A 56,020-nucleotide genomic window follows, 5' to 3' on the forward strand; every position below is an offset into this window, starting at 1 on the left:
TCGGCGCACGAGTCTCGGCCACGGAGTGTGGCGTACCGCACACTGGAGGGCGTCCCACCTCCGTACAGCGCGGGTCCGCCAGAGTCGCGCCCGCCCCGAGGGGATGCCCGTGGAGCAAGGCGTCGTCGCAGCGACCACCACCAGTACGAGAGCGAACCCGGCCGGGCGGCAGGGGGCCGGGGAACAGGAGACCCACCACGGCCGGGCCGGGGCGCCACCCCCGGACGGTGCCCGGGTCCCCGCCCAGGGCCTGCCGGAAGGCCACCCGGACGGCCCGGACGGCCCGGACGGCCCGGACGGCCCGGACGGCCCGGACCCCGGGCCAGGATCCGAACTCGGGGCCGAGCCGGGCTTCGACGCGCGGGCTGGGGCCGAGGACCAGGACGAGCGCCGCGGGCCCGTCGACGACACCGGGCCGGCCGCCGACCTGCTGCGCCAGTACCTGCGCGAGATCGGCCGGATCCGGCTGCTCACCGCCGAGGAGGAGGTCGAGCTGGCCCGCCGGGTGGAGGCCGGCGTCTTCGCCGAGGAGCGGCTGGACGGCGACCCGCCGCCGCCCGACCCGCTGGCCGGCGAGCTGGACGCCCTGGTGGTGCGGGGCCGGATCGCCAAGCGCCGGCTGATCGAGGCGAACCTGCGGCTGGTGGTCTCCGTCGCCAAGCGCTACGTCGGCCGCGGACTGACCCTGTTGGACCTCGTCCAGGAGGGCAACCTGGGCCTGATCCGGGCGGTGGAGAAGTTCGACTACACCCGCGGTTTCAAGTTCTCCACGTACGCGACCTGGTGGATCCGGCAGGCGATGAGCCGGGCGCTGGCCGACCAGGCCCGGACGATCCGGGTGCCGGTGCACGTGGTCGAGCTGATCAACCGGGTGGTCCGGGCGAAGCGCGCCCTGCTCCAGGAGCGCGGCCGGGAACCGACGGCGGCCGAGATCGCCGCCACCCTGGAGCTGACCGAGGAGCGGGTGCGCGAGCTGCTCCGGCTGGCCCAGGAGCCGATCTCGCTGCACACCCCGGTCGGCGAGGAGGACGACGTCGCGTTCGGGGACCTGATCGAGGACGCCGACGCCGCCTCGCCCGCCGAGTCCGCGACCTTCCTGCTGCTGCGCCAGCACCTGGAGGCCGTCCTGGCCACCCTGGGGGAGCGGGAGCGCCAGGTCGTCCAGCTCCGCTACGGGCTGGACGACGGCCGCCCGCGCACGCTGGAGGAGATCGGCGCGGTGTTCGGCGTGACGCGGGAGCGGATCCGCCAGATCGAGTCGAAGACCCTGGTCAAGCTCCGCGACCACGCCTACGCCGAGCAGCTGCGCGGCTACCTCGACTAGGAGGCGGGCTGGGAGGGGCCCGCCGACTGGGACGGGCCCGCCGGCTCGGTGGGAGTCACCGGTTCGGTGGGCGCCGCCGGTTCGGTGGGCGCCGGGGCGGCCGGCGTGGCCGGGGCCGGGGTCGTCGGGGCTCCAGCACCGGCGCCCGGCGGGGGAGAGGCCGCTCCGATCGGGATCGGGGTGGAGGCCACCACCGCGGCCAGGTCGGAGACCACCGCGGTGCAGTCGTGCCCGGCCGGCTGGTACCCGCAGACCTGGAAGGTGACGGCCGGGTCCGCCGCGTTCAGCATCGGCGAGTAGTTGTCGTAGCCCCAGTGGATGAGTGCCGTCTCGCTGTCGCCGTTTCCGTCGGTGATCGTCGCGTAGTCCTTCGGCTGGCCCTCGGTGATGGCCGCCCAGGCGGCCCGGCAGGTCTGGCTGTACCGGAGGTAGACGACCACCTTGCCGATCACCTGGGTCTGCAGGGTCCGGGCGTCCTTGCCGCAGCCGGTGGTCTTCGGGTCCTTGTGGGCGCAGCCGACGCCCTGGCAGGCCGGATCGCTCTTGGCGGTGGCAGCGGTGGCGGCGGGCGACACTGCCGGTTCGGCGGCCGCCGAGGCCTGCCCGTCGTGCCGGTCGAACCGCAGGCCCACCAGGACCAGCAGCAGCGCCAGCCCGGCCGCGCCGGCGAGCAGCGCCGCCGGGCGCCGCCACCAGGCGAGGGTGGCGGCGCCCGGCTCCTGCCCGGACACCGCTGCCTCGTCGGCGGGTTCCTCCGCGGGGGCTTCCCCGGCGCCCGGGGGCTCCTCGGCGACGGCCGGCCGCTCCAGGCCGCCGCCCTCGCTCTCGCCTTCGGCCCTGCCCGCGGCCGCGTCCGTGCCCGCGTCCGTGCCCGTGGCCACCGCCGGGGCCGCCGTCGACGGCTCCGCCATCGCCCTGCGCCACAGCGCTTGCAGCGCGGCCCCGTCGCAGTCGACCGTCCCGACCAGCGCCTCCAGCGCCTGCTCGGTGACGATCCGTTTGCCGTTGAGCCAGCGCTCCCAGGAGGCCCGGCTGTAGTGCGTCCGGGTGGCCAGCTCGGACAGCGAAAGCCCGGCGGCGTCCTTGATCGTCCGGAGCTCCTCCGCCAGGCGTCGGGCGGGCTCGGTCAGCTCCTCGGGCAGCTGCTTCCAGGCGGAACCCACTGCGGCGCTCCAAACTCGAGAAACGGGGGCGGGGAACGGGTGAGCGACGGGGTCCGGGCCCGGGCCGTCCGGCGTCTGCGCTTCTCAAACCTGACCGGCCTGCCGTCCCAAACCCCAGGTCATGGCGCTGAGACGGACGGAAGTGTCTCACAACCCCCGGAGGTGCTCGAACATTCACGTGATCGTCGTGCAGAGTTCTCTGGCCGATGCGGTTCGCCCGTCAGCGAACGGTTCGGACACCGATCGACGACACGTCGTCGGTCCGCATCCGGTCCCGGTCCCCCACCGGGCCGGGGCAGCCTCGCGGGGGGAGGCTGCCCCGGCCCGACCGGGACGCTCCGGCGGGGAGGGCGCTTCACCGCCCCTCCCCGCCGTGACCTCTCCCCAGGAGTGCGGACCGGGAGTGCGGACCGGGTGTGCGGACGGCGTGGGCGAGCGGTCAGTGGTGGAAGCCCGGCCGGGGCGGTACCCCGAGTTCCTGGAGCGGGACGGGCTGGCGCCGCAGCTCCGGCAGCAGCCGGCCGAGGTCGGCCAGCAGCAGGTCGGCGAGGTCCCGGGAGAAGCCGTTGCGGCAGACCACCCGGAGCACCGACAGGTCCTCCCGGTTCGCCGGGAAGGTGTACGCGGGCACCTGCCAGCCGCGCTCGCGCAGCCGCCGGGAGACGTCGAACACGTCGAACGGGAGGCCCTCCTCGGTGGTGAAGGCGAACACCGGCAGCTGGTCGCCCCGGGTCAGCAGCCGGAAGCCGCCCAGTTTCTCGATCTGCCCGGCCAGGTAGGTGGCGACCTCGCGGCAGGCGCCCTGGACGGCCTGGAAGCCCTCCCGGCCGAGCCGCAGGAAGACGTAGTACTGGGCGACCACCTCGGCGCCGGGGCGGGAGAAGTTGAGGGCGAAGGTCGGCATCTCGCCGCCCAGGTAGTTGACCCGGAAGACCAGTTCCTCCGGCAGCGCCGCCTTGTCGCGCCAGAGCGCCCAGCCCACGCCCGGGTAGACCAGGCCGTACTTGTGGCCGGAGGTGTTGATCGAGGCCACCCGGGGCAGCCGGAAGTCCCAGATCAGCTCCGGGTCGAGGAAGGGCGCCACCATGCCGCCGGAGGCGCCGTCCACGTGCACCGGGATGTCGATGCCGGTGCGCTCCTGGTAGGCGTCCAGGGCCGCGCAGATCTCCGCGACCGGCTCGTACGAGCCGTCGAAGGTGGATCCGAGCACGCCGACCACACCGATGGTGTTCTCGTCGCACAGTGCGACCGCCTGCTCGGCGTCCAGGTGGAAGCGGGTGCCCTCCATCGGCGCCTGGCGTGCCTCGATCTCCCAGAAGTTGCAGAACTTCTCCCAGCAGACCTGCACGTTGGCGCCCATCACCAGGTTGGGCCGAGCCCCGGCGGCGTAGCGGTCGGCGTTGCGGCGCATCCACCGGCGCTTGAGCGCCATGCCGGCCAGCATGCAGGCCTCGCTGGAGCCGGTGGTGGAGCAGCCGACCACGGCGTCCGGGTCGGGGGCGTGCCAGAGGTCGGCGAGGATCGCCACGCAGCGCCGCTCCAGCTCGGCGGTCTGCGGGTACTCGTCCTTGTCGATCATGTTCTTGTCGAGGCACTCGGCCATCAGACGGGCGGCCTGGGCCTCCATCGAGGTGGTGACGAAGGTCGCCAGGTTGAGCTTGGCGTTGCCGTCCAGCATCAGCTCGTCGTGGACCAGCTGGTACGCGGTGTCGGCCGTGACCGGTCCCTCGCCGAGTCGGTGCAGCGGCGGGGCCAGCTCCATCGAGCCCAGCGGGTCGGCGATCGTCGGGTACGGGCCCATGCTCAGCCGGCGGTCGCCGCCGGCTCCCCTGTGCAGCGCCATGGCGTCCTGCCGTCCTTCGCGTTCGGTGGCCGTGTCCCGTCCCACGCTGCCACCGGCCACCGGGTGACGCATCTTCACCGGCTGCTTCGAGCCAGGGGCGGGCCGGCCCCGTCCGGGGTCAGCCCGCGACCTCCGGGTGGATCTGGTCGCGGGCGGCCCGGTACTGCTGACGCACCGCCGAGCCGATCGCCAGGTCCTGCTCCCCGTCGGGCTCGACGGTCTCCGCGTCCGGCAGCTCCCAGGCCGGCGGCTCCGGGGTGCCCGCCAGCGCCCAGGCGGCCTGCCGGGCGGCCCCGCGGGCGGCGTGGGCGCCCGGCGGCGGCACCACGACCGGGACGCCGAACAGCATCGGGGCGATGTGCCGCACGGCGGGCAGCCGCCCCGCGGTGCCGAGCAGGAACACCCGCTTCACCGCGACGCCCCGGGCGCGCAGTACGTCGAGGGCGTCGGCGATGTTGCACAGCATGCCCTCGACGGCGGCCCGGGCCAGGTGCTGAGGGGTCATCGCCTCCGCCCGAAGGCCGGTCAGGGTGCCGGCCGCGTGCGGCAGCGCGGGGGTGCGCTCGCCGTCCAGGTACGGCAGCAGCACCAGGCCGTAGGCGCCGGGGGTGGAGTGCAGGGCGAGGTCGCTGAGGCCCTCCAGGTCCCGGCCGAGCAGGGCGGCGGTGGAGCGCAGCACCTGGGCGGCGTTGAGGGTGGCGACCATCGGCAGGTGCCGGCCGCTGGCGTCGGCGAAGGAGGAGACCAGGCCGGAGGCGTCCACCACGGCCTCCTCGTGCACCGCGAAGATCGTCCCGGCGCTGCCGAGCGAGACCACCGCGTCGCCCGGGCCGAGGCCCAGGCCCAGCGCGGCGGCCATGTTGTCCCCGGTGCCGGCCGAGATCAGCAGGCCCTCGGGGGTGTGCCCGGCGGGCTCCGCCGGGGGCAGGACGTCGGGCAGCCGGAGTTCGTGGCCGAGCGCCAGTTCCACCAGGTCCTGCCGGTACTCGCCGGTGATCGGCGACCAGTAGCCGGTGCCGGAGGCGTCGCCGCGGTCGGTGGTGCGGCGCTTGGGGTGGCCGAGCAGCTGCCAGACCAGCCAGTCGTGCGGCAGCAGCACCTCGGCGACCCGGCGGGCGTTGGCCGGCTCGAACTCGGCCAGCCAGCGCAGCTTGGCGATGGTGTACGTGGGGGCGGGCACGGCGCCGATCGCGGCGGTCCAGGCGGCCGCGCCGCCGAAGGCGTCCAGCAGCTTGGCGGCGGCGCCGCTGGAGCGCGGGTCGTTCCACAGGATCGCCGGCCGGACCTGCACCCCGCCGGCGTCCAGGCCGATCATCCCGTGCTGCTGGGCGCTGACCCCGATCGCCCGGACGCCCTCCAGCAGGCCGCCGGTCGCGGCGTCGCCGAGCGAGTGCAGCCAGACCTGGGGGTCGGCCTCGCCCGGGCGCAGGTCCTGGTCCTCGGGGACGGGATGGGGCGCCTTGCCGGAGCGCAGGAGGGCACCGGTGTCGGCGTCGCACGCCACGATCCGGGTGCGGTTGGTCGAGCTGTCTATCCCCGCGACGATGGCCATGCCGAGATCATGCCTCAGCCGGACCCTGGACGCGTCCGGGCCGGGCGGGCCGTTGCCGCTTCGCGACCCCGGGTGGGGCTTCGCTTCGCCCTGTGGTCACCGTCCCGTCACGGACGGGAGGTATGCCGCCAGGGGCGTGTGTCACGTGACACACGTCCCCGGCGCGCCGTCACGGGCGGAACGTGCCCCAGCCGTCGTCGTCCGTCCGGGCGCGGTTGAAGTACGGCACCCGGTCGGTGACGGCGTTCGGCAGCCGGTCGCCGACCCGGTCCGCGACCGCGCCGGCCGCCTTCCCGGCCACCGCTCCGGCCTGCTGCCGGGCCCGGTCGGTCGCACCCTGGACCGCGGGGTTCCGGGCGATCTGCCGGGTGACCTTGGCGATCTGTTCGTAGCGCTGGCGCCCGGCCCGCGAGCCCAGGACGTAGCCGGCCGCGAAACCCGCGGCCAACGACAGCTTCCACATGATCGGATCCACCCTCTCCTGGCGGCTTCTGCCGCATTGCCCTACCCGTCAGTCGGGACGGCGAACCGTCCGCGCCCCAGCATCCCCGCCCCCGCCGGCGGGCGCGCGCGGGGCGCGCCGGGCGGCAGCCGGGCGGCAGCCGGGAAAGCGATTGGCGGACCACCCCCCCGAGTGCGCTAATGTATGTCCCGCAGCGAGCGCCGAGGAGCCCGGGAGACCGGGGGCCGGAGCGGAAGCCGATCCCCCATAGCTCAATTGGCAGAGCAGCCGACTGTTAATCGGCAGGTTATTGGTTCGAGTCCAATTGGGGGAGCTCGGGAGAAGGTCCCTTCGGGGCCCGGTTCCCGTCCGTGGTACGGAAGTCGAGTGCCGCGATCCCGCATAGCTCAATTGGCAGAGCAGCCGGCTGTTAACCGGCAGGTTATTGGTTCGAGTCCAATTGCGGGAGCTGCACCGGGTCCGCCCGGTGACTGCTCAGAGCGAAGGCCCCTCGGTCGACCGGGGGGCTTTCGTGTTTCCGTCCTCCGGCTTCGCGGAGTGACGTGCGCGACACCGCCCCCGGCAGGTCGTTGGGTCAGGTGGTCGCCTTCCGGTAGAGGTCGGCGACCCGCTGGTCGAAGGCGACGCTGTACGAGGTGCCGGGGGTGTCCCCGCCCTCCTGGTAGCCGCCGATCACGCCGACCACCGCGCCGTTCGCGGCCACCCACGGGCTGCCGCTGGTGCCGTCGGTGTAGCCGCCGCAGTCGAAGCGCGCCTGGGTGGGGCTCTGTGAGCTGGTCCGGGCCGCGCAGGTGATCGGCTCGTCGCTCTCGTTCGGGTAGCCGGTGACCGAGACGGACAGCCCGAAGCCCTGGCCGGTGCCGAGCGGGTTGCCGCCGACCGTGTCCTCGATCTGCCGGCCGTCGAGCATGCCCACCGTGACGAAGGCCACGTCGTACTCGGGGTCGTCCTCGGCCGCCCAGTGCGGGTCCACCGTGATCGCCTTCACCGGCCAAGTCCCGTACGGGGTGAACCCGTTGCGGTAGCCGGGGGTGAAGACCAGGCCGTCCAGCAGGCCGATCCGCCGGCTCTGCACGCAGTGCGCCGCGGTGACCAGCAGGTTGCCCCGGGGGCTGTGCACCACGCTCGCGGTGCAGGCCCGCGGGCCCTGCGCGGTGCGGATGGAGAGGGTGCCCACCCGGTCCCCGGCCGGGCTCTGCTGCGCCACCTCGGCGGTGGGCGCCCCCTCCTGCCCGCCGCACGCGGTGCCGACGGCCAGCAGCAGGGCGGCCAGCGCGGCCGTTCGAGCCGTGCGCGCGGGCCGGGCCGGGCGGGGGGCCATCGGGGCTCCGTCTCGTTCCTCGGGGCGGGCACCGGGGCCGTGCGTTCCGCCGTTCGTGAGGAAGATCTACCAGGCCGTGCCCGGCGGCGCCACTGCCGCGTGCCGGGCCCGCCGCCGGTCACCCGGTGGCGCGGTCGTACAGGGCCTGGACGCGGTCGCCGAAGTAGCTGCTGTACGAGGTGTCCGGGCTGCTGCCGCCCTCCTGGTAGCCGCCGATCACGCCGACCACGGTGCCGGTCCTGGTGGCCGGGTCGAAGTCGGTGACCCAGGGGCTGCCGCTGGTGCCGCCGGTGTAGTCGGGGCAGTCGATCCGCAGCTGGGTGGGGCCCTGCGGGGCGGTGGTGTTGGAGCAGGTGATCGGGACGCCGCTGCTGCTCGGGTAGCCGGTGACCTTCACCGGGAGCCGGTAGCCCCGGTTGACGCCGAGCCGGTTGGCGCCGAGCACCTGTTGGACCTGCAGCCCGTTCTGCGCCTGGACGATCGCGAAGGCGACGTCCACGTCCGGGTCGGCGTGGTCGTTCCAGCCGTCGTCCACGGTGACGGCCAGCAGGGGCCAGATGCCGCTGGGGGTGTCGCCGTCGCGGTAGCCGGGGACGAAGACCAGGTCGCTGCGCCGGCCGAGCCGGGGGTCCCAGACGCAGTGGGCGGCCGTGACGACGAGGTTGAGCCCGGCGCTGTCGACCACGCTGGCGGTGCAGAAGTGGTCGCCGTCGGCGTTGCGCGTGAACACCGCGCCGACCAGGCCGTTGAGCACGGTGGGCTTGGCGGTGCGGGTGACGCCGGTGTGCCGGTCGGCCGCGCTCCTGAGCCGCTGCCGGTTCCAGCCGTGGCGGTCGGCGGAGGCGGCGGTGGGCGGCGCCGAGGTGACGGTCGGGGCGCTCCCGCCCGGCCCCGCCGCGGTGGTGCAGCCCGCCGCGGCCAGCACCAGTGCGAGTGCCGCGGCCGCCGCTCCCCTCCCACGTGTCGTCATCCGTCCAGGCTGCCCCGGACGGACGCCCCGCCGCCACCCGGGCTGCGCCGACCGGGAGTCGAGCACCGTCGCGTACCCAGCTGCGCCCCCGGCGCGCACCACGGGTGATCGACCGGCTATGCTGCCCGGGACGGCCTCGCTGGGGCCGTCTGCTGCTGCCGTGCCGACGACCGGCGCGTGCGGCGAACCGGGGCGGTAGCTCAGCCGGTTAGAGCAGGGGACTCATAATCCCTTGGTCGTGGGTTCGAGTCCCACCCGCCCCACCTTCTCGATGTGCGACGAGCGTCGTACGCGTCTCTCGCGGGCGGGCCGCCGGGCCGGAGCCCCGCCGCCCTTTCACCGCCTGCGACGTCGCAGAGTCTAGGCCGCGGCCATCCCCTTTCCCGGGTGGCGCGCCGGAATTCACCCGCCCGTGGGCATCGGCCCCGACTCTCCCTGACGCCTGTCCGTCGCCTCCCCGCGGCGCTCCTCCCCTTTCCCCGTTGCCGGACGCTGGCGCCGTGCGCGCAAAAAGTGATATCACTTTGACAGCTGAAGCGGGCACCCGCGCAGCGGACATCACCATTGGGGGAGTCGGTCCCATGACCACACTGCGTTCCGCCGTCGAGGACGGCCCTGTCCTGGACCTTCCGGTCCCCAAGTTCACCGAACGGGCCATCACCGGGGCGGCTGGACTGCCGGTGCTCGGCGGCACCCTGCTCGGCCTGCTCGCCGGCGTCGGCTCGTTCGTCGTCGGCGCGGCCCAACTGTCCGTGAAGACCAACGGGTTGGGCATCGCCCTGGTGGTCGTCGGACCGCTGCTGGTGCTCGGCTCGGTGCTGCTGATGTGCGGGCTGACGGTGGTCTCGCCCGGCCAGGCCCGGGTGGTCCAGCTGCTCGGGCGCTACCGCGGCACTGTCCGCGCCGAGGGCCTGACCTGGCTGAACCCGTTCACCAGCCGGCGGCGGATCTCCACCCGGATCCGCAACCACGAGACCGAGACCACCAAGGTCAACGACGCGGACGGCAACCCGATCGAGATGGCCGCCGTGGTGGTCTGGCAGGTCGAGGACACCGCGATGGCGATGTTCGAGGTGGACGACTACGCCGACTTCGTCGCCATCCAGACCGAGACGGCCGTCCGGCACATCGCCACCAGCTACCCCTACGACGCCCACCACGAGGGCCAGTTGTCGCTGCGCGACGGCGCGGACGAGATCGCCCGCAAGCTCTCCGCCGAGATCTCCGCCCGGGTCGCCTCGGCCGGGGTGCGGGTCATCGAGTCCCGGATCACCAGGCTCGCGTACGCTCCGGAGGTCGCCCAGGTGATGCTCCAGCGCCAGCAGGCCGGGGCCGTGGTCGCGGCGCGCAGGCTGATCGTCGAGGGCGCCGTCGGTATGGTCGAGGAGGCGCTGGACCGGCTCGCCGAACGCGATGTCGTGGAGCTGGACGAGGAGCGCAAGGCCGCCATGGTGAGCAACCTCCTGGTGGTGCTCTGCGGCGACCGCGGCACCCAGCCCGTCGTGAACACGGGCTCCCTCTACCAGTAAGGCGAGGCCTTGGCGACGGAACGGAAGAAGATCCTGTTGCGACTGGACCCTTCAGTTCACGACGCGCTGGCCAGATGGGCCGGGGACGAACTGCGCAGCACCAACGCCCAGATCGAGTTCCTGCTCCGCCGCGCACTCACCGACGCGGGACGGATGCCCAGCGGTGCGGCCCGGCTTCCCCGGCGCGGCCGCCCACCCAAGGAGAGCCCGGAGAGCGGCGAGTCCGGCGAGGACTGACCGCGGACCGGGGCTCGGAGAACCTTCGGAGACCAAAGATGGACCTGCCCGGCAACCTGCCCGAGAAGCTGTACCTGCTCGCCTACGACCCGCGGCGCGAGCGCACCACCCGGAACTCCTCGCTCAACCTGCTGCTCCAGGCGGCGGCGCTGACCGAGCTGCTGCGCCGGGGCCTGCTGTACGAGGAGGGCCGCAAGGCCGTCGCCCGGGCCCGCGGCGGCGCGGCCGAGGAGGGCCTCGATCCGTACAGCGCCCGTCTGCTGGGCCAGATCAGGGAGAGCCGGCCGCACAGCTGGAACTCCTGGGTCAGCCGTGCCAGGAGCACCGGCCGCGACCAGCCGGTCCGCCGGGTCAGGGACGGTCTGGCGGACTCCGGCCGGCTCACCCTCCGGTCGCACCGGGCGGCCGGGCTGTTCCCGGTGACCCTGGTCACCCTGACGGATCCGGGGGTCCGCGAGGCGCTGGCGGCCTCCGTCACCGGGGCGCTGACCGGGCCGCTCAGCCGGGTCGACCCGGCCGACGCGGCGCTGACCGCCCTCGTCGCGGCGGGCCGCCTCGGCTCGGTCCTGAACGGCAGGCAGCGCCGGGAGCACCGCGGCCGGATCGCGAAGCTGGCCCCGGCGGCCGGCCCGGTCCCGCGCGCGCTCGGCACGGCGCTGGCCTGGCGGATGGCGGGCCACGCGGCGGAGAGCGCGGCCCTGGGCTGACGGTCCGTCCGCGGGGGAGACGGCGCGCAAGGGGGGCGCGGAGCCCGGTCACCGGTCCGGTGACCGGGCTCCCGGCCGTCCGGGCGTACGGACGTACCGGCCCGTAAGCTGGCCGGATGCTCGAACCCGCCCTGCTGCCGACCCCGCTGGTGGACTGCACCGACGAGGCCTACGCCCGGGCCGGCGTGGAGCTGCGGCTGAAGCGGGACGACCTGCTGCACCCGACCGTCCCCGGCAACAAGTGGCGCAAGCTGGCGCCCAACCTGGCCGCCGCCGTGGAGCAGGGCCACACCCGGCTGCTGACCTTCGGCGGCGCCTACTCGACCCACCTGCGGGCCGTCGCGGCCGCCGCCGGGGCGCTCGGACTGGAGAGCGTCGGGCTGGTCCGCGGCGAGGAGCTGGCCGACCGGCCGCGCAACTGGTCGCTGCGGGCCGCCGAGGCGGCCGGGATGCGGCTGGAGTTCCTGACCCGGGCCGAGTACCGGGAGGCCACCGGCCGGGCCGAGGGGGAGCACGGCACGGATGCCCTGCTCCGCCGCTGGGGCCCCTGCCTGGTGCTCCCGGAGGGCGGCTCCAACGCCCTGGCCGCCGTCGGCGCGGCCGCGATCCCGGCCGAACTGCCCGGTCTCGGCGAGCGGGACGTGGTCTGCTGCCCGGTCGGCACCGGCGGCACCCTGGCCGGCATCGCGGCCGGCCTGCCGGCGGGCGCCCGGGCGCTCGGGGTCGCCGTGCTGCGCGGCGGCGAGGGCTACCTGGAGGCGGAGGTCACCCGGCTGCACCGGGCCGCCTACGGGCGGGGGTTCGACAACTGGCGGATCGACCACGCGCACCACGGCGGCGGCTACGGCAGGGTCCCGGCCGAACTGGCCGCCTTCGCCGAGCGGTTCGAGCGCCGCCACGGCATCCCGCTGGAGCGCCGCTACGTCGCCAAGCTGCTCGCCGCGCTGGCCGACCTGACGGCGGAGGGCGCCTTCCCCCGCGGCACCCGCCTCACCGCCGTCGTCACCGGGCTGCCGGATCCGCGGTAGGGCCGCCCCGGCTCCGACGCGGACGGCCCGCGCTCCCGCCGTTCGGCGGGGAGGGCGGGCCGTCCGTCCGGCGGGAGGGCGCGATCAGCCGAAGGTCAGGTTCGCGCACGGGTCGGTGTCGGCGTTGCGGGTGTTCTCCGCTATGCCGGTGGGGATGCCGCTCGGCAGGCCCGGGGCGGTGCCGGGGATGCTGCCGGCGGTGGCGCCCGGGGCGGCGCCCGGGGTGGCAGCGGCCGGGAGGCCGGGCTCCGGGCTCGGGGCGGCCACCGAGTCGGTCCGGGTGGCCGTCGCGCGGTAGTCGGCGCCGAGGGTGACGGTGATCGCCTCCGTGCCGGGCTCCTCGACCGTGGTGGCGCCGGGAAAGAGCGCCGCGACCTGGTCGGCGGTGGCCTTCAGCGCGGGGTCGTAGGCGACCCGGGTCGTCTGCCGCCCGGCGGAGGTGTGGCCCAGCGTGACGTTGCGGAACCCGCGCGCCTTGAGTGTGTCGGCGCCGGAACCGGCCAGGCCGGGCGTGCCGACCCCGTTGACCACCGTGATCGGCGCCGCGGCCTGCTCCGCGGTGAGCGGGGTGCCGGGGGCCGTCGCGGCGGCGCCCGGGTCGGCGGTGGGGGAGGAGGCCGGCTGGCCCGTCCCGGAGGTGCTCTGCCCGTCCAGGGTGCGGTCCTCGCGCAGCAGCTTCCAGAGGGTGTCGGCGTCCGGCTGGACCAGCCGCACCCGGTCGCCGGCGAAGCGCCAGGGGGCGGTGACGAAGGAGACGTCGGAGAGTTTGATGTCCTGGATCGAGTGGGCGAAGTCCACCAGCTTCATCGCGGTGCCCAGCCCCTCGTCCACGGTGAGCGACTTGGTGGCCGCGTCGGCCAGCGGCAGCAGGGTGGGCAGCGAGAAGCCCTGGCTCTGCACCTTCTTGATCATCGAGGAGAGGAAGGCCTGCTGGCGCTTCATCCGGCCTATGTCGGAGTTGTCGCCGATGCCGTGGCGGGCCCGCAGGTAGTCCACCGCGGACTGCCCGGAGAGCTTCTGGAGGCCCTTCTTGAGGTGTATGCCGTACTGGTTGACGTCGTTGGGGACGCAGGCGTCCACGCCGCCCACGGCGTCGGACATCGCGGCCGCGCCCTTGAAGTCGACCACGACGGTGTGGTCGACCCGCAGTCCGGTGAGCTTCTCCACGGTGTTCTGGGTGCAGGCCGGGTTGCCCTTCTCGGCCAGGCCCACGGTGAAGGCGGAGTTGAACATCTGGTCGGTCTTCGGCGCCGTCCAGGTGCCGTTCGGCAGCTTGCAGGACGGGATGGTGACCAGGGTGTCGCGGGGGATCGAGACGCCGACGGCGTGCTTGTGGTCGGCGTAGATGTGCACCAGGATCGCGGTGTCCGAGTGGCCGACGCCCTCGTCGCCGCCGCCCAGCGAGTCGTTGCCCTCGTCGCGGGTGTCCGAGCCGAGCAGCAGCACGTTGACCGGTACGGAGGCGCCCGGGCTGACCGGGACGGGGGCCGGCGGGCGTTCCGTGGCGACGCCGCCCGGGTCGAAGGTGGTGATGTTGTTGTCCAGCCGGTGGTAGAACCAGGCTCCGGCGCCCACCACCGACAGCACCAGTACGGCGGCCAGGCCGATGGCGGTCCGCAGATAGCGGCGCCGGCGCGTGCTGCTGCTCATCCTCCGTGCCCCCCGTCTTCAGGTCTCTCGCGTTCGATGTTCGAACGTTAGACGTTCCGGGAGGCGGTTCGGTTACCCCCCTGGGGCCTACGAGCAGCCCCCGGGTCCTGTGATGCTGGTCACGCGCCGGGGCCGGAGGCGCCCGCGAGCATCCTGCGGAGCAGGTCGCGCAGCGCGGTCCGCTCGTCCGGGCCGAGCGCGGCCAGCGGCTCGCGGGCGAAGTTCAGCGACTCGCGGAGCTCCTCGGAGGCGGCCGAGCCGGTGTCGGTGGCGGCGACGAGCTTGACCCGGCGGTCGTGCCGGTCGGCCTCGCGGGTGACGAAGCCGCGGGATTCGAGCCGGTCGACGATGCCGGTGATGTTGGACGGCTCGCAGCTGAGCGTCTGGGCGATCTGGCGCATCGGCATCGGCCCGCGCCGCAGGAGGGCGAGCACCTTGGCCTGGGCGCCGGTGAGCGAGCGGGCGGCGGCGGCGTCCTCGTACTCGCGGTGGAACAGCGCGACCAGGTTGGCCATCAGGTCGACGACCTCGCGGGTGATCTCGTCGGGCTGCGGCGCGGCGTCCTCGACCGGCTGGGTGTCCATGGTCGAGAGTCTACCTGAAAAGTTGACAATGTGAACCTTTCATGCCCATCGTTACTTCAGTTGCTCAACCTTTCAGGCGTTCGAACCTCATCCGAACCCGCGTCCCGACCCGCCCCCGAACCGCAAGGAGCACACCCATGGCAGAGCAGGCCGCCGCCCCCGCGACCGCCCGTGAATGGCACCTCGTCGCCCGCCCGCAGGGCTGGCCGGTGCCGGCCGACTTCGCCCTGGTCGAGGCCCCGGTCCGCACCCCGGGCCCGGGCGAGATCCTGGTCCGCAACGCCTACCTCTCGGTGGACCCGTACATGCGCGGCCGGATGAACGACGTGAAGTCGTACGTCCCGCCGTTCCAGCTGGGCCAGGCCATGGACGGTGGCGCGGTCGGTCACGTCGTCGCCTCCGGGGCCGAGGGCTTCGCCCCGGGAGACGCGGTGCTGCACGGGCTCGGCTGGCGCGAGTACGCGACGCTGGACGCCCGGCACGCGGTCAAGGTCGACCCGGCCGCCGCCCCGCTCTCCGCCTACCTCGGCGTGCTCGGCATGCCCGGCCTGACCGCCTACTCCGGGCTGCTGGCCGTCGGCGGCCTCAAGGAGGGCGACAGGGTCTTCGTCTCCGGCGCGGCCGGCGCGGTCGGTTCGCTGGTCGGCCAGATCGCCAGGCTCAAGGGCGCCTCGCTGGTGGTCGGTTCGGCCGGCTCGGCGGAGAAGGTGGCCAAGCTGGTGGACGAGTACGGCTTCGACGCGGCCTTCAACTACAAGGACGCCCCGGTCGCCGAGCAGCTCGCCCAGGCAGCCCCGGACGGCATCGACCTCTACTTCGACAACGTCGGCGGCGACCACCTGGAGGCCGCGATCGGCGCGTTGAACGTGCACGGCCGCGCGGTGCTCTGCGGCGCGATCGCCCAGTACAACGACACCGCCGCACCCGCCGCCCCGCGCAACCTCGCGCTCGCCATCGGCAAGCGGCTGCGCCTGGAGGGCATGCTGGTGAGCGACCACGCGGGGCTCCAGCAGCAGTTCGTCGCGGAGGTGGCCGGCTGGTTGAAGTCCGGTGAACTGCACACCGAGGAGACCGTGGTGGACGGCGTGGAGAACGCCGTCGAGGCCTTCCTCGACCTGCTGCGCGGCGTCAACACCGGCAAGATGGTCGTCCGCCTGGGTGACTGACGAACCGTCAGGCGTTCTGATCGCCCCGCCGTCCCGACCGGGCGGCGGGGCGTTCGTCATGGGCGGACCGCCGCCGGGCGCGGGTGCCGGGGGACTACCGCATTCCGGCCGGATCCGAAAGTGCGTCATCCATCCCGTGGCGCCGCGCGGTACGGTGGTTCGGCCGGTGATGGGGCCGTTCGGGGGAGAGATCCGGCCGAGGGGTAGACCTCGTTGAGGATTCGACTAGCATTGAGCGAAAGCCTGTCCGTTTTGCTCAATTTAGTAGCTTAATGTCAGCTAACGTGAGTAACTGCGGATCAACTGCAGGCACGAGGCAGCTGGGGAAGGCGACCCTCGTCCACAGCCTGGAGGTCCCGGTGACGACACGTGGAGTCCTGTACGTCCACTCCGCGCCCCGCGCGCTGTGCCCGCACGTCGAGTGGGCCGTCGCGGGGGTGCTCGGTGTGCGGGTGAGCCTGGACTGGATCCGCCAGCCGGCCGCACCCGGGCACTGGCGCGCCGAGCTCTCCTGGCAGGGGGAGCCCGGTACGGCCTCGAAGCTCGCCTCCGCGCTGCGCGGCTGGCAGTTGATGCGCTACGAGGTGACCAGCGAGCCCTGCGCCACGGCGGAGGGGGAGCGGTACAGCAGCACGCCCTCGCTGGGCATCTTCCACGCCGTCACCGGCATCCACGGTGACATCCTGATCCCCGAGGACCGGTTGCGCGCCGTCCTGGTGCGCGCCCGCAGCGAGGGGGCCGACCTGGAGGCCGAGGTCGCCCGGCTGCTCGGCAAGCCCTGGGACGACGAGCTGGAGCCGTTCCGGTACGCGGGCGAGGGTGCACCGGTGCGCTGGCTGCACCAGGTGGTCTGAGACCCGCCCGGGGGCCGTACCGGGGACGTGCGAAGGGGCCGGCGCTCGCGGAGAGCGCCGGCCCCTTCGTCGTGGGCGTCAGCGGGTGCGGAAGGCCAGCACCACGTTGTGGCCGCCGAAGCCGAACGAGTTGTTCAGCGCGGCGATCCGGCCCTCGGGCAGCTCGCGGGCCTCGCCGCGGACGATGTCGGCGTCCACGTCGTCGTCCAGCTCGTCCACGTTGATGGTCGGCGGGGCGACCCGGTGGTGCAGCGCCAGCACGGTGGCGACGGTCTCGATGCCGCCGGCGCCGCCCAGCAGGTGACCGGTCATCGACTTGGTGGCCGAGACGGCGATGTGGTCGAGGTCGTCGCCCAGTTCCTTGCGCAGCGCCTTCAGCTCGGCGGTGTCGCCCTGCGGGGTCGAGGTGGCGTGCGCGTTGACGTGCACGATCTCGGCCTTGTCCAGCTCGTTGCGCTCGAACAGGTCGGCCAGCGCGCGGGCCACGCCGGCGCCGGTCGGCTCGGGCTGGGCGATGTGGTGGGCGTCCGAGGACAGGCCCTGGCCCACGGCCTCGCAGTAGATCCGGGCGCCGCGCGCCTCGGCGTGCTCGACCGACTCCAGCACGACCACGCCGGCGCCCTCGCCCAGCACGAAGCCGTCGCGGGCCTTGTCGTACGGGCGGGAGGCACGCTGGGGGTCGTCGTTCTTCTTGGACATCGCCATCATGTTGGCGAACGCGGCGATCGGCAGCGGGTGGATCGCCGCCTCGGTGCCGCCGGCCACCACGACGTCGGCGCGGCCGGTGCGGATCATCTCGATCGCGTAGCCGATCGCCTCGGCGCCGGAGGCGCAGGCGGAGACGGGGGTGTGCACGCCCGCGCGGGCGCCGACCTCCAGGCCGACGTTGGCCGCCGGGGAGTTGGGCATCAGCATCGGGACGGTGTGCGGGGAGACCTTGCGGGCGCCCTTCTCCTTCAGCACGTCGTACTGGTCGAGGAGGGTGGTCACGCCGCCGATGCCGGAGGCGATGACGGTGCCCAGGCGCTCGGGGGCGAGCTTGGAGGACTCGTCGGTGGCGGGGGTCTCGAAGCCGGCGTCGGCCCAGGCCTCGCGGGCGGCGATCAGCGCGAACTGGGCCGAGCGGTCCAGCTTGCGGGCCAGCGGGCGGGGAAGGATGTCGCCGGGCTCGACGGCGGTCCGCGCCGCGATCTTCACCGGCAGGTCCTCGGCCCACTCCTCGGTCAGGGCCGCCACGCCGGACGTGCCCGCGACCAGGTTCTCCCAGGTGCTGGCGGCGTCGGCGCCCAGCGGCGTGAAGGCGCCGATACCCGTGACGACCACGGTGCGATTTTCAGCGGTCACTGGTTTCTTCTTCTCTCACGTGTGCGGGGGTCGGCGGCGTGCCGAGGATGGGCCCGGCCGGGCGCCCGGTGAGGGCGTCCCGGCCGGAGAGGCCGGCCAGGCTCGACGAGCCGGGCCGACCGGTCAGCCCGGGCCGGCGTACGGGACGCCGGACGGGCTGGCCGAGTCGAACGAGTCGGTCGCTCAGGCGTTGAGGATGTAGTCCACCGCGTCGCCGACGGTCTTCAGGTTCTTGACCTCGTCGTCCGGGATCTTGACGTCGAAGCGCTCCTCGGCGGCCACGACGACCTCGACCATGGACAGCGAGTCGACGTCCAGGTCATCGGTGAAGGACTTGTCGAGCTGGACGTCCTCGGTCGGGATACCGGCGATCTCGTTGACGATCTCGGCGAGACCTTCCAGGACCTCGTCCTTGGTAGCCATACTGGCTGCTCCTCTTCGGTGTTGAACGTGTCCGGCCGGCGGCCGGGCACAGGCTTGTGGACGGCGCGAACGCGCCTAGGGGAGAGTAACGACTGCGGCGGCGTAGACGAGACCCGCCCCGAACCCGATGATCAGGGCCAGGTCCCCGCTGTGGGCCTCACCGCTCTCCAGCATGCGCTCCATCGCCAGCGGGATGGAGGCGGCGGAGGTGTTGCCGGTCTCGGCGATGTCGCGGGCGACGGGCACCGAATCCGGCAGCTTGAGCGCCTTGATCATGGCATCCGTGATCCGCATGTTGGCCTGGTGGGGGATGAACGCGCCGAGCTGGTCGGCGGTGATCCCGGCGGCGTCCAGCGCCTGCTGGGCCACCTTGGCCATCTCCCACACGGCCCAGCGGAAGACCGGCTGGCCGTCCATCTTCAGGGCCGGCCACTTCGTCTCCTCGCCCGCGCCGTTGACGGCGTCGGACTTGGCGAAGGCGGTGTCCCAGGCCTGGGTCTGGGTGATCAGCTCGGCCTGCGAGCCGTCCGAGCCCCAGATCAGCTTGCCGATGCCGGGCGTGTCGGACGGGCCGACGATCGCGGCGCCGGCGCCGTCGCCGAAGATGAAGGCGGTGGAGCGGTCCGACTTGTCGGTCAGGTCGCTGAGCCGCTCGACGCCGATGACCAGCACGTACTCGGCGTTGCCGCCGCGGATCATGCCGTCGGCCAGGCCCAGGCCGTAGCCGAAGCCGGCGCAGGCGGCCGAGATGTCGAAGGCCGGGGCGGTGCCGCAGCCGAGCCGCTCGGCGATCTCGGTGGCGATCGCGGGGGTCTGCTTGAAGTGCGAGACGGTCGAGACGATCACGCCGCCGATCCGGTCGGCGGTGATCCCGGCCTGGGCGATGGCCTTGCCGGCCGCCTGGACCGACATCTCGGCGACGGACTCGTCCGGGCCGGCCCAGCGGCGCTCGGCGATCCCGCTGCGGGTGCGGATCCACTCGTCCGAGGAGTCGATCCACTCCAGGACCTCGGAGTTGGGGACGACCCGGACCGGACGGTAGCCGCCGACGCCGTGGATGCGCGCGTACTGCGCGCCGTTCACCGGGCGGATCTGGGGCTTGGTCATGCCTGGGTCTCCTGCTCCTGACCGCCGTGCTCCGCGACGAGCGCGCGGGCCTTGTCGAGATCGGCGGGGGTCTTGAGGGCGAGCGTGGCCACACCCTTGAGGTTGCGCTTGAGCAGCCCGGTGAGGGTGCCCGCGGGGGACAGCTCGATCACGGCCGTCGCGCCCAGCTGCCCGAGGGTCTCCATGCAGAGGTCCCAGCGGACGGGGTTGGAGACCTGCGACACCAGGCGCGAGAGCACCTCGGCGCCGGACTCCACGACCGCGCCGTCCTTGTTGGAGACGTAGCGGACCAGCGGGTCGGCCGCGGTCAGGGTCGGGGCCAGCTTGGCCAGCCGCTCGACGCCCGGGGCCATGTGCTCGGTGTGGAAGGCACCGGCCACCTTGAGGGTGATCAGCTTGGCGCGCTCCGGCGGGTCCGCCTTCAGCGCCTCCAGCTGGGCCAGCGTGCCGGCGGCGACGATCTGGCCGCCGCCGTTGTTGTTGGCCGCGGTCAGGCCGTGCTCGGCGAGCTTCGCCGCGACCTCCTCCGGCTCGCCGCCGAGCACGGCGAGCATGCCGGTCTCGGTGACGGCGGCGGCCTCGGCCATGGCCTGACCGCGCTCGCGCACGAAGGCCAGCGCGTCGTGGGCGGTGAGCACCCCGGCGCCGGCGGCGGCGGTGATCTCACCGACGCTGTGGCCGGCCACGGCACCGACCAGCTTGCGGGCGACGTCCTCGTCCGGGAACAGCTCCCGGGCGGTCACCAGACCGGCGGCGACCAGCAGCGGCTGGGCTACGGCGGTGTCCTTGATCTCCTCGGCGGACGCCTCGGTGCCGGCGTGCACCAGGTCGAGCCCGGCGACCTCCGACCAGCCGCGCAGGCGGTCGGCGACGCCGTCGAGCTCCAGCCAGGGGCTGAGGAAACCGGGGGACTGGGCACCCTGTCCAGGGGCGACGATTACGAGCACGGTTCAACCCTCTCTCGCCAGGCGCCCAGGGGCGGGTAGGCGACGGTAACGAAGAAAACCATCCGGGATTGTATGGTCCCTACACTCCGGCTCAGCCGGGCTCTCCGACGGCGCCCAGCCGGCCGAGGGCCAGCGCGATCCGCAGCGTGAACGCCGAACGTACGTCGGAGGGGGCGTACCCCGTGACGTCAGTCACACGTCGCAGCCGGTAGCGCACCGTGTTGGGGTGCACAAAGAGCATCCGGGCCGCGCCCTCCAGCGAGGAGGCCTGCTCCAGGTAGACGCTCAGCGTCTCCAGCAGGGCGGAGCCGGCCTCGTCAAGCGGTGTGTAGATCTCCTCCACCAGCTGACGGCGCGCGGCCTGGTCGCCGGCCAGCGCCCGCTCGGGCAGCAGGTCGTCGGCCAGCACCGGGCGGGGGGCGTCCGGCCAGGCGGCGCAGGCGCGCAGGCCTGCCGCGGCGGCGTGGGCCGAGCGGGTCGCGGAGAGCAGGTCGGGCACGGTCGGGCCGACCACCACCGGGCCCGGCGCGAACTGGCCGATCAGCGCCCGGGCCGCGTGCACCGGCTCCTTGTCGCCGCCGACCACGACCACCAGGCGCTTGCCCAGCACCCCGGTCAGCACGTTCAGCTTGGCGTACCGGGCGGCCCGGCGGATCGCCTCGACCACCAGTTCGCTGTCGCCGTCCGGCGCGCTGCCCATCACCACCCGGACCTGGCTGGGCTGGCCCCAGCCGAGCGCCGCGGCCCGCGAGAGCACGCCCTCGTCGGCGTCGCCGGACAGCAACGAGTTGACCACCAGCGCCTCCAGGCGGGCGTCCCAGGCGCCGCGCGCCTCGGCGGCCTGGGCGTACACCTGGGCGGTCGCGAAGGCGATCTCCCGGGCGTAGACCAGCACCGACTCGCGCATGTCCGCCTCGTCGCCGGGCGCGGCCACCTCCTCGATGGCCTCCTCCATCACCTCGATCGTGGTGCGGATCAGCTCGACGGTCTGGCGCAGGGTGATCGCCCTGGTCAGCTCGCGCGGGGCGGTGCCGAAGACGTCGGTGGAGATCGCCTGGGCGGCGTCGGGCTGGCGGTACCACTCGGTGAACGCGGCGATGCCGGCCTGGGCGACCAGGCCGATCCAGGACCGGTGCTCCGGCGGCATCCGCCGGTACCATCCGAGCTGGTCGTCCATCCGCGAGATCGCGGCGGTGGCCAGCTTGCCGGAGGACTTCTCCAGCCGCTTGAGCGTCGCCGCCCGGCGCTCGGCGCGCTCGGCGGCGTTTCTGCGCTCCTGCGCGGTCAGGCGGGGCGCCGCGCGGCCCGGGCGGTCGCGGCCCGACCGGGCGGTCGGGCTCTTCCCGGTGGGGTCGGGTGCGGGGCTGGAGCTGGGGTCGTTCGTGGAGTTCGTGGAGGCGGCTGGCACAAGGACAAGACTGCCTCACGTGAGTGACTGCTCGTGCACAATCCCCGGCGGAGCGGCACGGTGGCAAGAGTCACACTCCGACGCCCACCCACTACGGTGGGGGCGTGAACGAAGCCGCCGCCCGCCCCCGTGCCGACCTGCGCCGCACCGCCGAGCGCTACCGTTCCGCCCCGGCCGAGGGCGTCGAGACCAGGCACGCGTTCTCCTTCTCCGGCCACTACGACCCGAAGAACACCCACTTCGGCGCGCTGCTCGCGTGCAACGAGGAACTCCTCGCCCCCGGGGCCGGGTTCGAGGAGCACAAGCACCGGGACACCGAGATCCTCACCTGGGTGCTGGAGGGCGCGCTGGCCCACCGCGACTCGCAGGGCCACAGCGGGGTGGTCCGGCCCGGGATGGTCCAGCACCTCAGCGCCGGCTCCGGCGTCACCCACACCGAGCGCAACGTCGGCGGCGCCACCGGTCCGGTCCGCTTCGTCCAGATGTGGCTCCAACCCGACGAGTTCGACGTGCCCCCCGCGTACGGTCTGCGCAAGGTGGAACCGGCGGACGGCGGGTTGACGCTGCTGGCCTCCGGGCTGGAGCGCGACGCCGGGACGGACGCCCTGCGGCTGCGCCGCGGCGACGCCGCGCTCTGGCTGGCCACCGCCGGGCCGTGGCAGCCGCTGCCGCCGCTGCCCGAGGCGCCCTGGCGGTACGCGCACCTGACGGCCGGCTCGCTGGGCTACCGGACCGTCCCCGGGCCCAAGGGCGCCGGCCGCTCGATGGTGCCGGGCGACAGCGTACGGATCACCGGCGAGGCCTTCGCCGACCCGGCGGCGGGCGAGACCGGCGCCGAACTCCTGCTCTGGGAGATGCACTCGCCGGTCTCGTACGGCTAGCGCTGGCCGTACGGCTCGGCTCAGCCCTTCGCGAGCTCTCCGAGGACCGCGTCCGAGAAGGCCGGCCAGGCCTCGACCGCCCACGGGCCGAAGTCCCGGTCGGTGAGCGCGACGCAGGCCACGCCGGCCCGTGGGTCCACCCACAGGAAGGTGCCGGACTGGCCGAAGTGCCCGAAGGTCCCGGGGGAGTTGGCGGAGCCGGTCCAGTGCGGGCTCTTGCCGTCGCGGATCTCGAAGCCGAGGCCCCAGTCGTTCGGGCGCTGGTGGCCGTAGCCGGGCAGCACGCCGCTGGTGCCGGGGAAGGCGACCTCGCGGGTGGCCCGCAGGACGGTGGACGGGTCCAGCAGCTTGGGTGCCTGCAGCTCGGCGGCGAACCGGGCGAGGTCGGCGACGGTGGACAGGCCGCCGGCGCCGGCCGGGGACTTGTGCGCGGTGTGGATCAGGGTGTCCGTCATGCCCAGCGGCTCGAACACCGCCTCGGCGGCGTAGCGGGAGAACTCGATCCCGGCGGCCTCGGACAGCGCCCGGGCCAGCGCGTCGAAGCCCGCGTTGGAGTAGAGCCGGCGCTTGCCGGGCTCACCGAACACCCGGTCCTCGTCGAAGCCCAGGCCGGAAGTGTGCGCGAGCAGGTGGCGGACGGTCGCCCCGGGCGGCCCGGCCGGGTCGTCCAGCTCGAACACGCCCTCCTCGACGGCGACCAGCGCCGCGTACGAGGTGAGCAGCTTGGTGACCGAGGCGAGCGGGAACAGGTGCTGCTGCGGCCCGTGCGCGCCCAGCACCGCGCCGTCCGCCCCCCGGACCACGGCCGCCGCGGCATGGGGCACCGGCCAGTTCTCGATCATCCGCAAGCTCTCCATGGGCCCGACTCTAGTCGCCGGGAAATCCGCCGGAGAAGGTGGTGGCGGAGCCACCCGGGTAGCGGCTTGCTTGGAGTGCACTCGAACTCGGTAGCGTCGTTCACGTCGCACAGGACAGGGGGGACGAGCGATGGCCACACCCGAACGCGTCGAGATCGACCTGCGCAGCTGCTCCGAGGTGTTCAGCAGCCCCGCCGGCGATCCGGACCGCTCGCCGCGGCACACCATCAGCGAGGTCGCCGCGGCCAGCGGACTGACCGCCCACACCCTGCGCTGGTACGAGCGGATCGGCCTGCTGGACCCGGTCGGCCGGGCCGCGGGGGGCCGGCGCCGCTACTGCGACGCCGACCTGCACCGGCTGGCCTTCCTGGGCAGGCTGCGGCTGACCGGCATGTCCGTGGCGGACATGCTCAAGTACGTGGACATGGCCCGCCAGGGCGAGCGGACCTACGAGGACCGGCGGCTGCTCCTGGAGGCTCAGCGTGAGGAGGTCCGGCAGCGGATCGTGGACCTCCAGGCCACCCTCGCCGTCCTCGACTACAAGATCGATCTCTATGCCGGGAAGGTCGCCGACGGCACCGGTGCCCCGGTCCAATGCCAGAACATCCGTGTAGAGGAAGAGCAGAGCGCATGACTCAGACCGTCCTTCCCACCGTCGAACTCGGCACCGGAGGCCCGCTGGTGGGCGTCCAGGGCCTCGGCTGCATGGGCATGAGCGAGTTCTACGGCCACACCGACACCGGTGAGGCGCTCGCCACCCTGGACGCCGCGCTGGAGGCGGGCGTCACCCTCTTCGACACCGCCGACATGTACGGCTCCGGCCGCAACGAGGAGCTGATCGGCCCCTTCGTCCGGGCCAACCGGGACAAGGTGGTGCTCGCCACCAAGTTCTCCATCGTGCGCTCCGCGCAGGACGCCTCCGTCCGCGGCATCCGCAACGACCCGGAGTACATCCGGACCGCGGTCGACGCCTCGCTGCGCCGCCTCGGCGTCGACGTGATCGACCTGTACTACATGCACCGCCGCGACCCGGCCGTGCCGCTGGCCGACTCGGTCGGCGCCATGGCCGACCTGGTGAAGGCCGGCAAGGTGCGCCACCTCGGCCTGTCCGAGGTGACCGGGGCGGAGCTGCGCGAGGCGCACGCGGTCCACCCGATCGCCGCGCTGCAGTCCGAGTGGTCGGTGTTCGCCCGCGACGTCGAGCGCACGGCGGTGCCGGCCGCCGCGGAGCTGGGCGTCGCCTTCGTGCCGTACTCGCCGCTCGGGCGCGGGTTCCTGACCGGCGCCTTCCAGAACGCCGAGGAGCTCCCGGCGGACGACTTCCGGCGGAACTTCCCGCGCTTCACCGGCGACAACGCCGCTGCCAACGGCGAACTGCTCGCCCCGCTGCGGGAGATCGCGGCGGCCCACGGCGTGACGCTCGCCCAGGTCGCGCTGGCCTGGGTGCACCAGCGGGCCGAGGTGCACGGGCTGGCCGTGGTACCGATCCCGGGCACCCGCAAGCGCAGCCGGCTCGCCGAGAACACCGCGGCGGCGACGCTGCGGCTGACCGCCGAGGAGCTGGCGCTGCTGGAGCCGGTGGCCGGCCGGGTGGCGGGCAACCGCTACGCGGACATGAGCTCGACCTCGGCCGCGCGCGAGTAGCCGGACGCCGACGGCCGGGCGGGGCCGGGGCGTCCGTTCGGCGTTCCCCGGCCCCGCCCGTCGGGTTCAGACCGTACGGCCGGTCCAGGCGGCCAGCCGGGTGTGCACGTCGGCGTCCTCGGCGACCGGCCGGACGGCGGCGAACGGGACGCCCGGCACCCGCCGTTCGGCCGGCAGCGCGGACTCGGCGATGCCCAGCGCGGTCCGCGCCAGGTCGTCGTCCAGGGCGAAGCCGTTGTCCAGGGCGACGGCGATGTCCCAGGAGTGGGTCACCAGTTCCATCAGGTAGCCGCCCACCGCCGCCGCGCCGGGCACCTCGCCCCAGGGGACGACGGTCGGGCGGCCGAGCTTGGCGTCGTCCGCCCAGGCGGCGGTCACCCGGGCCCGGGCGCGGCCCAGCGCGGCCGGCCAGCCCTCGTCCGAGGGGTCCTCGATGGCGGCCACGACGTCCCGGGCGTTGCCGCCCTCGCCCAGGTAGGCGAACCGGTGGACGCCGCCGACCACGTGGTTCAGCAGCTCGCGCAGGGTGAACTCGGGGCAGGGCGTGGGCCGTTCGAGGTCGGCCGGGGTGATCGTGGCGAACAGCTTCTCCAGCTGGTCGAGGGCGCTGCGGTACTGCGGTCGGGCATCCTGGACGGCGGTCATCCGCGCTCAACTCCCTGGTGTCGGGTGGTTCTTCGGGCTCGGAACGCAATCTCCCAGTAAAACCTGACAACTGCCGTCAGGGTTACTGGGATTCTTGGTGCATGAAGGCCGACCGCCTGCTCTCGATCCTCCTGCTGCTCCAGACCCGCGGCCAGGTGTCCGCCACCGAACTCGCCGAGCGGCTGGAGGTGTCCGTGCGCACCATCTACCGCGACGTCGAGTCGCTCTCCGCCGCCGGGGTGCCGGTGTTCACCGAACGCGGGCGGCACGGCGGCATCGGCCTGCTGCCCGGCTACCGCACCGACGTCACCGGCCTGACCGCGGACGAGGCCAGGGCGCTGTTCGTGCTCTCCGCCCAGGGCGCGCACAGCGACCTCGGGCTGGACGGCGCGCTCGGCTCGGCGCTGCGCAAGGTGATGGCCGCGCTGCCGGCCCCGCACCGGCCCGGCGCCGAGCGGATCAGCGAGCGGATCCTGGTCGACCCGGCCCGCTGGATGCAGACCCCCGGCGCGGCCGGCCCCGCCGCCGGGCCGGACCTCGGCGAACTGCAGTACGCCGTCTTCGCGGACCGGCGGCTGCGGCTGTGCTACCGGCACGGCGGCACGCCCGCGCCGGTGGAGTACACCGTCGACCCGTACGGGCTGGTGAGCAAGGCCGCGGTCTGGTACCTGGTGGCCGACCTGCACGGCGAGCCGCGGCTGTTCCGGGCCGACCGGGTGCTGGCCGCCGAGACCACCGAGGAGGCGGTGCGGCGCCGGGCCGGGGTCGGGCTCGGCGACGTCTGGGCGGTGCTGCGCGAGCAGGTGGAGCGGCTGCCGAAGGACGTGCCGGTGCGGGTGCGGGTCCGGCGCGGACGGCTGGACATGTTCCTGCGCATCCACGGCGGCCGCGTCAGCGCCCCGCCGCCGGAGCCGGGCGCGGGGCCGGCCGAGGAGTGGGTCGAGGTGGCGATGGCCTTCCCGGCCCCGGCGGCCGTCCGGTCGCTGCTGGCCTTCGGGGCGGAGGTCGAGGTGCTGGCCCCGCCGGCCGCCCGGCGGGAGCTGGCCCGGGCGGCGGCGGACGCCCTGCGGCTGTACCAGGAGCAGGGTGCCTAGGCGCCGGGCCCCTACTGGTTGGGGTTCGGCCGGAGCACGTCCTGGTAGTGGCCGAGCGAGATCGCCGCGAAGTTGTGCAGGCTGTCGGTGCCCTCGCCGAAGTAGCCGTTGTGGCCGACCGCGCGGGCCGAGGAGATCTGCTCGGATCCGAAGTCGCTCGCCGTCGGGTCGGCGCCGTGGCCGAGCCCGCCGACCTCCAGGAACGGCACGTTGCCGATCCAGTCGCTGGGGTTGCGGGTGGCCCAGACGTGCACGCCGGCGCCCAGCTCGGTGGTGCTCTGCACGCCCATGCCCGGGCTGCCGAAGACCATCAGGTCGGTGACGCCGGAGGTGTCGGACGGCGAGGCGGCCGCACGCGGGATGTCCGGAGCGGCGGTGCCGCAGACCACCGAGCCGTACGAGTGGCAGAGCAGCGACGGCGGCGCGTCCGGCCGGGTGGTCTCCTTGAGTCCGGCGAGCAGCCGCTCCAATCGGGGGGCGGCGACGTCGGCGAGCCGGGAGGTGGCCGCGTCCGGGCCGAGACCGGAGGGGGTGACGTAGCCGGTCCAGGAGATCACGGCGGTCCGGGTGCCCGGCGCCTGGTGCCGCTCCTCGGCGTACAGGGCGCGGGCCATCCCGGCCGGGGAGCGCAGCGGATCGGCGGCCTGGTCGTGGTGGCCGAGGTCGGCGTCCGAGCCGGGGACGAGCACGGAGATCCGCTCGGCGTCGGCGAGGTCGCCCCACACCTCGGTGACCAGGCCGCGGCCGCGCGGGTCGAAGGCCAGGACCTGCCGGTCCGGGGCGAGCAGGTGCTCGACGTCGTTGGCGCGGGAGACGGCCAGCGCGCGGGCGTCGGAGTCCAGCTTGCGGTCCGCGGCGCGGGCCCGGGCCTGGTCGCGCTCGGCGGCCAGGGCGATCCGGTTGGCGCGGTAGCGCAGGTCCAGCGGAGCGCCGTCGTAGTTGCCGACGACCAGCGGGTAGTCCTGGATCAGCCGGTCCAGTTCGGTGGGCGCGAGCGAGGCGAAGAACGCCGCGGCGGCGGCCGGCGTGGTGGTGGCCGGGTCGGGCAGGGAGCGGCCGAAGGAGTGGTCCTGGATCCAGGCGGCGCTGCCGGCCGGAGGCGTGGAGATCGCCAGCTGTTCGGAGGAGACCGCGGCCGCGGCGGCGGAGGCTCCGGCGTCGGCGAGCACCGCGCAGCCGGCGAACGCCCCGATCAGTACCCGCTTCCAGCGTCGACGGTTGCGCACCGCACCAACTCCCTTGGGGCCCGTCACCGTTTCGCGGGCGGTGCCCGGAGGGTGCGATGGTTCTGCTGACTTCCCTGCGCAAGCCTAGGGGGCCCGAAGGGGCGGCGGGAACGCCTAAACTGTGGGATGGATCACATGAACCGGGGGTGTCCTCACGGCGTCTCCCAGTGGTTCGGGCGGTGCGTGCGGCCGGGTGCCCCAGGGGCCGGCGGGGTGGCGCTCAGGCGTCGAACCCGCGCACCAGGCGCTTCGGCGCCGTCCGCCGCCAGGCCTCGGTGACCAGGTCGTGCAGCTCGTCCCGGTCCACCAGGTCCAGCCGGACGCTCACCCAGCCGTGGCGCCCGACGTACGGGGCGGAGGAGAACACCTCGGGCTCGGCGGCGAGCAGTTCGGCCTGGTCCTCGGGGGAGGCCTTCACACTGACGCGCTCCCCGTCGGGTGCGCCCATCGCGAAGATCCGGCCGCGGACCCGCAGCGTCTCGATGTCCCAGGTCGGCTCCTGGACGGCCTCGGGCAGGGCCAGAGCCATCGCGCGGAACTCGTCGAACGTCACCATGGCGGCAGGGTAGGGCAGGGCACCGACAGCGCGCCCCCGGCGCGCGGCACGGCGCACCGGGGGCGGCTCACGCCTGGCGCGCCGTCACACCACGCCCAGCGCGTACGCGGCGAACAGCGCCGCCGCTGCCCCGGCCACCGCCTTGCCGCCCCGGGAGAAGGCCGTCCACGGGCCGTCGAACCGGCGGGTGAACCAGCCGACCGCCACCAGTACGGCGCCGAACAGCGGCAGCAGCGCCAGCCGGGCGGCCACCCAGCCGAGCGAGTCCGGCGCGGTGGTCAGGCCCGGGACGGCGCCCAGGACGGCCGCGCCCGGCACCGCGACCGCGAGCATCGCGCTCTGGTGCCAGCAGAAGACCGTCATCGCCGACAGGTTGACCACCACGACCGGCAGCCACAGCAGCGGGCGGCGGGTCAGCAGCCGGCCCAGCCGCTCCCGCAGCAGCACCGCGGCGCCGCACTGGAACGCGGCCAGGGCGAGCACCAGCAGGGACGGCGGGTGCGAGTTGGTCCGCGCGGCCCCGGGCACACCGACCATGCTGGCCGGGTAGTGGAAGACCAGCAGCAGTGCGGCGAACAGCGCGCCGCCGCCGAGCAGCAGCACCCGGGCCGCCGGGCGGCCGAGCCGGCCCTGTGCCCAGAGCACGCCCAGCTGGTAGCCGAACAACCAGCCCGGCAGGATGTTCAGCAGCGCCACCCAGGACGGCACCGCCCCGGCCCACGGCCCGTACCGCAGCAGGTCGACGGCGGCGACCACGACCACCGGCAGGCCCGCCGACCAGCCGCCGAGCCGGCGCCCGGCGGCCACGCAGAGCGGGGTGAGCGCGGTCAGCCCCAGGTAGACGGCGATGTACCAGAGCGGCTGCACCACCAGGGTGGCGCCGGTGCGCAGGGTGTCCGCGGGGACGCCGAGCGCGGGCAGCAGCGGGACCAGCGCCGCCCAGACGGCCGCCACCCCGAGCACCGGGCGCAGCAGCCGGACGGTCCGGGCCCACAGCCAGTCGCGGGTCCGCAGGCCCTTGGCCCGGGCGCGCTCCAGCGAGCGGACCGAGGAGTGGCCGCCGACCAGGAAGAACACCCCGAGCATCTGGAGCACCCAGCTGAGCGGGGCGAAGAAGCCGAGGGTGGAGAGCGGGCTGGCGTTGTGCAGGGCGCCGTCGGGGGTGCGGGTGAAGCCGCCGAGCATCCAGTGCCCGACGGGTACGGCGAGCAGGGCCAGGGCGCGCAGCCCGTCCAGGGCGCGGTCGCGGTCGGCCGGGGTCTTCGCGTCGACGCGGGCGGCGGCGCGGCGCAGGGCGGTGAGCGGGCTGGGGGTGGGGGTGCCGGCCATGGCGTGGTGTTCCTTCCGGTGCGGGCGGTCAGGCGCGGCCGAGCGCGAGGTCGGCGTAGGCGGCGAGGGAGGCGGTGCCGGGGGCGAAGTAGCCGGTGTGGCCGTGGGATCCGGTCGCGGGCAGCGGGCGGGCCCCGAAGCCGGGGGTGGTCGGGTCGGCGCCGTGGCCGAGGCCGAACAGCCGGACGTTGGGCACCTCGCCGATCCAGTCGGAGCCGTTGCGGGCGGTGGCCCAGAGCGGGACGCCGGGGTCGAGGTCGGCGGCCGAGTCGACGCCCATGCCGGGCGAGCCGAGCACCACCACGCCGGAGGCCTGCGCGGGCGTGGGGCGGGCCAGGCCGCAGACCACGGAGCCGTAGCTGTGGCAGAACACGGTGGGCGGGGCCTGCGGGCGGGTGGTGACGGCGAGTCCGTCGAGCAGCCGGGTGAGGCGCGGGGCGCCGGCCCGGGCCAGGTCCTCGGTGGCGGCGTCCGGGCCGAGGCCGAGCGGGGTGGTGTAGCCGGCCCAGGCGATCACGGCGGTCTGCCCGCCGGTGGCGTCCAGGAGGGCGCGGGCCATGCCGGCGGGGGTGCCGTACGGGTCGGAGGCGCGGTCGAAGCGGAGCAGGTCGATGTCCGAGCCGGGGACGATCACGGCGGTGCGGCGGGCGGTGGCGAGGTCGCCGTACACCTCGGCGACCTGGCCGCGGCCGCGCGGGTCGAAGGCGAGGACCTGGCGGCCGCCGTCCAGCAGGGCGCGGTAGCGCTCGGCCCGGGTGCGGGCGGCCGCGTGGTCCTGCGGGGTGAGTGCGGGGTCGGCGGCCCGGGCGAGTTCGCGGGTGCGTTCGGCGGCCAGGGCGAGGGCGTTGGCCCGGTACCGGAGGGCGATCGGGGCGCCGTCCAGGTTGCCGACCACCAGCGGGTGCCGGGCGGCCAGGGCCTCCTGCGTGGCCGGGGCCAACCCGGCGAAGAACGCGGCGACCAGGGCCGGGGCGGCGGTGGCCGGGTCGGGCGGCCGCACGCCGAGCGAGGTGTCGGCGGTCCAGGCGGCGCTGCCGGGCGGCGGGCCGGTGACGGGGGTCTGGGTGTCGGCGGCCCAGCCGCCCGTGCCGAGCGCCACCGCCAGTGCCAGTGCGGTGGCGGCGATCGCCCGTCTGGTCCGGAACCTGCGCATGTCCGTGCTCCCCCTCGTCGGCGCGGCCGCCGAGTCGGTTCGGCGTCCGGTGGAGAGGAAGGTAGGAACGCGACGGCCCCGCGGACGTCACACCGCGGGGCCAACTCCCGGGTGCTACCCGGGTATCAGGGGGCTCGCCCGAGCGGGCGGGCGCGGGCTACTGACCCGGTGTCACCAGGCCCGACTCGTAGGCCAGGACGACCGCCTGGGCGCGGTCGCGCAGGCCGAGCTTGGCGAGGATCCGCCCGATGTGCGTCTTGACGGTCTGCTCGGCGAGCACCAGTCCGGCGGCTATCTCCTGGTTGGACAGGCCGCGGGCGATCAGCTCCAGCACCTCGGTCTCGCGCGGGGTCAGGCCGTTGAGCCGCACCTTGGGGTCGCGGCGCTTCGCCGGGCGGGTGCGGGCGAAGTCCTCGATCAGCCGGCGGGTCACCGAGGGGGCGAGCAGCGCCTCGCCGGCGGCGACCACCCGGACCGCGGCGATCAGGTCGGCCGGCGGAGCGTCCTTGAGCAGGAAGCCGCTGGCCCCGGCGCGCAGCGCCTCGTACACGTAGTCGTCCACGTCGAAGGTGGTCAGCATCAGCACCTTGGGCCGATGGGCGCCGGGCACCTCGGGGTCGAGCAGCCGCCGGGCCGCCTCCAGGCCGTCCATGACGGGCATCCGGACGTCCATCAGCACCACGTCCGGGTGGGTGCGGCCGTTGACCTCCAGGGCCTGGGCGCCGTCCGCCGCGTCCCCCACCACGTCGATGTCGCTCTGGGCGTTGAGCAGGGCCGCGAAGCCGGCGCGCACCATGGCCTGGTCGTCGACGATGATCACGCGGATGGTCATGCGGTGGTCTCCCGGGGGGTGTCGGGGCTGTCGGGGCGGTCGAGGGGCAGGGCGGCGGCCACCTTGAAGCCGCCGTCCGGCAGCGGACCGGTGTCCAGCCTGCCACCGACCAGCCGGACGCGTTCGCGCATTCCGACCAGCCCCTGCCCGGTGCCCTCCACGGAGGCCTCCAGCGACTCGGTGTGTTGCGGCGGGGGCGCGTTGACCACCGTCACCAGCAGCGCCGGGCCGTCCGTGGTCAACGAGACCCAGGTCCGCGCGCCGGGGGCGTGTCGCACCACGTTGGCCAGCGCCTCCTGCACGATCCGGTACGCGGACAGCCCGACGGCCTGCGGCACCAGGTCCGCCAGGTCCGCCGCGTCCGGCTCCAGGGTCAGTTCGGCCGGCACCCCGGCCCGGCCCACCGTCTCGACCAGCTGGGCCAGTTGGCCGACCCCGGGCTGGGGCGCCTTGTCCCCGCCGGACTCCTCGCTGCGCAGCACGCCGAGCAGCCGGCGCATCTCGGCCAGCGACTCGCGGGCGGTGCCGGCTATCGCGGTGAACTCCTCGGCGGCCTCGTCCGGTACGCCGCCGATCCGGTACGGCGCGCTGGCCGCCTGCACCGCGATGACCGACATGTGGTGGGCCACCACGTCGTGCAACTCCCGTGCGATCCGGGCGCGTTCCTCCAGCAGCGTGCGGCGTTCGCGTTCGACCTCGCTGATCTGCTCCTGCTCGGTGAGCAGTCTGCGGGCCACGGCGCGGTCCCGGACGGCCCAGCCGAGCAGCAGCGCGGCGCCGCTGAGCGCGATCAGCAGCACGGTGGTGCCGTCGCCGGGCCGGGGCAGGCCGAGGGTGGTGGTGACCACGGTGAGCAGGACGGTGGCGACCCAGACCGAGACCAGGGTGGCCCGGCTCTCCCGCAGCGCGAGGGCGAGCAGCAGGAAGACGTACGCGATGATCATCGGAGCCGTCCACGGCCAGCTGCCCATCGCCTGGTGGTGGCGGGCGGTGATGGCGGCGGTGGCGACAAGGCTGGCGGCGCTGATCCACCAGGCGGCCAGCGGCCGGGTGACGGCGAGGAACAGCGGCGTGGTCTGGGCGACGGTCAGCGCGCCGGCCACCGGCACCGCCAGGTCGTAGAAGTCGACCAGGTTGACGATCCCGGTGGGGATCAGCGAGGCCTGCAGGATGATCACGGCGATGTACGGGAGCCGGCGCACCCAGCGCCGGCGGGAGTCCCCGAGCAGCGGGGTGTGGTCCTCGCTCGGGGTGGTCAGGTGGTGCCGCAGGGTGCGCAGTTGGCGCAGCGCGAATCCGTGGCCGTCGGCTCTGGTGGGCGTCTTCATCGGGGGCCACCCTAGGCGGCCGGGCCCGTGTCGGGCGTCGGACTGGAGCGCGAACTTCCGGGTGGTACCGGGGTATCGGGTGATACCCCGGTATGACGGGCGGGGCCCGGGCGGTGCCTACGGGTGGGTGGTTGCCACGGGTGGGTGGTGCTACGGGCGCCAGTGGCCGGCCAGGGCGGGGCCGAGCTGGTCGAAGTAGCGCTCGATCACCGCGACCATGCCCTCGGGGCCGGCCGGCTCGCGCTCGACGCTCCAGGCCAGGTGGGCCGAGCGCAGCAGGCTGGCGAAGACGGCGGCGAGCACGGCCGGGCGCAGGTCCTCGGCCGGGTCCAGGCCCTCGCGTTCGGCGAGCACCTGGATCACCACCTGCTCCTGCTCGGTGACCCGGCGCAGGTGGGCGGCGAGCAGCGGGGGCGTCTCCTCGATCATCCGCATGAGTTCGAGGGCGCTGTGGATCGAGTCGGGGCCGGAGGCCTCCGCGCTGCCGAGGTCGAGCCAGGCCTTGACGATCGCGGCGCGCAGGGCCTGGAGCGGGGTCTCCTCGGCCGGCCGGCGGCGCAGGCACTCGATGAAGTAGTCCTCGGCCACGGCCATCACGGCGAGCGCGACCTCGTCCTTGTTGGCGAAGTAGCGGAAGAAGGTGCGCTGGGAGACGTCGACGGCGGAGGCGATCTCGTCGACGGTCGTGTGGGCGAAGCCCTGCCGGAGGAAGAGCACGTGGGCGGCCTGGATCAGGGCGTCCCGGGTCTGCTGCTTCTTGCGCTCGCGCAGCCCCGGTGTGCGGGCGGGGCCCTCCGGGGCGTCGGTGGTGCGGGGGGCGTGAGCGGCCATGGCGGGGGCCTTCCGGAGCGCGGGGTGTGGCGGGTGGGAGCACAACCTTAGCGCTCTGACAAATGTCAGTGCTGGTCAGAAGTCATTGTTTGCCGTATGTCAGAGGCTGACATAATCTGCCGAGGTGGCGCCCGTCGGGCCGGGGCACCTGTGGGGACGGGTGGGCCGGGGCGCCACGACCACGTCCTGAACCGAGCCACGCCCCCGGAGGGCCCAGATGAGCCAGTCCGTCGTGAAGAACTCCGAGGCGGACGCACCGCCGCCGCCGAATCCACCGTCGGGGGGCGGCCTCAAGGGGCACCCCTGGCTGACCCTGCTGACCGTCGCGGTCGGCGTCATGATGGTCGCGCTGGACGGCACGATCGTCGCCATCGCCAACCCGGTGATCCAGGAGAAGCTGCACGCGGCGCCCTCCGAGATCCAGTGGGTCACCAGCGGCTACCTGCTGGCCCTGGCGGTCTTCCTGATCACCGCCGGCAAGATCGGTGACCGCTTCGGCCACAAGACCACCTTCCTGGTCGGCGCGGTGGGCTTCGCCGCCACCTCGGCCGCGATCGGCTTCGCCGGCAACATCCAGACCGTGATCGCCTTCCGGGTGCTCCAGGGCCTGTTCGGCGCGCTGCTCCAGCCGGCCGCGCTCGGCCTGCTGCGCGGGGCCTTCCCGGCCGAGAAGCTCAACATGGCGATCGGCATCTGGGGCGGCGTGATCGGCGCCTCCACCGCGGCCGGCCCGATCGTCGGCGGCCTGCTGGTCGAGCACGTCAACTGGGAGTCGGTGTTCTTCATCAACATCCCGGTCGGCCTGATCGCGCTGGCGCTGGGCCTGTGGATCCTCAGGGACGTCCGGGCCGAGAACGCCGCCAAGTCCTTCGACCTGCCCGGCATCGCGCTGCTCTCGGTGGGGATGTTCGCGCTGGTCTTCGGCATCATCAAGGCCCCCGAGTGGGGCTGGGGCGACACCAGGACGCTGCTGTTCCTGGGCGGCGCGGTGGTCCTGATGGTGCTGTTCGCGCTCTGGCAGGGCCGGGCGAAGGAGCCGCTGATCCCGCTCGGCCTGTTCCGCTCGGTGCCGCTGTCGGCGGGCGTGCTGCTGATGGTGCTGATGGCCTTCGCGTTCTTCGGCGCGATCTTCTTCGTGACCTTCTACCTCCAGAACGTGCACGGGATGAAGCCGGTCGAGGCCGGCGTCCACCTGCTGCCGATGACCGGCATGATGATCGTCGGCTCGCCGCTGGCCGGCATCGCGATCGGCAAGCTGGGCCCGCGCATCCCGATCGTGGCCGGCATGCTGATCACCACCACCGCGATGTACGGCATGTCCACCCTGGACACCGGCTCCGGCAACGGCGTGATGTCGCTCTGGTTCGTCCTGATGGGCCTCGGCATCAGCCCGGTCATGGTCGGCGCCACCGAGGTGATCGTCGGCAACGCCCCGCTGGAGCTCTCCGGCGTGGCCGGCGGCCTCCAGCAGGCCGCGATGCAGGTCGGCGGCAGCCTCGGCACCGCCGTGCTGGGCGCGCTGATGGCCGCGAAGGTCGGCGACGTGCTGCCGGGCAACTGGGCCAAGGCCGGCCTGCCGCCGGTCGAGGGCGCGGCGGGCGAGGGCCTCAAGCAGGCCGCCCAGCTCGGCATCGCCCCGCCGGCCCCGGCCGGCACCCCGCAGCAGGCGGTGGACGCGATGGCCGGCGCCGTCCACGAGTCCTTCGTGAGCGGCATGTCGCTCGCCTTCGCGGTGGCCGCCGTGGTGGCCTTCGGCGCCGCCGTGCTCGGCCTGCTCACCCGCCGCGGCACCACCGACGCGGGCCCGGCCGTGCACATCTGACGGGCTCCCCGACGCCGCAACGCCACGGCCCCGGACTCCTCGGAGTCCGGGGCCGTCGTGGTGCTCGCGCGGGCCCGGGGCCGCACCGGGGTGCGGGGCGGGTCCGCGGCGCACGCCGAAGGGCCGGACCCCGTGCGGGAGTCCGGCCCCTCAGTGCCTACGGGCTGATCAGGCGTCGCCGCCGGCGGCACCCGGGTCGGCCGCGGCCACGTCCAGCAGCTGGTAGCGGTCGATCGCGTCCTTCAGCGCCGAGCGGTCGATCCTGCCCTGCTTGGCGAGCTCGGTGAGCACCGCCAGGACGACCGACTGCGCGTCGATGTGGAAGAAGCGACGGGCCGCGCCACGGGTGTCGGCGAAGCCGAAGCCGTCGGCGCCCAGCGACTGGTACTGGCCCGGCACCCAGCGGGCGATCTGGTCCGGCACCGCGCGCATCCAGTCGGACACCGCGACGACCGGGCCCTCGGAGCCCTGGAGCTTCTGGGTGACGTACGGCACCCGCTGCTGCTCCTCGGGGTGCAGCAGGTTGAACTCCTCGGCCTCCACCGCGTCGCGGCGCAGCTCGTTCCAGGAGGTCGCGGACCAGACGTCGGCCTTGACGTTCCACTCCTCGGCGAGGATGCGCTGGGCCTCCAGGGCCCACGGCACGGCCACGCCGGAGGCGAGGATCTGGGCCGGGATCTGGCCGGCGGTGCCCGGCGCGTACTTGTGCAGACCCTTGAGGATGCCCTCGACGTCCACGTTCTCGGGCTCGGCCGGCATCTTGATCGGCTCGTTGTAGACGGTGAGGTAGTAGAACACGTCCTCGCCGTGCGGGTGTTCGGCGCTGGAGCCGTACATCCGGCGCAGACCGTCCTGGACGATGTGCGCGATCTCGAAGCCGTACGCCGGGTCGTAGGCCACGACGCCCGGGTTGGTCGAGGCCAGCAGGTGCGAGTGGCCGTCGGCGTGCTGCAGGCCCTCACCGGTCAGCGTGGTGCGGCCGGCGGTGGCACCCAGCACGAAGCCGCGGGCCAGCTGGTCGGCCATCTGCCAGAACTGGTCGCCGGTGCGCTGGAACCCGAACATCGAGTAGAAGACGTACACCGGGATCAGCGGCTCGCCGTGGGTGGCGTAGGACGAGCCGGCGGCGATCAGCGAGGCGGTGCAGCCCGCCTCGGAGATGCCGTCGTGGAGCATCTGGCCGGTCGGCGACTCCTTGTAGGCGAGGAGGAGGTCCCGGTCGACCGACTCGTAGGTCTGGCCGAGCGGGTTGTAGATCTTCGCCGACGGGAAGAGCGAGTCCATGCCGAAGGTGCGGTACTCGTCCGGCGCGATCGGCACGAAGCGGTTGCCGATGCCCTTGTCCCGCATGAGGTCCTTGAGCAGCCGGACGAACGCCATGGTGGTGGCGATGGTCTGGTTGCCGGAACCCTTCTTGACCGCCTTGTACGCGTCGTCGCCGGGCAGCTCCAGCTTCCGCGGGCGGACCTTGCGGGTCGGCACGTAGCCGCCGAGCTCCTCCCGGCGGTCGTGCATGTACTGGATCTCCTCCGAGTCGCGGCCCGGGTGGTAGTACGGCGGCAGGCCGTCCTCGAGCTGCTTGTCGGTGATCGGCAGGTGCAGCCGGTCGCGGAAGCGCTTCAGGTCCTCGACCGTCAGCTTCTTCATCTGGTGGGTGGCGTTGCGGCCCTCGAAGTTGGGGCCCAGCGTCCAGCCCTTGACCGTCTGGGCGAGGATGACCGTCGGCTGGCCCTTGTGCTCGCGGGCCGCCTTGAACGCCGCGTAGATCTTCTTGTGGTCATGGCCGCCGCGACCCAGGTGCTGGATCTGCTGGTCGGACATGTTCTCGACCATGGCGCGCAGGCGCAGGTCGCCGCCGAAGAAGTGCTCGCGGATGTACGCGCCGGACTCGGTGGCGTAGGTCTGGAACTGGCCGTCCACCGTGGTGTTCAGCTTGTTCACCAGGACGCCGTCGCGGTCCTGCGCGAGCAGCGGGTCCCAGCTGCGGTCCCAGATGAGCTTGATCACGTTCCAGCCGGCGCCCCGGAACTGGGACTCCAGCTCCTGGATGATCTTGCCGTTGCCGCGGACCGGGCCGTCCAGGCGCTGCAGGTTGCAGTTGACCACGAAGGTCAGGTTGTCCAGGCCCTCGCGGGCGGCCAGGGACAGCTGGCCGAGCGACTCGGGCTCGTCCATCTCGCCGTCGCCGAGGAAGGCGTAGACCTGCGAGTCGGAGGTGTCCTTGATGCCGCGGTGCTCCAGGTAGCGGTTCATCCGGGCCTGGTAGATCGCGCCGAGCGGGCCGAGGCCCATCGAGACGGTCGGGAACTCCCAGAAGTCCGGCATCAGCCGCGGGTGCGGGTAGCTGGAGAGGCCGTAAGGCGCCTTCGACTTCTCCTGGCGGAACGCGTCGAGCTGCTGCTCGGACAGTCGGTCCAGCAGGAAGGCGCGGGCGTAGATGCCGGGGGAGGCGTGGCCCTGGAAGAAGACCTGGTCGCCGGACTCGCCCTCGGCGTCCTTGCCGCGGAAGAAGTAGTTGAAGCCGACGTCGTACAGCGACGCGGAGGAGGCGAAGGTGGCGATGTGGCCACCGACGCCGATGCCCGGGCGCTGGGCCCGGGAGACCATGACGGCCGCGTTCCACCGGGTCGCGTTGAGGATCTTGCGCTCGATCTCCTCGTTGCCGGGGAAGAACGGTTCGTCCTTGGTCGCGATGGTGTTGACGTAGTCCGTGCTGCGCATCTCGGGCACGGCGACACGCTTCTCGCGGGCGCGCTCGATCAGCCGCAGCATCAGGTAACGGGCGCGCTCACGCCCCCGCTCGTCGATGGCCGCATCGAGCGACTCCAGCCATTCCGCGGTCTCCTCGGGATCGAAGTCCGGGACCTGACTCGGAAGGCCGCCAATGATGATCGGGTTGCGATCGGATCCGGAAGCCACGCTGTTCCTTCACTGTCGGTCGAAACTGAGGTGTGTCGCGCCGCCTCCATCGTGCTACCGCGCTCGGAGATCCGTCATCTCTACCGATCGGTAACCGTTCCGCCCGGTGGGCGGTCCGGTCTGGTGGTGCGCGGTGCGGGCGTCTTCGTCCGCTCCGCACACCCCCGGGTGTTACGAAAAGAGGTGGTCCGACCTGGTGTCCCGTCCGCCCGATGGCGGGCGGCCGGGGTGAGGGCCAACAGGAGACTCTACGCCCGCGCACGCGCGGACCCGAATGCCGTTCGCATCTCGGTCGTGCGTACGGCCTGTGGGCCAGGACCACCCGAAGCATCCTCGGCCCATGCAGAAAAGGGCAAATCGATGTGATTCCCGCCACGCCGCGCGGCGTGTCCCGCTGCGACACGTCAACCTTTGGAGGGGATCGGGGGTCGGGTACTTGCGCGAACCGCCGCGCCCGTGTGGACTACGGCCACAGCCTCGGCATGGATGCCGAGCCGAATACTGGAGGTTATTCCCGTGAGCGCGACCGCGGACCCCGCGGACAAGTCCAACCCGGCGACCCGTCTCGGCTTCGAAGAAGGCCAGATCATCCAGGAGCTGGGGTACGACGAAGACACTGACCAGGACCTCCGCGAGGGCATCGAGGAGCTCACCGGTACGGATCTCGTCGACGAGGACTACGACGACGTCGCCGACGCCGTCCTGCTGTGGCACCGCGACGACGACGGGGACCTCACCGACGCCCTCGTCGACGCGCTGGAGTACCTCGCTGAGGGCGGCCTGATCTGGCTGATGACGCCCAAGACCGGGCGGGACGGCCACATCGAGGCCTCCGAGATCAACGACGCGGCCAAGACCGCGGGCCTCTCCCAGACCAGCTCGATCAACATCGTCAAGGACTGGGCGGCCACCCGGCTCGCCACCAAGTCCACGGCGAAGGGCGGCAAGCGCTGAGCGGGCTCTGAAGCCCCGCGCCGGGCCCCGCCGGAGGAACCCCTCCGGCGGGGCCCGGTGCATTCCCCGGCGCCGCACCCCCTGGGGTGGCGTTCCCTGGCGCCGCCTCCCCGACGCACCCGGACGGCCCCGCCGCCCCGTTCGCGCACGGCGAACGGACCGGGGCCGCGACCGGCCGCCTCATCCGTTCGGTCGAACCGCCGTAAACGAATGCGAGGATGTGGCCTGCCGCGCCCGCCGCGCGGCGCGGTCGCGTCAGAAAGGTCCCGTCCATGGCCATCGAGGTCGACACCCCGGCTCCGGACTTCCAGCTCAACAACCAGCACGGGGAGACCGTCCGGCTCTCCGACTTCCGCGGCCGCAAGAACGTCGTCCTGGTCTTCTACCCGTTCGCCTTCACCGGCGTCTGCACCGGCGAGCTGGGCGCGATCCAGCGGGAGCTGGCGGGCCTGCAGAACGACACCGTGCAGGTGCTCGGCGTCTCCTGCGACTCGCAGTTCTCCCAGCGGGTCTTCGCCGACCGGGAGGGGCTGGAGTTCCCGCTCCTGGCCGACTTCTGGCCGCACGGCGAGGTCACCCGCGCGTACGGCGTCCTCGACGAGGAGCGGGGCTGCCCGCTGCGCGGCACCTTCGTGATCGACACCGAGGGCACGGTGCGCTGGAGCGTCGTCAACGGCCTCCCGGACGCCCGGGACGAGCAGGAGTACCTGAAGGTCCTCGCGGCGCTCTGAGGCCCCCGCCCAGCGCCCCGACGGCGCCGCGCTCGCTCCCGCGGCACCCGCCGGCCGGGTGTCGTCGGGCCGTGTCCGGCCTGATCAGGGGTGCGGACGGGAACCCCGTACTACGCTCGGGCCGTTGGCGGGGTGGGGTGCGGGAGCCGATGAGCCTCCCGACGCCCCGGACCGCACCACCGGGGGCACCACTGGACGTGCCTCCCGATTCTTGGAGGACTAGTGGGAGTCAGCCTCAGCAAGGGCGGCAACGTCTCGCTCACCAAGGAGGCACCGGGCCTCACGGCCGTGGTCGTCGGCCTGGGCTGGGACGTCAGGACCACCACCGGTGCGGACTTCGACCTGGACGCCAGCGCCCTGCTGTGCAACGCCCAGGGCAAGGTCGCCTCGGACGGCAACTTCGTGTTCTTCAACAACCTGAAGAGCCCGGACGGCTCGGTCGAGCACACCGGTGACAACCTGACCGGCGAGGGGGAGGGCGACGACGAGGCGATCAAGGTCAACCTGGCCGGCGTGCCGGTGGACGTGGAGAAGATCGTCTTCCCGGTCTCGATCTACGACGCCGAGACCCGCGGCCAGAACTTCGGCCAGGTGCGCAACGCGTTCATCCGCGTGGTGAACCAGGCCGACAACTCGGAGCTGGCCCGCTACGACCTCTCCGAGGACGCCTCCACCGAGACCGCGATGGTCTTCGGCGAGCTGTACCGCAACGGCAGCGAGTGGAAGTTCCGTGCCATCGGCCAGGGCTACGCCTCCGGCCTGCGCGGCATCGCGCAGGACTTCGGGGTCAACGTCTGAGCCTTCGGGCACACCCTGCGGCGCGGGTCCCGCGCCGTTCCGCCGGGGCGGCCCCGGACCTCCGCGGTCCGGGGCCGCCCCGGTTCCGTCCGCCCCGGTGCCGCGGTGGTCCGTCGCGCTGCGAGGATGGGAGTTCAGGAAGTTCAGCCGACCGGAGCCGGTCGGCCGGGGCCGCGGGGGATTACACCTGGAAGGCGCCCCGGGAGAAGCAAGGGAGGAAGAACGTCATGGTGGTCACGCTCGCCAAGGGTGGCAACGTCTCGCTCACCAAGGCCGCGCCGAACCTGACGCAGGTTCAGATCGGCCTCGGCTGGTCCGCCCGTTCGACCACGGGCGCCCCGTTCGACCTCGACGCGAGCGCCCTGATCTGTGGTGGCGGGCGGGTGCTCGGCGACGAGTACTTCGTCTTCTACAACAACCTCAAGAGCCCCGAGGGCTCGGTGGAGCACCAGGGCGACAACCTCACCGGCGGCGACGACACGGGTGACGACGAGGTGGTCCTGGTCAACCTGGACCTCGTCCCGGCCCAGGCCGACAAGGTGATCTTCGCGGTCTCGATCTACGAGGCCGAGGCGCGGCTCCAGAACTTCGGTCAGGTGCGCAACGCCTACATCCGGGTCGTCAACTCGGTCGACGGCCAGGAGATCGCCCGCTACGACCTGTCCGAGGACGCGTCCAGCGAGACTGCGATGATCTTCGGCGAGCTGTACCGCTACGCGGGCGAGTGGAAGTTCCGCGCGGTGGGCCAGGGGTACGCCTCCGGCCTGCGCGGCATCGCGCTCGACTTCGGCGTGAACGTACAGTAAGGGCGAAAATCGGACTTATCTCACCCGACCCGATCATGAGAACAAAGGGCAGTGCGGGGGTGACCTGACCGGGCCCGGCCCGGTCAGGGCGTCTCGGGACGAGGCCGCCCCCGGCACGGCCAGAACCCGAAAGGTAGCCAACTCCCGTGTTCCTCCGCACATTCGGCTGGTCGTTCGCGATCACCGCCATCGGCCTGGTCGCGGCCGGACTGCTCTGGGGAGCCCAAGGCTTCGGCATCGTGCTGATCCTCTCCATCCTGGAGATCTCCCTGTCGTTCGACAACGCGGTGGTCAACGCCACGGTGTTGAAGCGGATGAACCCGTACTGGCAGAAGATCTTCCTGACCGTCGGTGTCCTCATCGCGGTCTTCGGCATGCGCCTGGTCTTCCCGCTGCTGGTCGTCGGCCTCACCGCGAAGCTCAGCCCCGCGACGGTCATCGACCTCGCGCTGCACTCCGACAAGACCCACGAGGGCCTCACCTACGCCCAGTACCTGGAGGCGGCCAACCCGGCCATCGCGGCCTTCGGCGGCGTCTTCCTGCTGATGATCTTCCTCGACTTCATCTTCGAGGAGAAGGACTACAACTGGCTGGCCTGGATCGAGCGGCCGCTGGAGAAGGTCGGCAAGCTGGAGGCCTTCTCCAGCGTCGTCGCCCTGGTCGCCCTGCTGCTGGCCTCCAACTTCTTCGCCGAGGAGCACGCGGAGACCGTCCTGCTCGCCGGTGTCCTCGGCCTGGTCACCTACCTCGCCGTCAACGGCCTCTCCTCGATCTTCGAGTCGGGCCTGGAGGCCGAGGAGGAGCGCGAGGAGGCGGCGGAGAAGGCCGGCAAGTCGATCGTCCAGGTCGGCGGCAAGGCGGCGTTCTTCCTCTTCCTCTACCTGGAGGTCCTGGACGCCTCGTTCTCCTTCGACGGCGTGGTCGGCGCGTTCGCCATCTCCAGCGACATCTTCCAGATCACCCTGGGCCTCGGCATCGGCGCGATGTACATCCGCTCGCTGACCGTCTTCCTGGTCCGCAAGGGCACCCTGGACGACTACGTCTACCTGGAGCACGGCGCGCACTACGCGATCGGTGCGCTGGCGGCGATCCTGCTGGTCGGGATCAAGTACCACATCCCGGAGATCGTCACCGGCCTGATCGGCGTCGCCTTCATCGGGCTGGCGCTCGGCTCGTCGATCCTGCGCAACCGGCGCGAGGGCGCGGACGAGGAACCGGAACTGGTCGGCAGCGGCAACAAGTAACCGCCGTCCGACGACCGGCACGCGAAACGGCCGCCTCCGGGGTTTCCCGGGGGCGGCCGTTCGTCGTGTGTCCCTGGTCGTTCCTGGGGGGTGCGGGGCCCGTTCCTGTGGGGTGCGGGGCCCGTCAGCCGAGCTGCTGCTCGATCGCGCGCAGCTTGCGCTCCAGCGAGTCCAGCTTCGGCATCGACAGGGTGTCGTCGTCGGCCGTCAGGTCGACGGTCGAGCCGCTGCGGGACGACCCGGTGCCCGAGACCGAGGAGGACGTGTAGGAGGAGGACGCGTACGAGGAGGACGTGTACGAGGAGCCGACGGCGGCGCGCGGCCGTCGGCCGGAGTCCAGGGTGGCCGGCTCGAGCGGGTCGGTGGACTGCTTCGAGGCCGAGTACGAGGAGGCCGAGGTCGAGGTGGTGGCGTCGGTTCCCGCGGCTAGGGCAGGCTCCGTAGCGCTCGGGCCGTCTCCGGCAGCCGTGAGGGCGGGAACCTGGCGGCCGCCGCGGGCCCGGGCGAGCATGCCGGTCTGGCGGGAGATGGCCTTCAGCTCGGCCCGCTCACGGCGGTCGGCGGTACGGGCGCGGGCCTTGGCGTCCAGCTTCGCCTGGCGCTCCTCGCGCACCTCGTCGACCGCCTCGTCCAGGCTGCGGACGTTCTCCAGCAGCATTAGCGACCAGGCCGCGTAGGTCTCGCGCGGGGCGCGCAGCCAGCGGACGATGCGGATCTGCGGCAGCGGGCGCGGCACCAGGCCCTGCTCGCGCAGCGCGGCCTTGCGGGTCTGCTTCAGCGCCCGGTCGAACAGGATCGCCGCCGAGATCGACATGCCGGAGAAGAACTGCGGGGCACCGTCGTGCGACACGCCGCGCGGGGCGTGCACCCAGTTGAACCAGGCCGAGGCGATCGCGAACACCCAGACCAGCAGGCGGGAGCCGAGCGCGGCGTCACCGTGGCTGGCCTCGCGGACGGCGAGCACCGAGCAGAACATCGCGGCGCCGTCCAGGCCGAACGGGACGAGGTACTCCCAGCCGCCGGACAGACCCAGGTTCTCCTTGCCGAAGCCGACCAGGCCGTGGAAGGACAGCGCGGCGGCGACACCGGCACAGCAGAAGAGCAGCGTGTACGAGGAGATGCCGTAGATCATCTCCTTGCGACGGCGGCGCTCCTCGCTGCGCTCCCAGGAGTCGCCGGACTCGTCCTTCTTCGAGTTCTTGAAGCGCAGCGTCGCCACCAGGACGGCGACGAACAGCAGGGCTGCGCCGCCGACGACGGTCCAGACCAGCTGTATGGAGGTCAGGTTCATTGCGGGTCGGGCCTCGGGTTTCCGCAGGGGACAGGATCACAGTGCGACACAGGCGGTCAGGACCCGCCGTGCGGGCACTGCCTGACGGTTCGTTCGTCGCCGCACGGCATGCCCGCCACGCCCGCGCAGGGGCGGACGGGACACCTGTGCGGCTAGACGATATCGCGTCCGAAGGGGCGGCATGTTACGGGAGGGCGGCTTCTGCGGGCCAATCGACCCGCCGGTCGGGCCCGGTTGGGTAGGGGAGGGGGTGAACGGGGTATCCGACGGCCGGGCCGATGCCCGATCATTGGTCGGCGGGCCGTCAGAACGCCTGACGGGAGCAGGGGGAGAGGACTGCATGGTCTCGATCTGGGAGTACCTGCGCGGGGACAAGAGCTACACCTTCGACAACCCCGGTGGTCAGCACAAGGTCATACTCACCAAGTCGGCCCCGCAGCACGCGATCACCGGGTCGGCCGCCACCACCGGCTACCTCTACGTCAACCTGCACTGGACGATGAGCTCCGGGGGCGCCGCCCGGACGAGCCCGCGGGAGTCCGTCAGGCGGTTCTTCAGCCCGCGGATCCTGCGGCCGCAGGATCCGGACTCGCCGCAGAACGCCGAGCCGACCAACGTCGACCTCGACCTGGCCTGCATGTACGAGCTCTCCGACGGGAGCACGGGCGTGGTGCAGCCGCTCGGCGGGCTCTTCGGCGACCTCCAGAACGCGCCGTACATCAAGCTCAGCGGCGACGACCAGTACGGGGCGCCGTCCGGCGAGACGATGTACGTCAACCTGGAGAAGAAGGACAAGTTCAAGCGGCTGCTGATCTTCGTCTACATCTACGACGGCACGCCGGCCTTCGAGCAGTCGAACGCGGTGGTCACGATCGTGCCGCAGACCGGGCCGCGGATCGAGATCAAGCTGGACGAGCGGGCCCGGGCGGCGCGTTCCTGCGCGGTGGTGCTGATTGAGAACGCGGGGGACAACCAGCTGAGGGTGCGCCGCGAGGTGCGGTACGTCAACGGGTTCCAGGCGGACATCGACCGGCTGTACGGGTTCGGGATGCAGTGGCAGCGCGGGTACAAGAGCGACTGAGCGGTTGAGCGGCTGAGTGACTGAGCCGTTGAGTGCGGTTGGGCGACCGATGGCGATCGGTGGTCCTGTGGCGGGCGGGGCCGGGGTCGTCGGCGGGGCCGGGTTCGGCGGGCGGCCCCGCCGGGGGCGTCAGCGGGGCTGGAACTGCGGGCCCTGCGGGGGCAGCGCGAACTCCTCGCCGGTGGGTGCCGGGGGCTGGGCCGCCGGCGGCTGCGGCGGGACGGGCGGCTGCTGGCCGGTGCCGGGCTGCGGGTAGCCGTAGCCGGCGGGGCCCTGCTGCTGCGGGACGGGCTGGTGCTGGGGGGCGGGCTGGTTCGGCTGGACGGGCTGGTTCGGTTGGGGGTAGCCGTAACCGCCGGGCTGCGGGTAGCCGTAGCCGCCGGCGGGCTGCTGCTGGTGGGGGTAGCCGTAGCCCGTGCCGGGCTGGGGGTAGCCGTAACCGTTGCCGGGCTGACCGGGCTGACCGGGCTGACCGGGCTGACCGGGCTGACCGGGCTGGCCGGGCTGGCGGGCCGGGGGCGCGGTGGGCGGCGGGGGCATGGTCGGCGGGGCCGCGGGCGGCGGCGGGGTCGCCGGTGCGGGCGCGGGGCCAGCGGCCGGTACGGTGGCCGGAGCTTGGGCGGGCGGTGTCTGCGGGACGGCCGGGGCCAGGGTGAAGGTGCCCGGCTCGGGGGTGGTCGAGCGCGGGTCCGGCATCGGGGTGCTGCGCGGGTCGAGCGTGCCGGCCGCGGTGGTAATGGACCCGGGCGCCTGGGCCTGGGCCTGGTCGGCCTCCGCCTCGTCGTCCACGGTGATGCCGAAGTCGGTGGCGAGGCCGATCAGCCCGGAGGTGTAGCCCTGGCCGATCGCCCGGAACTTCCAGGCGCCGGAGCGGCGGTACAGCTCGCCCGCGACCAGGGCGGTGACGTTCTCGGCGTCGTCGATCTCGAACTCGGCGAGTGCGGGCGCGCCCTCGCCGGCCGTGGCGTCGAAGAGCAGCAGGCGCAGCCCCGGCACCGCACGGAACGGCCCGCCCTCGGAGGAGCCGGCCAGCACCACGCGCTCCACCCCGGCGGGCAGCTTGCCCAGTTCGACCTCGACCGTGTCGATGATCTCGGCGCCGCCGGAGGTCTGCTGCTTGGGCAGGTGGCGGACCAGGCCGGAGGGGTGGCGGGGCTGGTTGTAGAAGACGAAGTCGGCGTCCGAGCGGACCTTGCCGGTGGCGCCGAGCAGCAGCGCGGACGCGTCCACGTCCGGCGCACCGGGCGTGGCGCTCCAGCGCAGCACGGCGCGGACCGCCGCCGCCGGCAGTGCGATGTTGGCGCCCTTGGCCATCACGTGCGTCATAGCCGACCATCCTGCCTGTTCGCCACCCCTTCGGACAACGTGACCGGAGCAGTCCGTGCCGCGTCGGGCTTTGCCAAGACTTGCGCTTTCCGAGGTTTGCCGCCGTCGATTCCGAGGTTCACGGCCGCCACAACCGTGATCATCCATGATCGCCCAAGTGGACCGGGATGTTCCGGGAGTTCAGTGCCGGGGAACCGGGACCGGCCGGATCCCGTCCGTACGATGGGCGGTCGAAAGGTCCCCGGGGGGTAGGCACAGGGGCGTCCGGCGGAGGCGTGCCCGGGAACCATGGCACCCGGTCGGCCGGTTGACCAGGGTGTCGTCGGCAACGGGCCGCAGGCCGGTCCACTTCCTGGAGGAGAGCACCTTGCGCCATTTCGGCCACCTCGCCGAGGACGTACGCGGCCGGCTCTTCCTGGAGCAGCCGCGCCCGTTCAGCGCGCGGAGCGGGCCGACGGTGCTCGCCACCGCCCTCGGCGGCACCCTCTACAGCCCGGCCACCAGGCCCGCGCTGGCCGCGGACATCCGCAAACTCGCTGGTCGGGGCGTGGTGTCGATGGTGCTCTGCCTGGAGGACGCGATCGCCGACCACGAGGTGGACGCGGGCGAGCGGAACCTGGTCGAGCAACTGAATGACCTGGTCAAGAATTTCACCGACTGTACACAGAGCCACCCCTTGCTCTTCATCAGGGTCCGTGCCGCCACCCAGATCCTCGACCTGGCCGAACGCCTCGGACCGGCCGTCGAACTGCTCAGCGGCTTCGTGCTGCCGAAGTTCACCCCGGCGAACGGCGGTGAGTACCTGGCCGCGCTGGCCGCCGCCGAGGCCGCGACCGGGCGGCGGCTGTTCGCCATGCCCGTCCTGGAGTCGCCCGAACTCGCCCACCTGGAGACCAGGCGGGAGCAGCTCTTCGGCATCGCCGAACTGCTCGCCGGCCACCGCGACCGGGTGCTCGCCGTCCGGCTCGGCGTCACCGACCTCTGCTCCGCGTACGGCCTGCGGCGCTCGCCCGACCTCACCGCGTACGACGTGGCACTGGTCGCGGCGGTGATCGGGGACGTGGTCAACGTGCTCGGCCGGGCGGACGGCACCGGGTACACCGTCACCGGGCCGGTCTGGGAGTACTTCCCGGTGCAGGAGCGGATGTTCAAGCCGCAGCTGCGCCGGACCCCGTTCGCCGGGGCCTCGCTCTCCGCCGCCTCCGGGGCGCTCCGGGCCTCCGGCGAGGAGGTCCGCCGGCGGATCATCGAACACGACCTGGACGGGCTGATCCGGGAGGTCGAACTCGACCGGGCCAACGGCCTGCTCGGCAAGACCTGCATCCACCCCAGCCACGTTCCGGCCGTGCACGCCCTCTCCGTGGTCACGCACGAGGAGTACTGCGACGCCCGCGACATCCTCCGGCAGGAGGAGGACGGCGGCGGGGTACTGCGCTCGGCGTACACCAACAAGATGAACGAGGCCCGGCCGCACCGGGCCTGGGCGGAGCGGGTGCTGCTGCGGGCGGAGGTGTTCGGGGTGGCCCGGGAGGACGTGAGCTTCGCGGAACTGCTGTCGGCTTGCCTGTGCGGCTGACCGTGCGGCCGGTTCCGGAGCGGCCGACTCCCGTATGGCTGACCCCTGTACGGCTGATGCCTGTACGGCTGGCTCCCGTACGGCTCTCGCTCCCGGGTGGCCGGTACCCGGGGGCCGACTGTTTCCGTGGCCGAGCCCGAGCCGTTCCCTCCGGTTCCCCCGGGGTGGATAGGACGGATCCGTGAGCGCGGATATGACCAACGCACCATCGCACCACCGAAGGCAGGACCAGTAGTGACAGCAACACCGCAGACGTGGACCGGCCGTTGGGTCGCCGACCGGGCCGGGATCGCGCTGACCGGCTCCGAGCGCCTCCCCGAACTCGTCGGTCTGGCCCTCCGCTCGGGGAACCCCAAGCGCTCCCACCTGCTGGTCTCCACCGTGCTCGGCAAGCACGTGCCGCAGCGGCCCTCGGTGGTCCACGGCACCGGACTCGAACTCGGCCGCCGGGTCCGCGAACTGCTCGGCGCGCGGGCGGCCGGGCAGGCCGTCGTGCTCGGCTACGCGGAGACCGCCACCGGCCTCGGCCACAGCGTCGCCGACGGCCTGGACGCCCCCTACCTGCACTCCACCCGCCGCCCGGTGCCCGGCGTGGCCCCGGTCGGCGGCTTCGAGGAGGAGCACTCCCACGCCACCTCGCACCTGCTGCTCCCGGCCGACCCCGGGCTCCTCGCCGGGGACGGGCCGCTGGTGCTGGTGGACGACGAGTTCTCGACCGGGCAGACGGTGCTCAACACCATCCGTGCCCTCCACGCCCGCCACCCGCGCGGGCACTACGTGGTGGTCGCCCTGGTGGACCTGCGCTCCGCGGCCGACCGGCGGCGGCTCGACCTGACCGCCGCCGAACTCGGCGTCCGGCTGGACCTGGTGGCCACCGCGAGCGGCGGCGTCGAGCTGCCCGAGGACCTGCCGAGCCGGGCCGAGCGGCTGATCGCCGAGGCGGCGGGGGAGGCGGCGGGGGATCCGGGGGATCCGGGGGTTGCGGGTCCGGGGGTTGCGGGTCCAGGGGCCGGGCGCACGGCGGCCGGGCACCCGGAGGCGGCAGGCGTCGCGCCGCTGGCCCGGGTCGAGCTGGACTGGCCCGCCGGCCTCCCGGACGGCGGCCGGCACGGCTTCACCGCCCGCGACCGTGCCCGGCTGGACGCCGAACTGCCCCGGCTGGCCGGTCAGTTGGCCGAGGCCGTGCCCGCCGGGGCGCAGCGGGTACTGGTGCTCGGCTTCGAGGAGCTGATGTACGCGCCGCTGCGCCTGGCCGACGCCCTCGCCGAGCGGCTCGGCGGCGACCGCGTCCGGTTCTCCACCACCACCCGCTCGCCCGTCCTGGCGGTGGACGACCCCGGCTACGCCATCCGCACCCGGCTCGCCTTCCCCGCCCACGACGACCCGCAGGACGGCGGCTCGCCCGAGCGCTACGCGTACAACGTCGCCCCCGGCAGCGACCCGGCGAGGCGCTTCGACGCCGTGGTGCTGGTGGTCGACGACGTGGCCGACACCCCGGCGCTGCACGAGGGTGAGCGGGCGCTGCTCGGGCAGCTGCGGCGGGTGACCGACCAGGTGGTGCTCGCCGTGCTGCCCTCGCACCGGCCGGTGGCCGTGGCCGCCTCGGCGTCCGCGGGCGCCTCGCCGTCCGCGGCGCGGACGGTGGCCGAGGCGCCGTCCGTGGTCGAGGCGCTGCCCGCGCCCGCCTCGCAGTCCGTGGCCGCGTCGCTGCCCGCGCCCCTGTACGGGCCGGCGTTCTCCTCGTACCCGGCCGAGGAGGTGGCCTGGCTGCTCAAGGACCTCTCCGGGGTCGCGCTCGAGGCGCCCACCGAGGAGCGCGAGGAGGCCGTCCAGAACGGCGGCGCGCACTACGCCGAGTCGTTGCCGGTCGAGTACCAGCCCAGCCCCGAGTACCAGGAGCTGTTCCACCAGGCGCTGCGCGACTCCGCCGGCCGGATCGCGCTCGCCGTCGGCACCGTCGCCGAGACGCTGCTGCGCGAGCGCGGCCCGGGGCTGGTGCTCGCCTCGCTGGCCCGGGCCGGCACGCCCGTCGGCATCCTGGTCCGCCGCTGGCTGGCCTTCGCGCACGGCCTGTCCGTGCCGCACTACACGGTCTCGATCGTGCGCGGCCGTGGCATGGACCCGGTCGCGCTGCGCTACCTGGCCAACCACCACCGCGCGGAGGACGTGGTGTTCGTGGACGGCTGGACCGGCAAGGGCGCGATCACCCGTGAACTCGCCGGCACACTGGCCGGCACCGGCTTCGACCCGGACCTCGCGGTGCTCGCCGATCCGGGCCGCTGCGTGCGGACGTACGGTACCCGGGACGACTTCCTGATTCCGTCCGCCTGCCTCAACTCCACCGTCTCCGGGCTGGTTTCGCGCACGGTGCTGCGGGCCGGGCTGATCGGGCCGGACGACTTCCACGGCGCCAAGCACTACGCCGAACTGGCCGGGAGCGACGTCTCGGCGGCCTTCCTGGACGCGGTGGCCGCCCGCTTCGGCGAGGTCCGCGCCGCGGCCGTCGCGGGCGCCGACCGGCTCGCTGACGACCCGCACCGGGCACCCGACTGGGCCGGCTGGGCCGCGGTCGAGCGGATCAGCGCCGAGTACGGCATCGGCAACGTCAACCTGGTCAAGCCCGGCGTCGGTGAGACCACCCGGGTCCTGCTGCGCCGCGTCCCCTGGCGGATCCTCGCCCGGCGCGGCGCAGGTGCGGACCTCGACCACGTCCGGCTGCTCGCCGCCCAGCGCGGCGTGGAGGTCGAGGAGGTGGACGGCCTGCCGTACACCTGCGTCGGCCTGATCCACCCCCGCTACAGCCGCGGGGCGACCGGGGGCGACGGGCACGCCGTGGCGTCGGTTCCGGGGGCGGTTCCCGGTGCGGGTTCGGGCGCGGTTCCAGGCGCGTTTTCCGGTTCGGGGTCGGGCTCGGGCTCGCTTTCGGATCCGGTTTCGATTTCGGTCCCGGGGAGGGATTCCTGATGGGTGTTCTGGTGGCCAGCGACCTCGACCGGACGCTGATCTACTCCGAGCGGGCCATGGCCCTGGCGGCCCCCGACCGGTCGGCGCCGCGGCTGCTCTGCGTCGAGGTGTACCAGGGGAGGCCGTTGTCCTTCATGACCGAGCGCGCCGCCGGACTGCTCACCGAACTCGCCCGCGAGGTCTGCTTCGTCCCGGCCACCACCCGGACGCCGGAGCAGTACGGGCGGGTCAACCTGCCGGGGCCGACGGCGGACTGGGTCCCCGCGTACGCGATCTGCGCCAACGGCGGGCAACTGCTGGTGGACGGCGTCCCGGACGGCGACTGGCGGGCCGAGATCACCGCGCGGATCGCCGCCGGATCGGCCCCGCTGGAGGAGGTCGTGCGGCGGCTCGCCCTGTGCGCCGACCCGGAGTGGACGCACAAGCGGCAGGTCGCCGACGAGCTGTTCGCCTACCTGGTGGTCGAGCGCGCCGCGCTGCCGGAGGGCTGGCTGGCGGAGCTGACCGGCTGGTGCGCCGAACGCGGCTGGACGGTCTCCCTGCAGGGCCGCAAGGTGTACGCGGTGCCCGCGCCGCTCACCAAGAGCGCCGCGCTGGCCGAGGTCGTCCGGCGCACCGGCGCGGACACCGTGCTGGCGGCCGGGGACTCGCTGCTCGACGCGGACCTGCTGCTCGCGGCGGACGCCGGCTGGCGCCCCGGGCACGGCGAGCTCGCGGACAGCGGCTGGACGGCCCCCGGCGTCACCGCCCTGACGGAGGTGGGGGTGACGGCGGGGGAGGAGATCGTCCGGCGGTTCCTGGCGGGGGCGTCGGCGCTGCCGGTCGGGGTCTGACCGGCTCGGAACGGCTTCCGGGTCAGCCGCAGCAGCCGCCGCCGCAGCAACCCCCGCCGCCCCCGCCCCCGCCCCCGCCCCCGGCGGCGGGGGCCGGCTGGGAACCGGCCGCGCCGGTGACGGCGACGGTGGACAGCAGCTTCACGGTGTCCTCGTGGCCCTGGGGGCAGACGGCGGGGTCGTTGGCCTGGGCCATCGGACGGCGGAGCTCGAAGGTGGCGCCGCAGGAGCGGCAGCGGAAGTCGTAGCGAGGCATACCGGCAGCGTACCCAGCGGGGCGCCCGCCGGTCGCCCGGTCGAGGTGGTTGGTGACAGACGCCCGGCCGCGTGTCACCGGTGGCCGCCGAGGTCCCCGCGGATCAGTTCGATCACCCGGGCCGCCGTGTCCCGCACCGCCGCGAGCTCGGTCAGGAAGTGCCAGTAGTCGGGGTGCCGGCCGGCCGCCTCCAGCGCGGCCACCGCGCGGTCCAGCCGGGCCACCGCCTCGTCCAGCGGGGCGGCGTGCCGCGGGTCCGGCGCGCTGCGCCCGGCCATCGCCAGCCGCTGGGCGTCCCGGATCGCGAAGCGGGCGCGCTCGATCTCCCGGTTGGGGTCGTGCTGCACCTCGTTCAGCTGCCGCAGCCGGTCGTTCACCGCGGACACCGAGCCGTCGGCGGTCTCCAGCAGCGCGCGGACCGTCCCGATCGCGGCAGTGGCGTCCGCCCAGCGCTGCTCGTCCCGGGCCCGGGCGGCCTCGGCGAGCTTGCGCTCGGCGGCGCGCCCGGTCTCCGCGACCTGCTCCGAGACCCGCTGGAGGTCCTGCCAGCAGGCGGTGCTGAACCGGCGGCGCAGCTCGCTCAGGGCGGGCTCGACCGTCTCGGCCTTGGTCTCCAGTGCCTGGATCCGGGTGCGCAGGCTCGCCACCCGCCGGTCGATCTCCCGCGCCCGCTCCGGCAGCTGCCCGGCGTCGGCGGCGATCGCCTCGGCGCGCTGCTTCACGTCGTCCGCGCGCCGAAGGGTGTCCGCGACCCCGTGCCGGGCCGGGCCCTCGTTCAGCCGGCCGAGCTCGGGCGCCAGCTCGGCCAGCCGGGCCGCCAGGTCGTCCGCCCGCAGGCCGGCGCCGCGCGCCTCGTCCAGCGCGGTGGTGGCCGCGAGCAGCGCGCGCTTGGCCTGCTCGACCGCCGGGGTGACCCGCATCAGCTGCTGCTCGGCGTGCTGGATGGTCGGCTGCAGGCGGCGCAGGAAGTCGTTCAGCTCCGCCCGGGCCGAGCCGAGCTGGCCCTTCACGTCCTCCAGGAGGCGCTTGGCCTGCGCGGCCGTGCCCGCGTCCAGGGTCTCGCTGTCCAGGTTGTGGGCGTCGAGCGCGGCGAGGTAGTTCACGGTGACCTGCTCGACCCGGCCGGAGATCGCCGCCAGATCGGCCAGCGCGTGCTGCGCCGTCCGGCCCTCCTCGGCCGCGCGGACCGTCTCCACCGCGAGCTGCACCTCGCGCTGGGTCTCCTCCAGCTCGTAGAACGCCTCCTGGGCAGCCGCCCGGGCCTCCCGGGCCTGCGCCCGTCCGCCCTCACCGCCGCCGCGCCGGCCCCACCAGCCGGTGCTCCCGGCCGAGGCCAGCCCGACCGCCCCCAGCGCACCCGCCAGCACCACCGGCAACACCAGTGCGTCGGCCAGCGCACTCCCCGCCCGACGCCGCCCCCGCCCGCTCCCGCCGGCCACCGTCACTGCGCGCTCCCTGCTCCGAACCGCTGATCCGGCCCCATTCTCCCCGATCCCCCCACCGGCCCGTCACCCCCTCCCACCCCGTGCACCCCACCGCGCCCCGCCCCCTCACCCGCTGCCCCACCAGACACCCGTCCCCCACCACCCCCCGGGACCAGGTACCCTAGGCACTCGTCGTGCGCCCGTCGGGCCACGACGGGGGGCGCGTAGCTCAGTGGTAGAGCGCTGCTCTTACAAAGCAGATGTCGGCGGTTCGAAACCGTCCGCGCCCACCGACACGAGGGCCGGCCCGGGAGGTGTACACCTCCCGGACCGGCCCTTGATCGTTCCCGGTGTCCTGCCGATCCGTCGCACCTGCTGGTCCCCGTCGGTCGGTTTCGGCGGGGCCGGAAACGGCTGATGCCTTGGACATGGGTTCCAGGAGAGACACGAGGGTCGGACGTGGTGGCGTCGGTCGCCGTGCTGGCGGTCGAGTAGGCCAAGGCCGGCGGGATGCAGCTCCTAGGTGAGGGCGGGCTGCTGCGGCAGCTGACCCGGCACCTGCTCCAGGAGGCCCTGGAGGCGGAGGTGGACGAGCACCTGGCGGGCTCCGCCGAGCCGGACCCTACGTCCCGCAAGGGCGGCAACAATTGCAACGGCTAGACGATCACCGACCGGGCCCTGGAGGGGATGGCGGACTGGCGGACCCGCCCGCTGGATCCTGTCTACCCGGTGCTGTTCGTGGACGCGGTGAACATGAAGGTCCGCGACGGGCCAGGTCGCCAACCGGCCCGTCTACGTGGTGCTGGGCGTCACCGCCAACGGCTACGGCGACATCCTGGGCCTGTGGACCTCGGGCGGCCCGGGAGCGGCTCGCCGAGTTTGCCGTCGCCTGGGAGGCGAGCTACCCGGCGGTGGTGAAACTCTGGGAGAGGGCCTGGCCCGAGATGGTCCCCTTCCTTGCCTTCGACACCGAGATCCGGAAGATCATCTGCACGACCAATGCCATCGAGAGCCTCAACTCCCGCTACCGCCAGGCCGTCAGTGCCTGCGGCCACTTCCCCGACGAGCCGGCCGCCCTCAAGCGGCTCTACCTCGCCACCCTTGCCCTCGACCCCACCGGACGCGGCCGGCAAGGCTGGAGCAACCGATGGCTCGGCGCCCTCAACGCGTTCGACATCGCCTTCGATGGCCGCCTGTCGGCCGGACGGCTGTGAGCCAACCGGCCCATACCTCACAACAAGATCAACACCTGCCAAATGGGTGCCGTACATAAAGTCCCGATAGAACCGAAAGGTCCTCACGCGCTGACCCTTTGGCCTTCGTGGGGCTGGTCAACTGTCGTCAGGTGGACTCGTTCTTGAGCGCAGCGCTATGGAGGAGCAGGGCTGTCTTCTTGAGTTCCCGACGCAGTTTCTCTTGGTGTTGCCCGTAAGTCTTGAGCGCGTGGCAATTGGGACACAGGGCGATCATGTTCGACGGTATGTCCGGGCCGCCCTTGCTCAGGTCGTGGATGTGGTCGACCTGCAGGATCGGTTGGCCGGCAATGGTCAGCTCCGTTGGGTGGCCGGCACAGGTGGGGTTTTCACAGAGACCCTTGCTTCTGCGGACCACAGCGGCGCGGGCGCTCGGGTTTCGCACATGACGATCGACCTTGGTCGGGCGCTTGGCGTCCTTCCGTCGGGTGCTGTGGGACTCCGCGGCATCGTTCAGGCGGCAGTAGGCCTCCGAGTCGCTCTCGGAGGAGTGACGCGCAGTTGAATCGATGTCTCCGGGCTGGTACTCCGTCGTCTCGTCGTAGAGTTCCCCCGTGTCGCTCGCCAGCGCTTCCTCGACGTCATGCGGCCACGTTTCGCGCAGCGGAGAGGGCACCGGAGCAAGGATCCAGACGAACTCCCGACGCCACTCCTTGTCCGTCCCCTGGCCCCACCGGAGCCGACGCTGGACGACCACTACCCAGGTTTCGAAGGTGAATTCCCCTTCAACGGGCTTGTGCCAGTAG

Annotated in this window: 49 protein-coding genes, 4 tRNA genes and 1 pseudogene (1 of these 54 running past the window's edge); 26 read left to right on the forward strand and 28 right to left on the reverse strand. The window is 73.4% G+C overall.

What is annotated here, in order from left to right; translation table 11 throughout:
- The first annotated feature begins 250 nt into the window (after nt 1–250).
- Nucleotides 251–1,324 carry an RNA polymerase sigma factor gene (locus ACWDBB_RS10130; RefSeq protein ID WP_449789262.1) on the forward strand — a complete coding sequence of 358 codons (1,074 nt, stop codon included), beginning with the start codon at nt 251–253 and terminating at the stop codon, nt 1,322–1,324.
- Here ACWDBB_RS10130 and ACWDBB_RS10135 read toward each other — a convergent pair.
- The 4 genes from ACWDBB_RS10135 to ACWDBB_RS10150 all read right to left on the reverse strand — a co-directional run bounded on the left by ACWDBB_RS10135 (nt 1,321) and on the right by ACWDBB_RS10150 (nt 6,357).
- Nucleotides 1,321–2,487, reverse strand: a complete 1,167-nt coding sequence (locus ACWDBB_RS10135) for a DUF2690 domain-containing protein (protein ID WP_449789136.1) — start codon at nt 2,485–2,487, stop codon at nt 1,321–1,323. The genes ACWDBB_RS10130 and ACWDBB_RS10135 overlap by 4 nt on opposite strands.
- Nucleotides 2,488–2,926: 439 nt before the next feature.
- On the reverse strand, nt 2,927–4,330 hold the full coding sequence (locus ACWDBB_RS10140) for a glutamate decarboxylase (RefSeq protein WP_449789137.1): 1,404 nt from the start codon (nt 4,328–4,330) through the stop codon (nt 2,927–2,929).
- A 118-nt stretch (nt 4,331–4,448) separates the two neighbouring features.
- The gene (locus tag ACWDBB_RS10145; RefSeq protein WP_449789138.1) at nt 4,449–5,882 is read right to left on the reverse strand and encodes an FGGY family carbohydrate kinase; all 1,434 of its coding nucleotides are present in this window, start codon (nt 5,880–5,882) and stop codon (nt 4,449–4,451) included.
- A 169-nt stretch (nt 5,883–6,051) separates the two neighbouring features.
- Nucleotides 6,052–6,357, reverse strand: coding sequence for a hypothetical protein (locus ACWDBB_RS10150; protein ID WP_449789139.1), 306 nt, complete (start codon nt 6,355–6,357; stop codon nt 6,052–6,054).
- Nucleotides 6,358–6,585: 228 nt separating this feature from the next.
- Here ACWDBB_RS10150 and ACWDBB_RS10155 point away from each other — a divergent pair.
- Nucleotides 6,586–6,658 (forward strand) — tRNA-Asn (locus ACWDBB_RS10155).
- Nucleotides 6,659–6,720: 62 nt separating this feature from the next.
- Nucleotides 6,721–6,793 (forward strand) — tRNA-Asn (locus tag ACWDBB_RS10160).
- Between the two features lie 126 nt (nt 6,794–6,919).
- On the opposite strand, the gene ACWDBB_RS10165 is transcribed toward ACWDBB_RS10160, so the two are convergent.
- Nucleotides 6,920–7,666, reverse strand: coding sequence for a trypsin-like serine peptidase (locus tag ACWDBB_RS10165; protein WP_449789140.1), 747 nt, complete (start codon nt 7,664–7,666; stop codon nt 6,920–6,922).
- 118 nt (nt 7,667–7,784) lie between these two features.
- Nucleotides 7,785–8,636 carry a trypsin-like serine peptidase gene (locus ACWDBB_RS10170; protein ID WP_449789141.1) on the reverse strand — a complete coding sequence of 284 codons (852 nt, stop codon included), beginning with the start codon at nt 8,634–8,636 and terminating at the stop codon, nt 7,785–7,787.
- Nucleotides 8,637–8,825: 189 nt separating this feature from the next.
- Between ACWDBB_RS10170 and ACWDBB_RS10175 the strand changes: the two genes are divergently transcribed.
- From ACWDBB_RS10175 to ACWDBB_RS10195, 5 genes are all read left to right on the forward strand, one after another.
- A tRNA-Ile gene (locus ACWDBB_RS10175) sits at nt 8,826–8,899 on the forward strand.
- Nucleotides 8,900–9,217: 318 nt separating this feature from the next.
- Nucleotides 9,218–10,165 (forward strand): SPFH domain-containing protein, encoded by a 948-nt coding sequence (locus tag ACWDBB_RS10180; RefSeq protein ID WP_449789142.1) that lies wholly within the window; start codon nt 9,218–9,220, stop codon nt 10,163–10,165.
- A gap of 9 nt (nt 10,166–10,174) precedes the next feature.
- Complete coding sequence (locus tag ACWDBB_RS10185) at nt 10,175–10,402, forward strand: hypothetical protein (RefSeq protein WP_392869752.1); 228 nt, start codon at nt 10,175–10,177, stop codon at nt 10,400–10,402.
- Between the two features lie 38 nt (nt 10,403–10,440).
- Complete coding sequence (locus ACWDBB_RS10190) at nt 10,441–11,109, forward strand: GOLPH3/VPS74 family protein (RefSeq protein ID WP_449789143.1); 669 nt, start codon at nt 10,441–10,443, stop codon at nt 11,107–11,109.
- A 116-nt stretch (nt 11,110–11,225) separates the two neighbouring features.
- Complete coding sequence (locus tag ACWDBB_RS10195) at nt 11,226–12,137, forward strand: 1-aminocyclopropane-1-carboxylate deaminase/D-cysteine desulfhydrase (RefSeq protein ID WP_449789144.1); 912 nt, start codon at nt 11,226–11,228, stop codon at nt 12,135–12,137.
- Between the two features lie 84 nt (nt 12,138–12,221).
- On the opposite strand, the gene ACWDBB_RS10200 is transcribed toward ACWDBB_RS10195, so the two are convergent.
- Nucleotides 12,222–13,787, reverse strand: coding sequence for an LCP family protein (locus tag ACWDBB_RS10200; RefSeq protein WP_449789145.1), 1,566 nt, complete (start codon nt 13,785–13,787; stop codon nt 12,222–12,224).
- Nucleotides 13,788–13,906: 119 nt separating this feature from the next.
- The gene (locus ACWDBB_RS10205) at nt 13,907–14,371 is read right to left on the reverse strand and encodes a MarR family winged helix-turn-helix transcriptional regulator (protein ID WP_449789146.1); all 465 of its coding nucleotides are present in this window, start codon (nt 14,369–14,371) and stop codon (nt 13,907–13,909) included.
- Nucleotides 14,372–14,508: 137 nt separating this feature from the next.
- On the opposite strand from ACWDBB_RS10205, the gene ACWDBB_RS10210 reads away from it, so the two are divergent.
- Nucleotides 14,509–15,537 carry an NADP-dependent oxidoreductase gene (locus ACWDBB_RS10210; protein WP_449789147.1) on the forward strand — a complete coding sequence of 343 codons (1,029 nt, stop codon included), beginning with the start codon at nt 14,509–14,511 and terminating at the stop codon, nt 15,535–15,537.
- 359 nt (nt 15,538–15,896) lie between these two features.
- Entirely contained in the window at nt 15,897–16,391 is a 495-nt protein-coding gene (locus ACWDBB_RS10215; protein WP_392869740.1) for a DUF3145 domain-containing protein, read from the forward strand.
- 78 nt (nt 16,392–16,469) lie between these two features.
- On the opposite strand, the gene fabF is transcribed toward ACWDBB_RS10215, so the two are convergent.
- The 5 genes from fabF to ACWDBB_RS10240 form a co-directional block, all read right to left on the reverse strand.
- A complete protein-coding gene (fabF, locus tag ACWDBB_RS10220; protein WP_449789148.1) occupies nt 16,470–17,735 on the reverse strand; it encodes a beta-ketoacyl-ACP synthase II in 1,266 nt (421 codons plus the stop codon).
- A gap of 183 nt (nt 17,736–17,918) precedes the next feature.
- Nucleotides 17,919–18,158 (reverse strand): acyl carrier protein, encoded by a 240-nt coding sequence (locus ACWDBB_RS10225; RefSeq protein WP_355251392.1) that lies wholly within the window; start codon nt 18,156–18,158, stop codon nt 17,919–17,921.
- Nucleotides 18,159–18,233: 75 nt separating this feature from the next.
- Nucleotides 18,234–19,265 (reverse strand): beta-ketoacyl-ACP synthase III, encoded by a 1,032-nt coding sequence (locus ACWDBB_RS10230; protein ID WP_449789149.1) that lies wholly within the window; start codon nt 19,263–19,265, stop codon nt 18,234–18,236.
- Nucleotides 19,262–20,212 (reverse strand): ACP S-malonyltransferase, encoded by a 951-nt coding sequence (locus tag ACWDBB_RS10235; protein ID WP_449789150.1) that lies wholly within the window; start codon nt 20,210–20,212, stop codon nt 19,262–19,264. Before ACWDBB_RS10235 ends, ACWDBB_RS10230 begins: the two co-directional genes overlap by 4 nt.
- Nucleotides 20,213–20,303: 91 nt before the next feature.
- The gene (locus ACWDBB_RS10240) at nt 20,304–21,500 is read right to left on the reverse strand and encodes a PucR family transcriptional regulator (protein ID WP_449789263.1); all 1,197 of its coding nucleotides are present in this window, start codon (nt 21,498–21,500) and stop codon (nt 20,304–20,306) included.
- Between the two features lie 224 nt (nt 21,501–21,724).
- Here ACWDBB_RS10240 and ACWDBB_RS10245 point away from each other — a divergent pair, with 224 nt between their 5' ends.
- Entirely contained in the window at nt 21,725–22,501 is a 777-nt protein-coding gene (locus ACWDBB_RS10245) for a pirin family protein (protein WP_449789151.1), read from the forward strand.
- Between the two features lie 20 nt (nt 22,502–22,521).
- Here the strand turns inward: ACWDBB_RS10245 and ACWDBB_RS10250 are convergent, their stop codons facing one another.
- Complete coding sequence (locus ACWDBB_RS10250; RefSeq protein WP_449789152.1) at nt 22,522–23,358, reverse strand: serine hydrolase domain-containing protein; 837 nt, start codon at nt 23,356–23,358, stop codon at nt 22,522–22,524.
- A gap of 130 nt (nt 23,359–23,488) precedes the next feature.
- On the opposite strand from ACWDBB_RS10250, the gene ACWDBB_RS10255 reads away from it, so the two are divergent.
- Nucleotides 23,489–23,992 carry a MerR family transcriptional regulator gene (locus ACWDBB_RS10255; protein WP_449789153.1) on the forward strand — a complete coding sequence of 168 codons (504 nt, stop codon included), beginning with the start codon at nt 23,489–23,491 and terminating at the stop codon, nt 23,990–23,992.
- Nucleotides 23,989–25,002: an aldo/keto reductase gene (locus ACWDBB_RS10260; RefSeq protein WP_449789154.1), complete on the forward strand. Its 1,014-nt coding sequence runs from the start codon at nt 23,989–23,991 to the stop codon at nt 25,000–25,002. Before ACWDBB_RS10255 ends, ACWDBB_RS10260 begins: the two co-directional genes overlap by 4 nt.
- Nucleotides 25,003–25,068: 66 nt before the next feature.
- On the opposite strand, the gene ACWDBB_RS10265 is transcribed toward ACWDBB_RS10260, so the two are convergent.
- Nucleotides 25,069–25,647: a TIGR03086 family metal-binding protein gene (locus tag ACWDBB_RS10265; RefSeq protein WP_449789155.1), complete on the reverse strand. Its 579-nt coding sequence runs from the start codon at nt 25,645–25,647 to the stop codon at nt 25,069–25,071.
- Between the two features lie 101 nt (nt 25,648–25,748).
- On the opposite strand from ACWDBB_RS10265, the gene ACWDBB_RS10270 reads away from it, so the two are divergent.
- Nucleotides 25,749–26,741, forward strand: a complete 993-nt coding sequence (locus ACWDBB_RS10270) for a helix-turn-helix transcriptional regulator (protein ID WP_449789156.1) — start codon at nt 25,749–25,751, stop codon at nt 26,739–26,741.
- Between the two features lie 11 nt (nt 26,742–26,752).
- Here ACWDBB_RS10270 and ACWDBB_RS10275 read toward each other — a convergent pair whose 3' ends face one another.
- The 7 genes from ACWDBB_RS10275 to ACWDBB_RS10305 all read right to left on the reverse strand — a co-directional run bounded on the left by ACWDBB_RS10275 (nt 26,753) and on the right by ACWDBB_RS10305 (nt 33,996).
- A complete protein-coding gene (locus ACWDBB_RS10275; RefSeq protein ID WP_449789157.1) occupies nt 26,753–27,967 on the reverse strand; it encodes an alpha/beta hydrolase in 1,215 nt (404 codons plus the stop codon).
- A gap of 220 nt (nt 27,968–28,187) precedes the next feature.
- Entirely contained in the window at nt 28,188–28,523 is a 336-nt protein-coding gene (locus ACWDBB_RS10280; protein ID WP_449789158.1) for an MmcQ/YjbR family DNA-binding protein, read from the reverse strand.
- 84 nt (nt 28,524–28,607) lie between these two features.
- Nucleotides 28,608–29,852 carry an acyltransferase family protein gene (locus ACWDBB_RS10285; RefSeq protein WP_449789159.1) on the reverse strand — a complete coding sequence of 415 codons (1,245 nt, stop codon included), beginning with the start codon at nt 29,850–29,852 and terminating at the stop codon, nt 28,608–28,610.
- Nucleotides 29,853–29,880: 28 nt separating this feature from the next.
- Entirely contained in the window at nt 29,881–31,005 is a 1,125-nt protein-coding gene (locus ACWDBB_RS10290; RefSeq protein ID WP_449789160.1) for an alpha/beta hydrolase, read from the reverse strand.
- 157 nt (nt 31,006–31,162) lie between these two features.
- A complete protein-coding gene (locus tag ACWDBB_RS10295) occupies nt 31,163–31,837 on the reverse strand; it encodes a response regulator (RefSeq protein WP_402409630.1) in 675 nt (224 codons plus the stop codon).
- Complete coding sequence (locus ACWDBB_RS10300; RefSeq protein WP_449789161.1) at nt 31,834–33,165, reverse strand: sensor histidine kinase; 1,332 nt, start codon at nt 33,163–33,165, stop codon at nt 31,834–31,836. Before ACWDBB_RS10300 ends, ACWDBB_RS10295 begins: the two co-directional genes overlap by 4 nt.
- Before the next feature lie 150 nt (nt 33,166–33,315).
- Nucleotides 33,316–33,996: a TetR family transcriptional regulator gene (locus ACWDBB_RS10305; RefSeq protein WP_449789162.1), complete on the reverse strand. Its 681-nt coding sequence runs from the start codon at nt 33,994–33,996 to the stop codon at nt 33,316–33,318.
- A 232-nt stretch (nt 33,997–34,228) separates the two neighbouring features.
- Here ACWDBB_RS10305 and ACWDBB_RS10310 point away from each other — a divergent pair, with 232 nt between their 5' ends.
- Entirely contained in the window at nt 34,229–35,818 is a 1,590-nt protein-coding gene (locus tag ACWDBB_RS10310; protein ID WP_449789264.1) for an MFS transporter, read from the forward strand.
- Nucleotides 35,819–35,986: 168 nt separating this feature from the next.
- Here the strand turns inward: ACWDBB_RS10310 and aceE are convergent, their stop codons facing one another.
- A complete protein-coding gene (aceE, locus tag ACWDBB_RS10315; protein ID WP_449789163.1) occupies nt 35,987–38,737 on the reverse strand; it encodes a pyruvate dehydrogenase (acetyl-transferring), homodimeric type in 2,751 nt (916 codons plus the stop codon).
- Between the two features lie 516 nt (nt 38,738–39,253).
- Between aceE and ACWDBB_RS10320 the strand changes: the two genes are divergently transcribed.
- The 5 genes from ACWDBB_RS10320 (at nt 39,254) to ACWDBB_RS10340 (ending at nt 43,270) form a co-directional block, all read left to right on the forward strand.
- Nucleotides 39,254–39,691 (forward strand): DUF3052 domain-containing protein, encoded by a 438-nt coding sequence (locus ACWDBB_RS10320; protein WP_402409620.1) that lies wholly within the window; start codon nt 39,254–39,256, stop codon nt 39,689–39,691.
- Between the two features lie 272 nt (nt 39,692–39,963).
- Entirely contained in the window at nt 39,964–40,422 is a 459-nt protein-coding gene (locus ACWDBB_RS10325) for a peroxiredoxin (protein ID WP_449789164.1), read from the forward strand.
- A 222-nt stretch (nt 40,423–40,644) separates the two neighbouring features.
- On the forward strand, nt 40,645–41,220 hold the full coding sequence (locus ACWDBB_RS10330) for a TerD family protein (protein ID WP_392869701.1): 576 nt from the start codon (nt 40,645–40,647) through the stop codon (nt 41,218–41,220).
- Nucleotides 41,221–41,447: 227 nt separating this feature from the next.
- Nucleotides 41,448–42,026, forward strand: a complete 579-nt coding sequence (locus ACWDBB_RS10335) for a TerD family protein (RefSeq protein ID WP_403059902.1) — start codon at nt 41,448–41,450, stop codon at nt 42,024–42,026.
- A gap of 146 nt (nt 42,027–42,172) precedes the next feature.
- Nucleotides 42,173–43,270, forward strand: a complete 1,098-nt coding sequence (locus ACWDBB_RS10340; protein WP_449789165.1) for a DUF475 domain-containing protein — start codon at nt 42,173–42,175, stop codon at nt 43,268–43,270.
- A gap of 124 nt (nt 43,271–43,394) precedes the next feature.
- On the opposite strand, the gene ACWDBB_RS10345 is transcribed toward ACWDBB_RS10340, so the two are convergent.
- Nucleotides 43,395–44,561, reverse strand: a complete 1,167-nt coding sequence (locus ACWDBB_RS10345) for a DUF2637 domain-containing protein (RefSeq protein ID WP_449789166.1) — start codon at nt 44,559–44,561, stop codon at nt 43,395–43,397.
- 340 nt (nt 44,562–44,901) lie between these two features.
- On the opposite strand from ACWDBB_RS10345, the gene ACWDBB_RS10350 reads away from it, so the two are divergent.
- The gene (locus tag ACWDBB_RS10350; RefSeq protein WP_449789167.1) at nt 44,902–45,642 is read left to right on the forward strand and encodes a Tellurium resistance; all 741 of its coding nucleotides are present in this window, start codon (nt 44,902–44,904) and stop codon (nt 45,640–45,642) included.
- Between the two features lie 129 nt (nt 45,643–45,771).
- Here the strand turns inward: ACWDBB_RS10350 and ACWDBB_RS10355 are convergent, their stop codons facing one another.
- Complete coding sequence (locus ACWDBB_RS10355) at nt 45,772–46,968, reverse strand: TerD family protein (protein WP_449789168.1); 1,197 nt, start codon at nt 46,966–46,968, stop codon at nt 45,772–45,774.
- 367 nt (nt 46,969–47,335) lie between these two features.
- On the opposite strand from ACWDBB_RS10355, the gene ACWDBB_RS10360 reads away from it, so the two are divergent.
- From ACWDBB_RS10360 to ACWDBB_RS10370, 3 genes are all read left to right on the forward strand, one after another.
- Complete coding sequence (locus ACWDBB_RS10360; protein WP_449789169.1) at nt 47,336–48,544, forward strand: HpcH/HpaI aldolase/citrate lyase family protein; 1,209 nt, start codon at nt 47,336–47,338, stop codon at nt 48,542–48,544.
- Between the two features lie 234 nt (nt 48,545–48,778).
- Nucleotides 48,779–51,508, forward strand: a complete 2,730-nt coding sequence (locus ACWDBB_RS10365; protein ID WP_449789170.1) for a phosphoribosyltransferase — start codon at nt 48,779–48,781, stop codon at nt 51,506–51,508.
- Complete coding sequence (locus ACWDBB_RS10370) at nt 51,508–52,341, forward strand: HAD family hydrolase (protein ID WP_449789171.1); 834 nt, start codon at nt 51,508–51,510, stop codon at nt 52,339–52,341. Before ACWDBB_RS10365 ends, ACWDBB_RS10370 begins: the two co-directional genes overlap by 1 nt.
- Nucleotides 52,342–52,363: 22 nt before the next feature.
- On the opposite strand, the gene ACWDBB_RS10375 is transcribed toward ACWDBB_RS10370, so the two are convergent.
- Together ACWDBB_RS10375 and ACWDBB_RS10380 are read right to left on the reverse strand one after the other, a co-directional pair.
- Nucleotides 52,364–52,597: an FmdB family zinc ribbon protein gene (locus ACWDBB_RS10375; protein ID WP_449789172.1), complete on the reverse strand. Its 234-nt coding sequence runs from the start codon at nt 52,595–52,597 to the stop codon at nt 52,364–52,366.
- Nucleotides 52,598–52,671: 74 nt separating this feature from the next.
- A complete protein-coding gene (locus tag ACWDBB_RS10380) occupies nt 52,672–54,042 on the reverse strand; it encodes a hypothetical protein (protein WP_449789173.1) in 1,371 nt (456 codons plus the stop codon).
- 197 nt (nt 54,043–54,239) lie between these two features.
- On the opposite strand from ACWDBB_RS10380, the gene ACWDBB_RS10385 reads away from it, so the two are divergent.
- Both ACWDBB_RS10385 and ACWDBB_RS10390 read left to right on the forward strand, forming a co-directional pair.
- Nucleotides 54,240–54,311, forward strand: a tRNA-Val gene (locus ACWDBB_RS10385).
- Nucleotides 54,312–54,516: 205 nt separating this feature from the next.
- Nucleotides 54,517–55,235, forward strand: a pseudogene (locus ACWDBB_RS10390) (transposase); the annotation flags it as partial.
- A gap of 127 nt (nt 55,236–55,362) precedes the next feature.
- Here ACWDBB_RS10390 and ACWDBB_RS10395 read toward each other — a convergent pair.
- A protein-coding gene (locus ACWDBB_RS10395; RefSeq protein ID WP_449789174.1) for an HNH endonuclease crosses the window boundary here: on the reverse strand, nt 55,363–56,020 show its 3' portion. 1,031 nt of this gene lie beyond the right edge of the window; the window shows 658 of its 1,689 coding nt (coding positions 1,032–1,689); its start codon lies off the right edge, out of view — the gene reads right to left on this strand; its stop codon occupies nt 55,363–55,365.

The sequence above is a fragment of the Kitasatospora sp. NPDC001095 genome (assembly GCF_053598615.1).

Bases quoted from the DNA above. Each gene is read 5' to 3' on its own strand.
- ACWDBB_RS10140 (WP_449789137.1), bottom strand. From the start codon at position 4,330: ATGGCGCTGCACAGGGGAGCCGGCGGCGACCGCCGGCTGAGCATGGGC.
- ACWDBB_RS10145 (WP_449789138.1), bottom strand. From the start codon at position 5,882: ATGGCCATCGTCGCGGGGATAGACAGCTCGACCAACCGCACCCGGATC.
- ACWDBB_RS10165 (WP_449789140.1), bottom strand. From the start codon at position 7,666: ATGGCCCCCCGCCCGGCCCGGCCCGCGCGCACGGCTCGAACGGCCGCG.
- ACWDBB_RS10170 (WP_449789141.1), bottom strand. From the start codon at position 8,636: ATGACGACACGTGGGAGGGGAGCGGCGGCCGCGGCACTCGCACTGGTG.
- ACWDBB_RS10180 (WP_449789142.1), top strand. From the start codon at position 9,218: ATGACCACACTGCGTTCCGCCGTCGAGGACGGCCCTGTCCTGGACCTT.
- ACWDBB_RS10190 (WP_449789143.1), top strand. From the start codon at position 10,441: ATGGACCTGCCCGGCAACCTGCCCGAGAAGCTGTACCTGCTCGCCTAC.
- ACWDBB_RS10195 (WP_449789144.1), top strand. From the start codon at position 11,226: ATGCTCGAACCCGCCCTGCTGCCGACCCCGCTGGTGGACTGCACCGAC.
- ACWDBB_RS10200 (WP_449789145.1), bottom strand. From the start codon at position 13,787: ATGAGCAGCAGCACGCGCCGGCGCCGCTATCTGCGGACCGCCATCGGC.
- ACWDBB_RS10205 (WP_449789146.1), bottom strand. From the start codon at position 14,371: ATGGACACCCAGCCGGTCGAGGACGCCGCGCCGCAGCCCGACGAGATC.
- ACWDBB_RS10210 (WP_449789147.1), top strand. From the start codon at position 14,509: ATGGCAGAGCAGGCCGCCGCCCCCGCGACCGCCCGTGAATGGCACCTC.
- ACWDBB_RS10225 (WP_355251392.1), bottom strand. From the start codon at position 18,158: ATGGCTACCAAGGACGAGGTCCTGGAAGGTCTCGCCGAGATCGTCAAC.
- ACWDBB_RS10230 (WP_449789149.1), bottom strand. From the start codon at position 19,265: ATGACCAAGCCCCAGATCCGCCCGGTGAACGGCGCGCAGTACGCGCGC.
- ACWDBB_RS10250 (WP_449789152.1), bottom strand. From the start codon at position 23,358: ATGGAGAGCTTGCGGATGATCGAGAACTGGCCGGTGCCCCATGCCGCG.
- ACWDBB_RS10255 (WP_449789153.1), top strand. From the start codon at position 23,489: ATGGCCACACCCGAACGCGTCGAGATCGACCTGCGCAGCTGCTCCGAG.
- ACWDBB_RS10260 (WP_449789154.1), top strand. From the start codon at position 23,989: ATGACTCAGACCGTCCTTCCCACCGTCGAACTCGGCACCGGAGGCCCG.
- ACWDBB_RS10265 (WP_449789155.1), bottom strand. From the start codon at position 25,647: ATGACCGCCGTCCAGGATGCCCGACCGCAGTACCGCAGCGCCCTCGAC.
- ACWDBB_RS10270 (WP_449789156.1), top strand. From the start codon at position 25,749: ATGAAGGCCGACCGCCTGCTCTCGATCCTCCTGCTGCTCCAGACCCGC.
- ACWDBB_RS10280 (WP_449789158.1), bottom strand. From the start codon at position 28,523: ATGGTGACGTTCGACGAGTTCCGCGCGATGGCTCTGGCCCTGCCCGAG.
- ACWDBB_RS10285 (WP_449789159.1), bottom strand. From the start codon at position 29,852: ATGGCCGGCACCCCCACCCCCAGCCCGCTCACCGCCCTGCGCCGCGCC.
- ACWDBB_RS10290 (WP_449789160.1), bottom strand. From the start codon at position 31,005: ATGCGCAGGTTCCGGACCAGACGGGCGATCGCCGCCACCGCACTGGCA.
- ACWDBB_RS10295 (WP_402409630.1), bottom strand. From the start codon at position 31,837: ATGACCATCCGCGTGATCATCGTCGACGACCAGGCCATGGTGCGCGCC.
- ACWDBB_RS10300 (WP_449789161.1), bottom strand. From the start codon at position 33,165: ATGAAGACGCCCACCAGAGCCGACGGCCACGGATTCGCGCTGCGCCAA.
- ACWDBB_RS10305 (WP_449789162.1), bottom strand. From the start codon at position 33,996: ATGGCCGCTCACGCCCCCCGCACCACCGACGCCCCGGAGGGCCCCGCC.
- ACWDBB_RS10325 (WP_449789164.1), top strand. From the start codon at position 39,964: ATGGCCATCGAGGTCGACACCCCGGCTCCGGACTTCCAGCTCAACAAC.
- ACWDBB_RS10335 (WP_403059902.1), top strand. From the start codon at position 41,448: ATGGTGGTCACGCTCGCCAAGGGTGGCAACGTCTCGCTCACCAAGGCC.
- ACWDBB_RS10345 (WP_449789166.1), bottom strand. From the start codon at position 44,561: ATGAACCTGACCTCCATACAGCTGGTCTGGACCGTCGTCGGCGGCGCA.
- ACWDBB_RS10350 (WP_449789167.1), top strand. From the start codon at position 44,902: ATGGTCTCGATCTGGGAGTACCTGCGCGGGGACAAGAGCTACACCTTC.
- ACWDBB_RS10355 (WP_449789168.1), bottom strand. From the start codon at position 46,968: ATGACGCACGTGATGGCCAAGGGCGCCAACATCGCACTGCCGGCGGCG.
- ACWDBB_RS10370 (WP_449789171.1), top strand. From the start codon at position 51,508: ATGGGTGTTCTGGTGGCCAGCGACCTCGACCGGACGCTGATCTACTCC.
- ACWDBB_RS10375 (WP_449789172.1), bottom strand. From the start codon at position 52,597: ATGCCTCGCTACGACTTCCGCTGCCGCTCCTGCGGCGCCACCTTCGAG.